The organism is Micromonospora sp. NPDC005220 (assembly GCF_040607895.1).
Taxonomy (GTDB): domain Bacteria; phylum Actinomycetota; class Actinomycetes; order Mycobacteriales; family Micromonosporaceae; genus Micromonospora.
The window spans coordinates 1-42,133 of the sequence record NZ_JBEXHP010000051.1 but is presented as its reverse complement, the minus strand read 5'-3'; the positions used below and the strand labels follow the sequence as shown (position 1 = coordinate 42,133).

At 70.8% G+C, this 42,133-nt stretch carries 38 protein-coding genes; 11 read left to right on the top strand and 27 right to left on the bottom strand.

From position 1 onward, the window contains the following. Window positions 1-105: 105 nt before the first annotated feature. From ABZU52_RS19630 to ABZU52_RS19595, 8 genes are all read right to left on the bottom strand, one after another. Window positions 106-594: a metal-sulfur cluster assembly factor gene (locus ABZU52_RS19630; RefSeq protein ID WP_354972432.1), complete on the bottom strand. Its 489-nt coding sequence runs from the start codon at window positions 592-594 to the stop codon at window positions 106-108. Window positions 595-670: 76 nt separating this feature from the next. Then, window positions 671-1,144, bottom strand: coding sequence for a Fe-S cluster assembly sulfur transfer protein SufU (gene sufU / locus ABZU52_RS19625; RefSeq protein ID WP_354972431.1), 474 nt, complete (start codon window positions 1,142-1,144; stop codon window positions 671-673). Next, window positions 1,144-2,478, bottom strand: a complete 1,335-nt coding sequence (locus ABZU52_RS19620; protein WP_354972430.1) for a cysteine desulfurase — start codon at window positions 2,476-2,478, stop codon at window positions 1,144-1,146. The genes sufU and ABZU52_RS19620 overlap by 1 nt, the downstream gene beginning before the upstream one ends. Window positions 2,479-2,498: 20 nt before the next feature. Further along, a complete protein-coding gene (gene sufC / locus ABZU52_RS19615; protein ID WP_354972429.1) occupies window positions 2,499-3,272 on the bottom strand; it encodes a Fe-S cluster assembly ATPase SufC in 774 nt (257 codons plus the stop codon). Continuing rightward, the gene (locus ABZU52_RS19610; protein ID WP_354972428.1) at window positions 3,272-3,598 is read right to left on the bottom strand and encodes a non-heme iron oxygenase ferredoxin subunit; all 327 of its coding nucleotides are present in this window, start codon (window positions 3,596-3,598) and stop codon (window positions 3,272-3,274) included. The genes sufC and ABZU52_RS19610 overlap by 1 nt, the downstream gene beginning before the upstream one ends. Further along, window positions 3,598-4,797, bottom strand: a complete 1,200-nt coding sequence (gene sufD, locus ABZU52_RS19605) for a Fe-S cluster assembly protein SufD (protein WP_354972427.1) — start codon at window positions 4,795-4,797, stop codon at window positions 3,598-3,600. The genes ABZU52_RS19610 and sufD overlap by 1 nt, the downstream gene beginning before the upstream one ends. Before the next feature lie 57 nt (window positions 4,798-4,854). Further along, window positions 4,855-6,285 carry a Fe-S cluster assembly protein SufB gene (gene sufB / locus ABZU52_RS19600; protein ID WP_091403689.1) on the bottom strand — a complete coding sequence of 477 codons (1,431 nt, stop codon included), beginning with the start codon at window positions 6,283-6,285 and terminating at the stop codon, window positions 4,855-4,857. Further along, on the bottom strand, window positions 6,282-7,025 hold the full coding sequence (locus ABZU52_RS19595; RefSeq protein ID WP_354972435.1) for an ArsR family transcriptional regulator: 744 nt from the start codon (window positions 7,023-7,025) through the stop codon (window positions 6,282-6,284). Before ABZU52_RS19595 ends, sufB begins: the two co-directional genes overlap by 4 nt. Window positions 7,026-7,179: 154 nt before the next feature. On the opposite strand from ABZU52_RS19595, the gene ABZU52_RS19590 reads away from it, so the two are divergent. Then, complete coding sequence (locus ABZU52_RS19590; protein ID WP_354972426.1) at window positions 7,180-8,145, top strand: COX15/CtaA family protein; 966 nt, start codon at window positions 7,180-7,182, stop codon at window positions 8,143-8,145. A gap of 1,093 nt (window positions 8,146-9,238) precedes the next feature. On the opposite strand, the gene ABZU52_RS19585 is transcribed toward ABZU52_RS19590, so the two are convergent. From ABZU52_RS19585 to ABZU52_RS19570, 4 genes are all read right to left on the bottom strand, one after another. Further along, a complete protein-coding gene (locus ABZU52_RS19585) occupies window positions 9,239-10,159 on the bottom strand; it encodes a hypothetical protein (RefSeq protein WP_354972425.1) in 921 nt (306 codons plus the stop codon). Window positions 10,160-10,173: 14 nt separating this feature from the next. Further along, window positions 10,174-10,509, bottom strand: coding sequence for a hypothetical protein (locus tag ABZU52_RS19580; RefSeq protein WP_030491570.1), 336 nt, complete (start codon window positions 10,507-10,509; stop codon window positions 10,174-10,176). A gap of 242 nt (window positions 10,510-10,751) precedes the next feature. After that, window positions 10,752-10,889 carry a hypothetical protein gene (locus tag ABZU52_RS19575; RefSeq protein WP_354972424.1) on the bottom strand — a complete coding sequence of 46 codons (138 nt, stop codon included), beginning with the start codon at window positions 10,887-10,889 and terminating at the stop codon, window positions 10,752-10,754. Window positions 10,890-10,934: 45 nt separating this feature from the next. After that, a complete protein-coding gene (locus ABZU52_RS19570; protein WP_354972423.1) occupies window positions 10,935-11,888 on the bottom strand; it encodes a heme o synthase in 954 nt (317 codons plus the stop codon). Window positions 11,889-12,154: 266 nt separating this feature from the next. Between ABZU52_RS19570 and tkt the strand changes: the two genes are divergently transcribed. From tkt to pgl, 6 genes are all read left to right on the top strand, one after another. Then, a complete protein-coding gene (gene tkt, locus ABZU52_RS19565) occupies window positions 12,155-14,293 on the top strand; it encodes a transketolase (protein ID WP_354972422.1) in 2,139 nt (712 codons plus the stop codon). Between the two features lie 15 nt (window positions 14,294-14,308). After that, window positions 14,309-15,484, top strand: coding sequence for a transaldolase (gene tal / locus ABZU52_RS19560; protein WP_354972421.1), 1,176 nt, complete (start codon window positions 14,309-14,311; stop codon window positions 15,482-15,484). Window positions 15,485-15,560: 76 nt separating this feature from the next. Continuing rightward, on the top strand, window positions 15,561-17,210 hold the full coding sequence (locus tag ABZU52_RS19555) for a glucose-6-phosphate isomerase (RefSeq protein WP_354972420.1): 1,650 nt from the start codon (window positions 15,561-15,563) through the stop codon (window positions 17,208-17,210). Window positions 17,211-17,233: 23 nt separating this feature from the next. Beyond that, a complete protein-coding gene (gene zwf, locus ABZU52_RS19550) occupies window positions 17,234-18,748 on the top strand; it encodes a glucose-6-phosphate dehydrogenase (protein ID WP_354972434.1) in 1,515 nt (504 codons plus the stop codon). Then, on the top strand, window positions 18,745-19,761 hold the full coding sequence (locus ABZU52_RS19545) for a glucose-6-phosphate dehydrogenase assembly protein OpcA (RefSeq protein ID WP_354972419.1): 1,017 nt from the start codon (window positions 18,745-18,747) through the stop codon (window positions 19,759-19,761). Before zwf ends, ABZU52_RS19545 begins: the two co-directional genes overlap by 4 nt. A gap of 144 nt (window positions 19,762-19,905) precedes the next feature. Next, window positions 19,906-20,676, top strand: coding sequence for a 6-phosphogluconolactonase (pgl, locus tag ABZU52_RS19540; RefSeq protein ID WP_354972418.1), 771 nt, complete (start codon window positions 19,906-19,908; stop codon window positions 20,674-20,676). Between the two features lie 11 nt (window positions 20,677-20,687). On the opposite strand, the gene ABZU52_RS19535 is transcribed toward pgl, so the two are convergent. The 10 genes from ABZU52_RS19535 to ABZU52_RS19490 all read right to left on the bottom strand — a co-directional run bounded on the left by ABZU52_RS19535 (window position 20,688) and on the right by ABZU52_RS19490 (window position 29,273). Beyond that, window positions 20,688-21,029: an RNA polymerase-binding protein RbpA gene (locus tag ABZU52_RS19535; RefSeq protein WP_354972417.1), complete on the bottom strand. Its 342-nt coding sequence runs from the start codon at window positions 21,027-21,029 to the stop codon at window positions 20,688-20,690. 140 nt (window positions 21,030-21,169) lie between these two features. Next, window positions 21,170-21,430, bottom strand: coding sequence for a preprotein translocase subunit SecG (secG, locus tag ABZU52_RS19530; protein WP_238661170.1), 261 nt, complete (start codon window positions 21,428-21,430; stop codon window positions 21,170-21,172). 96 nt (window positions 21,431-21,526) lie between these two features. Continuing rightward, a complete protein-coding gene (gene tpiA / locus ABZU52_RS19525) occupies window positions 21,527-22,318 on the bottom strand; it encodes a triose-phosphate isomerase (protein WP_354972416.1) in 792 nt (263 codons plus the stop codon). Continuing rightward, window positions 22,319-23,518, bottom strand: a complete 1,200-nt coding sequence (locus tag ABZU52_RS19520) for a phosphoglycerate kinase (protein ID WP_354972415.1) — start codon at window positions 23,516-23,518, stop codon at window positions 22,319-22,321. Beyond that, window positions 23,515-24,519: a type I glyceraldehyde-3-phosphate dehydrogenase gene (gene gap / locus ABZU52_RS19515; RefSeq protein ID WP_354972414.1), complete on the bottom strand. Its 1,005-nt coding sequence runs from the start codon at window positions 24,517-24,519 to the stop codon at window positions 23,515-23,517. Before gap ends, ABZU52_RS19520 begins: the two co-directional genes overlap by 4 nt. Before the next feature lie 267 nt (window positions 24,520-24,786). Then, window positions 24,787-25,767 (bottom strand): DNA-binding protein WhiA, encoded by a 981-nt coding sequence (gene whiA, locus ABZU52_RS19510; RefSeq protein ID WP_030337350.1) that lies wholly within the window; start codon window positions 25,765-25,767, stop codon window positions 24,787-24,789. A gap of 54 nt (window positions 25,768-25,821) precedes the next feature. After that, window positions 25,822-26,931, bottom strand: a complete 1,110-nt coding sequence (locus tag ABZU52_RS19505) for a 2-phospho-L-lactate transferase CofD family protein (RefSeq protein ID WP_354972413.1) — start codon at window positions 26,929-26,931, stop codon at window positions 25,822-25,824. Then, on the bottom strand, window positions 26,928-27,830 hold the full coding sequence (rapZ, locus tag ABZU52_RS19500) for an RNase adapter RapZ (protein ID WP_354972433.1): 903 nt from the start codon (window positions 27,828-27,830) through the stop codon (window positions 26,928-26,930). Before rapZ ends, ABZU52_RS19505 begins: the two co-directional genes overlap by 4 nt. A gap of 360 nt (window positions 27,831-28,190) precedes the next feature. Further along, entirely contained in the window at window positions 28,191-28,394 is a 204-nt protein-coding gene (locus tag ABZU52_RS19495) for a DUF397 domain-containing protein (RefSeq protein WP_354972412.1), read from the bottom strand. A 24-nt stretch (window positions 28,395-28,418) separates the two neighbouring features. Continuing rightward, complete coding sequence (locus tag ABZU52_RS19490) at window positions 28,419-29,273, bottom strand: helix-turn-helix transcriptional regulator (protein ID WP_354972411.1); 855 nt, start codon at window positions 29,271-29,273, stop codon at window positions 28,419-28,421. 148 nt (window positions 29,274-29,421) lie between these two features. Between ABZU52_RS19490 and ABZU52_RS19485 the strand changes: the two genes are divergently transcribed. Then, the gene (locus ABZU52_RS19485; RefSeq protein ID WP_354972410.1) at window positions 29,422-29,910 is read left to right on the top strand and encodes a hypothetical protein; all 489 of its coding nucleotides are present in this window, start codon (window positions 29,422-29,424) and stop codon (window positions 29,908-29,910) included. A gap of 73 nt (window positions 29,911-29,983) precedes the next feature. Beyond that, a complete protein-coding gene (recQ, locus tag ABZU52_RS19480) occupies window positions 29,984-31,828 on the top strand; it encodes a DNA helicase RecQ (RefSeq protein ID WP_354972409.1) in 1,845 nt (614 codons plus the stop codon). Window positions 31,829-31,896: 68 nt separating this feature from the next. On the opposite strand, the gene ABZU52_RS19475 is transcribed toward recQ, so the two are convergent. The 5 genes from ABZU52_RS19475 to rsgA form a co-directional block, all read right to left on the bottom strand. Beyond that, entirely contained in the window at window positions 31,897-32,559 is a 663-nt protein-coding gene (locus ABZU52_RS19475) for a C39 family peptidase (protein WP_354972408.1), read from the bottom strand. A 767-nt stretch (window positions 32,560-33,326) separates the two neighbouring features. Beyond that, on the bottom strand, window positions 33,327-35,315 hold the full coding sequence (gene uvrC / locus ABZU52_RS19470) for an excinuclease ABC subunit UvrC (RefSeq protein WP_354972407.1): 1,989 nt from the start codon (window positions 35,313-35,315) through the stop codon (window positions 33,327-33,329). Between the two features lie 197 nt (window positions 35,316-35,512). After that, complete coding sequence (locus tag ABZU52_RS19465; RefSeq protein WP_354972406.1) at window positions 35,513-36,007, bottom strand: Rieske (2Fe-2S) protein; 495 nt, start codon at window positions 36,005-36,007, stop codon at window positions 35,513-35,515. A gap of 154 nt (window positions 36,008-36,161) precedes the next feature. Next, the gene (gene uvrA / locus ABZU52_RS19460; protein ID WP_354972405.1) at window positions 36,162-39,107 is read right to left on the bottom strand and encodes an excinuclease ABC subunit UvrA; all 2,946 of its coding nucleotides are present in this window, start codon (window positions 39,105-39,107) and stop codon (window positions 36,162-36,164) included. 228 nt (window positions 39,108-39,335) lie between these two features. Beyond that, window positions 39,336-40,406, bottom strand: a complete 1,071-nt coding sequence (gene rsgA / locus ABZU52_RS19455) for a ribosome small subunit-dependent GTPase A (protein WP_354972404.1) — start codon at window positions 40,404-40,406, stop codon at window positions 39,336-39,338. A 178-nt stretch (window positions 40,407-40,584) separates the two neighbouring features. Between rsgA and ABZU52_RS19450 the strand changes: the two genes are divergently transcribed. Both ABZU52_RS19450 and ABZU52_RS19445 read left to right on the top strand, forming a co-directional pair. Next, the gene (locus ABZU52_RS19450) at window positions 40,585-41,301 is read left to right on the top strand and encodes a maleylpyruvate isomerase family mycothiol-dependent enzyme (RefSeq protein WP_354972403.1); all 717 of its coding nucleotides are present in this window, start codon (window positions 40,585-40,587) and stop codon (window positions 41,299-41,301) included. Window positions 41,302-41,308: 7 nt separating this feature from the next. After that, complete coding sequence (locus tag ABZU52_RS19445) at window positions 41,309-41,962, top strand: MBL fold metallo-hydrolase (protein ID WP_354972402.1); 654 nt, start codon at window positions 41,309-41,311, stop codon at window positions 41,960-41,962. The last annotated feature ends 171 nt before the right edge of the window (window positions 41,963-42,133 follow it).

The following is a 42,133-nucleotide window of genomic DNA, read 5'->3' as shown; positions in this document are numbered from 1 at the left end:
ACAATCACTCCCGCTACCTTTGGGTTCAAGTTTTGATACACGTGGTGTTAAACGGGATGGAGGGCGGAACGTGCCGGGGTGCCGCGCTCGATGACGTGGTTCGGGTCAGACGTTGAAGCCGAGGGAGCGGAGCTGGTCCCGACCCTCGTCAGTGATCTTGTCTGGGCCCCACGGCGGGAGCCACACCCAGTTGATCCGGATGTCGTTGACCAGGCCGCCGCCGGGGCCGGTGGTCAGCGCCTGCCGGGTCTGGTCCTCGATGACGTCGGTCAGCGGGCAGGCCGCCGAGGTGAGCGTCATGTCCAGGGTGGCGACGTTCTCGTCGTCGACGTGTACGCCGTACACGAGGCCCAGGTCGACCACGTTGATGCCGAGCTCCGGGTCGACGACGTCCTTCATCGCCTCCTCGATGTCGGCGATCATGGCCTTGCTGACGCCGACGCCGTCCGCCGGGGCGGTAGCATCGCCGACAGCCGGGGCGGCAGCATCGCCGACAGCCGGGGCGGCAGCATCGCTGGTCACCGCATCGGTCTGCGCCACGACTGCGTCGCCGGCCTCCGGCGTCGCCGCAGTAGCCGTATTCTCGCTGCTCATGCCGTCTCTCCGTTTCGCTCCGTGACGCCATGAGACATCATCGCGCCGCACCACTGACTCGCTCGCTGACGCTCGCTCATGCCTTCACCTCCGGGCTCACACCCACACCGGCGCGTGCCGCGGCGTCCTTGAACGCCATCCACGGCAGCAGCGCGCACTTGACCCGGGCGGGGTAACGGGCCACACCCGCGAAAGCAACCCCGTCACCGAGCACGTCCTCGTCCGGCGTGACCTGGCCACGTCCGGACATCAACTCCACGAACGCCTCGTGCACCTCGAATGCTTCCCCAGCGCCCCGCCCGCGCAGCAACTCGTGCAGCACGCTCGCCGAGGCCTGGCTGATCGAGCAGCCCATCCCGTCGTACGAGATGTCGTGCAGCACCGTGCCGTCGGTGGCCACCCGGACGGTGACCTCGTCACCGCAGGTGGGGTTGACGTGGTGCGCCTCCGCGACCCGGTCGGCCGGGTCGTCGGCGTCGCGCAGGCCACGCCCGTGCGGGTGCTTGTAGTGGTCCAGGATGATCTCCTGGTAGAGCTGGTCGAGCTGCATCAGTCGAACACCTTCCGCACCTGCTCCAGACCGGCCACCAGAGCGTCGATCTCTTCGGTGGTGGTGTAGAGGTAGAACGAGGCCCGGGTCATGGCCGGGACGCCGAACCGGCTGCACACCGGCTTGGCACAGTGGTGGCCGACCCGCACCTGCACGCCGAGCGAGTCGAGCACCTGACCCACGTCGTGCGGGTGCACGTCACCCAGCGCGAACGAGATGGTGCCGCCCCGACCCACCGGCACGGTCGGGCCGAAGATCCGCAGGTCGGGCACCGAGCCGAGAGCGTCCAGCGCGTACGCCGTCAGCTCCTTCTCGTGCCACTGGATGGCCGCCATGCCGACGCCGGTGAGGTAGTCGACCGCCGCACCGAGCGCGACCGCCTCGGCGATCGGCGGGGTGCCCGCCTCGAAGCGGGCCGGCGGCGCGGCGAACGTCGAGCGGGCCATGGTGACCGTCTCGATCATCGAGCCGCCGCCCATCACCGGCGGCATCGCCGCCAGCAGCTCACCCCGGCCCCAGAGCACTCCGATGCCGGTCGGGCCGCACATCTTGTGGCCGGTGAAGACGATGTAGTCGGCGTCCAGGTCGACCACGTCGATGGGCAGGTGCGGCACGGACTGCGAGCAGTCCAGCAGCAGCAGCGCGCCCACCTCACGGACCCGCGCAGTGATCCGGGAGGTCGCGTTGACAGTGCCGAGGATGTTGGACGTGTGCACCAGCGAGACGATCTTCGTCCGTTCGGTGACCAGGTCCTCCAGGCCCGACTCGTCCAGCCGACCCTGGTCGGTGACCGGGAACCAGCGCAGGGTCGCGCCGGTCCGCTCGCAGAGCAGCTGCCACGGGACGATGTTCGAGTGGTGCTCCATCTCGGAGATCACCACCTCGTCGCCCGGACCGAGCCGGAACCGGTCGTCCGTCTCGCGGGACGGAGCAGCCAGCGGAGAGGCGTCCGGGCGCAGCGAGGCGTTCGAGAAGGCGTACGCCACGATGTTGATCGCCTCGGTGGAGTTCTTGGTGAACACCACCTCGTCGACACTCGGCGCGTGAATGAACGCGGCGACCTTCGCACGCGCCCCCTCGTACGCCTCGGTGGCCTCGGTGCCCAGGGTGTGCACCGAGCGCGACACGTTGGCGTTGTGCCGCGCGTAGTGCTCGTCGAGCACGTCGAGCACCTGCCGGGGTTTGTGCGAGGTGTTGGCGCTGTCGAGGTAGACCAGCGGGTGGCCGTTGATCTCCCGATCGAGGATCGGGAAGTCGGCGCGTACCCGGGCCACGTCGAAACGCGGCACGTCGTCGTACTGCGGCATCCCCGAAGGGATCGCGATGCTGGTCATCTCGGCGGCGCCTCTCCCGCTCAGGCCTTGGCCGTGCCGGCCCCGGCGGCGTACCGCTCGTAGCCCTCGGCCTCAAGCTTGTCGGCCAGCTCCGGGCCGCCCTGCTCGACGATCCGGCCGGCCACGAAGACGTGCACGAAGTCCGGCTTGATGTAGCGCAGGATCCGGGTGTAGTGGGTGATCAGCAGCACGCCGGTGTCGCCGGTGTCGCGGACCCGGTTGACGCCCTCGCTGACCACGCGCAGCGCGTCCACGTCGAGGCCGGAGTCGGTCTCGTCGAGGATCGCGATCTTCGGCTTGAGCAGCTCCAGCTGGACGATCTCGTGCCGCTTCTTCTCACCACCGGAGAAGCCCTCGTTGACGTTGCGCTGGGCGAACGCCGGGTCCATCTGGAGGCGCTCCATCGCGCCGCGCAGCTCGCCGCCCCAGGTGCGCAGCTTCGGCGCCTCGCCGTCGATGGCGGTCTTGGCGGTACGCAGGAAGTTCGCCACCGAGACGCCGGGCACCTCGACCGGGTACTGCATGGCCAGGAAGAGGCCGGCGCGGGCGCGCTCGTCGACCGTCATGGCCAGCACGTCCTGACCGTCGAGGGTCACCGTGCCGCCGGTGATCTCGTACTTGGGGTGACCGGCGATCGAGTACGCCAGGGTGGACTTGCCGGAACCGTTCGGGCCCATGATCGCGTGGGTACTTCCCGAATTAACCGTCAGGTCTACCCCATACAGGATCGGCTTGAGCTCACCCTCGGGCAGCTTGACCGACACCTTCAGGTCGCGGATCTCCAGGGTGCTCATTATCGGGTCACTCCATTACTCGGCGTCAGACTGAGGTAGATGTCGCCGTCGCGGACTTCGACGGGGTAGACGGGGACGGGTTCGGTGGCGGGCAGCCCGGTCGGCTCACCGGTGCGCAGGTCGAAGCGCGAGCCGTGCAGCCAACACTCGAGGGTGCAGCCGTCGACCTCACCCTCGGAGAGCGCGACCGAGGCGTGCGAGCACTCGTCGTACGCGGCGTAGAACTGCCCGTCCTCGCCGTGCACCAGGGCGACCGGGGTGCCGTCGACGTCCGCGCTGATCGCGGTGCCCTTCGGCACGTCCTCGGTCGAGCAGATGCGGATCATCAGGCGCCCGCCTTGGCCAGCCGGGCCTCGATCGCGTCACCGAGGCTCTCGCGCAGCGACTCCACCGGGATCTTGTTGATCAGCTCGGCGAAGAAGCCGCGGACCACCAGACGGCGGGCCTCGCCCTCCGGGATGCCCCGGGCCATCAGGTAGAACAGCTGCTCGTCGTCGAAGCGGCCGGTTGCGCTGGCGTGGCCGGCGCCGGCGATCTCGCCGGTCTCGATCTCCAGATTGGGTACGGAGTCCGCCCGTGCGCCATCGGTGAGCAGCAGGTTCCGGTTGATCTCGTACGTGTCGGTGCCGGTCGCCTCGGCCCGGATGAGCACGTCGCCCACCCAGACGGTGTGCGCGCTCTCGCCCTGCAGGGCGCCCCGGTAGCCGACGTAGCTGCGGCAGTCCGGAACGCTGTGGTCGACCAGCTGCCGGTGCTCCAGGTGCTGGCCGGAGTCGGCGAAGTAGACGCCGTACAGTTCGGCCTCGCCGCCCCGCCCGGTGTACTCCACGCTGGTGAACTGCCGGACCAGGTCGCCACCCAGGGACACCTGGATGTGGATGACCTTGGCGTCCCGGCCCAGCTTGATCTTCAGGTGCTGGGCCTGGACCGCGTCGTCGGCCCAGTCGGCGACCGTGACCAGCGTCAGCTTCGCGCCGTCGGCCACGGCGACCTCGACGTTGTCGGCCAGGGTGGCCGAGCCGACGTGCTCCAGCACCACCGTCGCCTCGGCGAACCGGCCCACCTCGATGAAGGTGTGACCGAACACCGGCTGCTCGACACCCTCGCCGACCACCCGCAGCCGGACCGCCTCGCCGAGCACCACGTCGGACGCGACCCGCAGCAGCAGGGCGTCGGCGGCGGCACCGTAGGCCAGCGCGCTGACCCGGTCGACCGGAGTCAACACGCTGCCGATCCGCTCGTCGTCCCGGCCGACCCGGGTGATGGCGACGCCCTCGGGCAGGTCACCGTACTCGTGGCGGAGCACGCCAATCGCGGCCGGCGCCTCGTCCGACGACTCCAGCTCGGCGCGGCTGGCGCCGCGCGGCGACCTGGAGCCGTCGCTGGTCAGGCCGCGGAGGCGCTTGAGCGGGGTGAAACGCCACTCCTCCTCCAGGCCGGTGAGGGCCGGGAAGTCGGCGACGTCGTACGAGCGCAGCGCCTGCGACTTGGTGCTGGGCGGCGGCGCGGAAGCCTGGGTAGTCATTTCTTCCTTGGTCTGTTCAACGACGACGGTGTCAGGTGCTCGGTAAGGCGGGCGGCATCAGCCGACCGCGCCCTCCATCTGAAGCTCGATCAGACGGTTGAGCTCCAGGGCGTACTCCATCGGGAGTTCCTTGGCGATCGGCTCGATGAAGCCGCGCACGATCATGGCCATCGCCTCGTCCTCGCTCAGGCCCCGGCTCATCAGGTAGAAGAGCTGGTCGTCGCTGATCTTGGAGACGGTCGCCTCGTGCCCCATCGACACGTCGTCCTCGCGGATGTCGACGTACGGGTAGGTGTCCGAGCGGGAGATGGTGTCGACCAGCAGCGCGTCGCACTTGACCGTGCTGCGGCTGTGGTGCGAACCCTCCAGCACCTGAACCAGGCCGCGGTACGAGGTGCGGCCGCCGCCACGGGCGATCGACTTCGACACGATGGTGCTGCTCGTGTGGGGGGCGGCGTGCACCATCTTGGCGCCGGCGTCCTGGTGCTGACCCTCGCCGGCCATCGCCACCGAGAGCACCTCGCCCTTGGCGTGCTCGCCGGTCATGTAGACCGCCGGGTACTTCATGGTCACCTTGGAGCCGATGTTGCCGTCGACCCACTCCATGGTCGCGCCCTCGTGGCAGACGGCGCGCTTGGTGACCAGGTTGTAGACGTTGTTCGACCAGTTCTGGATGGTCGTGTACCGGCAGCGCGCGTTCTTCTTGACGATGATCTCCACGACCGCGCTGTGCAGCGAGTCGGAGGAGTAGAGCGGCGCGGTGCAGCCCTCGACGTAGTGCACGTACGCACCCTCGTCGACGATGATCAGCGTCCGCTCGAACTGGCCCATGTTCTCCGTGTTGATCCGGAAGTAGGCCTGCAGCGGGATCTCGACCTGCACGCCCTTCGGCACGTAGATGAACGAACCACCGGACCACACGGAGGTGTTCAGGGCCGCGAACTTGTTGTCGCCGACCGGGATCACCGTGCCGAAGTACTCCTTGAAGACGTCCTCGTGCTCGCGCAGCGCCGTGTCGGTGTCCAGGAAGAGGACGCCCTGCTCCTCAAGGTCCTCACGGATCTTGTGGTAGACGACCTCCGACTCGTACTGCGCCGCGACACCGGCGACCAGCCGCTGCTTCTCCGCCTCCGGGATGCCCAGCCGGTCGTAGGTGTTCTTGATGTCCTCGGGCAGGTCCTCCCAGCTGGTGGCCTGCTTCTCGGTCGACCGCACGAAGTACTTGATGTTGTCGAAGTCGATCCCGGTGAGGTCCGCGCCCCAGGCCGGCATCGGCTTGCGGCCGAACAGCCGCAGACCCTTCAGCCGCAGGTCGAGCATCCACGCCGGTTCGTTCTTCTTGGCCGAGATGTCCCGCACCACCGCCTCGTTGATGCCGCGCTGGGCGACCGCCCCGGCGGCGTCCGGGTCGGACCAGCCGTACTCGTACCGGCCCAGGGCGGCGAGCTGCTCTTCCTGGGTCAGGGGCTGGACGATCTGCTCGGTCATCTATCTGTCCTCACAGTGGTTACGGGATTACCGGATTGAGCGCGGCCCGGCTGGGTCGGGATGTGCGTGGTGCACACCCCGTCGCCGTGCGCGATGGTGGCCAGACGCTGCACGTGAGTGCCGACCAGACGGGAGATAACCGCGGTCTCGGCCTCGCACAGCTGGGGAAACTCGGCGGCCACGTGCGCCACCGGGCAGTGGTGCTGACAGAGCTGGCCGCCGGAGGCGATCGTGGTCGCATTGGCAGCGTAACCCTCGGCGGTGAGCGCGGCGGCGAGTGCCTCGGCTCGGGCCAGAGGGTCCTCGCCGGCGTCCTCCATGGCCGTCCGACAACGGGACTCGAGGGCGGACACCTGCTCGGTGGCGAACGCCTCGACCGCGCCCGAGCCACCGCTGCGGGCGATCCACCGCAGCGCGGCGGTGGCCATGTTGTCGTAGTGGTGTGTGCCACAACGGACCCGGGCGGCCTCGGTCAACAGGAACACCTTGGCCGGGCGACCCCGACCTCGACTGCCCTGCACGGTCTGCTCGCGGGCGTACACGTCACCGTCCGCGAGCATTGCGTCCAGGTGCCGGCGGATCGCCGCCGGGCTGAGCCCGAGCGCCGCGCCGAGCTGCGCGGCGGTGGTGGCACCCTGCTCCAGCAGCAACTGGGTGACCCGATCCCGGGTGGAGATCTCGGCCGCCGCCGGCCCGGCCAGGCCGGCCGACGTGGTCACGGCGGACGCGGAGGCAGACACACCGAGGGCCGGTACGGCCGTCGGTTGGTGCCCGGAGAGCGCCGCCGCGTTTTTCACAACGCCAACGTTACGTAATTACCCGGAGGGTCGCAAACCCGGGCCCGGTGATCCGAACCACCGAGCCCACGGAGTCGGACGAACCTCGATCACTACGGTGCGTAGGATTTGCGCCGTGAACCGAATCGTCCGTCCGGTCTCCGGCATCCTGCTGCGCCGCCTCGCGCTCGCCTCGATCATCGCGAACGTGGGCATCGTCGTCACCGGCGGGGCCGTCCGGTTGACCGCCTCGGGCCTCGGCTGCCCCACCTGGCCCCGGTGCACCGACGCGTCGTACGTCACCACGTCCGAGATGGGCATGCACGGGGTGATCGAGTTCGGCAACCGGATGCTGACCTTCGCCGTGGGCCTCATCGCGCTGGCCACCGTGCTGGCCGTACTGGCCCACCGGCCGCGCCGACCCGGGCTCCTCGCGCTGGCCGTCGCCGTGTTCCTGGGCATCCCCGCCCAAGCGGTGGTCGGCGGCATCACCGTGCTCACCAACCTCAACCCCTGGGTGGTCGGGCTGCACTTCCTCGCCTCGATGGCGGTGATCGCCGCCGCGTACGCCCTCTGGCGGCGAATCGGCGACCTCGACGGCCCGGCCGTGGCCGTGGTGCCCGCGCCGCTGCGCACGCTGGCTCGGATCACCACCGGCGTCAGCGTCGCGGTGCTGGTCATCGGCACCTGGGTCACCGGCAGCGGCCCGCACGCCGGTGACCACGGCGCCGCCCGCAACGGTCTGGACCCGGAGTCGATCTCCCAGGTGCACGCCGACGCGGTCTTCCTACTGATCGGTCTCTCGGTGGCGCTGATCTTCGCGTTCCGCGCCGTCGGTGCGCAGCGGGCCACCCGCGCCGCGATCATCCTGCTCGCCGTCGAGTTGAGTCAGGGCCTGATCGGCTTCGTGCAGTACTTCACCCACGTGCCGGCACTCCTGGTCGGCGCACACATGCTCGGCTCCTGCCTGGTGCTGCTGGCCACCCTCTCGGTGCAGTGGTCCACCCGGGAACGCCGCCCGGTCGCACCGGCCCCCCAGGCCGCCCCGACCGACGCCGCCACCCCCGTACCAGTCACCGCCTGACCGCCCGACCGCCCGGCCGCCTGGTCCGGGCCGCCCGGCCGCCTGACCGCCCAGCCGCCTGCCCGCTTGATCCGGTCCGCCGGCCGCCTGACCGCCCAGCCGCCCGACCGCCCAGCCGCCTGACCGCCCGGCCGCCTGACCGCTTGATCCGGTCCGCCGGCCGCCTGACCGTCCGACCGCCGGGCCGCCCGACCGCCCAGCCGCCTGACCGCCCGGCCGCCTGACCGCTTGGTCCGGGCCGCTGGCCGCCCGCGCGCCCCGCGCCCCGCGCCCCGCGCCCCGCGTCAAGATCTCCGCAACTTCCCGGATGTTGCTGCCTCCGACACGGCGGGAGACAGCAACATCCCCGATGCTGCGCGGATCTTGACGGCGGAAACCGCGCTGAGAGATTGGGAGCGGGGTTTGGGGCATTCAGCGCCGCCAAGATCGTGCTCGAACCAGGATGTAGTGGCCTCACCGAGGCCCCGACACCACTACAACCAGGACAGCACCGTCGCGTTAGCGCTGTGGCCGGCGGGTCAACCCGTGCTCGCGAAGGGGCTCCTGGTCGACCGTAGGTGGAGCGAGAAGATCGCGCCGATCGTGCGGTTTCGGTTGTCGACATGGGGTGGAATGCGGCTTGTGTCGGGACAGAGGTTGCAAGGTCGCGGAACAGGGGCAGCGCGGGCGCGGCGATCATGCAGTTGTGGTGCCAGGATTGGCGGTTTACGGGCGTTTTGTTGCCCACCACAACTGCATGATCGGCGAGGTGGCGCCGGTTGACGAACAGCCGTTCCGCCTAACGCAATGGCGTTGACAACCAGGATGTTGCGCGATCTTGCCGGCGCGGACGTTCCTCGAAGTCCCAAGATCCGCGCAACATCGGGGAAAGTGCTGGGTGCTGGCGTGTTGAGGCAGCAACTTCCCCGAAGTTGCTCGGATCTTGGCGCTGGCGCCCGGTTGCGCCGCAGGGCCGCAGGGCCGCAGGGCCGCAGGGCCGCAGGGCCGCAGCCGCAGCGCCAGCGCGGTCACGCCGCGGTGGCGCTGCGGCGGCGACGGCACGCGCAGCTGAGGGGGACGGCTGTTGGTGCGTGGGGCTTGTGGTGGGAGGGGGTCAGGGGATGCGGGTCAGGTGGGTGGTGATCGCGGTGGCGAGGCGGTCGGGGGCTCCGTCCGCGTACCCGATGAAGAGCGACGGCTCGGTGAGCTCCAGTTCGACCAGGACCGGCTCGCCGTCCGGGCCGGAAATCAGGTCGACCCGGGCGTAGAGCAGTTGTCGGGTGCCGCCGGGTACCGCCGCGAGGGTCCGCTCGGCCACCGCCAGCTGTTCGGGTCGGGCGGCGCGGGCGGTGATCTCTTCGGCCTTGCAGAGCCCGTCCGGGCCGAGGTCCGGCCCGGTCAGCATCGGACCCTTGCGGATCGCGTGGCTGAACGTGAGCCCGTCCGGGCCGGCCAGGAAGAGCAGTGCTGTCTCGCCCTCGGTGTCGACGGCACGCAGGTACGGCTGGACCATGGTCACCCGCCCGGCCGTGGAGAGCCGGTGAACGTGCGCGGTGGCCAGGTCCCGGTGCTGCGGGTCGGCCAGGTCGTACCGGCCGGTGTCCTGGCTGCCGGCGCTGACGGCGGGCTTGAGCACGTACTCGCCGGTGTCGGCGGGCAGCTGCCAGCTCTCCCCCGGCTCGATCCACGTTGTCGGTACGGTCGGCACCCCGGCGGCGCTCAGCTCGGCGAGGTAGCGCTTGTCGGTGTTCCAGCGGACCACGTCGGCTGGGTTGACCAGCGCCGGAACGGTGGCTGCCCAGGACACGAACTCGTCGCGGCGGAGCGCGTAGTCCCAGGGTGAGCGGAGCACGACCAGGTCGTAGGAGGACCAGTCGACGTCTGGGTCGTCCCAGACGACGGTCTGGACGGCGACGCCACGGGCCGCGAGCGGGGCGAGGACCAGCCGGTCGTCCGGGTCGAGGTCGGCCAGGTCGGTGCAGGTGACGAGAGCGACCCGGGGTTCCCCCCGGGTCGACTGGTGATGGGTGGTCAATTCAGCTCTCTATCTCAACGGGCCATCGTGCGCCGGGCCATCGACCGCCAGAGGTCGTTGCTCGGACGCATCTGGTCCATCAGTTCACGCTCCCAAGCGTTCTCGACGGTGACTCCCGCCTTGGCGCACGCCTCCCGGGCGGTGACGGTGTCGTCGGCGAACTGGTCGCCCCACTCACCGTCGGAACCCACCAGGACGATCCGTGCGCCACGCTTGCCGACGTACTCGATGACCGCCTTCGCGCCGCCGTGTCCGGCTGCGAACGCCTTGAGGCCCGCGACCAGGCCGTGGGGCGCCTGCTCGCCGGCGGTCTGCTCGGCCGTCAGCGTCGTATCGGAACCATCTGCCATGACGCGAAGCCTAAGCAGAGTTGCACTCCGTCGGTCGAGAACCATGAACCTTTTGTGATGCCAATTACCTACAGGTTTAAGGATGAGCACAGGTTTGCTGTCCGGTTATTTACCGACTTTTGCGCTCAAAGCACGTCGGCAAATCGCCCGTCAACCACCCCGGGTTGAGCCGATCGGACTCATGCTGAAAGTTACTCTGATGTGACGTTAAACCGAGACAACTCATCCACGTCCATGATTAGTCAGTAGATCATCGGCACCGCCGAGCACAGCCCGGTGCCGAGGCGCGCGAGCAGCGCAGAAACCGCCAGACCGAGCCGCAGCATGAAGGCCGACGACGCAACGGCCGACACCGACGGCAACAGGACGGGCAGCGGCACTGGGTCAGACCCGACGGGCACGGCCGAAGCGACCGGCGGTACGGCTCAGATCAGCGCGTCGAGCGCGACGGCCACGAAGACGATCGTCAGGTATGTGGTGGACCAGTGGAACAGTCGCATCGGCTTGACCGCCTCGCCGCGCGTCGCACGCCGGCACAGCCGGTGTGCCTCGACCACGAAGATGGCACCCACCACCAGGGTCGGCACCCCGTAGATCGCGCTGAGCCCCAGCGGCCAGACGGCCAGGGAGGTGAGCACGGTGAGCCACGCGAAGATCAGGATCTCGGCGTTCACCCGGCGGATCGAGGCCACTACCGGCAGCATCGGGATGCCGGCCCGGGCGTAGTCGTCCTTGTACTTCATGGCGAGCGGGTAGAAGTGCGGCATCTGCCAGAAGAAGACCACCGCGAAGAGCCCCCAGGCGGCCGGCGCCAGTGAGCCGGTCACCGCCGCCCACCCGATCAGCACCGGCGCCGCCCCGCAGGCGCCGCCCCAGAAGGTGTTCGTCGGGGTGGAGCGCTTGAGCCACAGGGTGTAGATGACGTCGTAGTAGATGATCGCGGCGAGGGTGAGCGCGGCGGCCAGCAGGTTGGTGAACGCCGCCATCAGGGCGACCGACACCGCCGCCAGCACCAGACCGAAGATCAGCGCGCTGCGCGGCGACACGGTGTGCGCCGGCAGCGGCCGACGCTTGGTACGCCGCATCAGCTGGTCGATGTCACGGTCGATGTAGCAGTTGAGCACGCTGGCCGCGCCGGCGGCGAGCGAGCCGCCGATCAGCACGACGGCCATCAGCCACAGCGACGGCAGCCCGCCCTCGGCGAGCATCATCGCCGGGATGGTGGTGACCAGCAGCAACTCGACGATCCGCGGCTTGGTGAGGGCCACGTACGCGGAGAGGACCGCGCGTACGTCCCGCCGGGCCACCGGGCCCTCGGCCGCCCGCGCCGGGTGTTGCCCGGCCGGGTTGCTCGCGGGGCGCTCGGTGATCATGCTCACGGATTGCCACCTTCCGGCATCAGGCGGGGGGAGATCGGATCGGCCGGGACCGCATCGGTCCACATACCGCCCCACACACTACGCGTCGTCGTTTTAGCTGCCCGGCCGACCCGACAACGGTGCGGGCCGTCACACCACCGGGTTGAACCGAGCATCCGGATGGTCACGTACCGCACACCATGCACAGATCCGTGGGCGCACGTTTAGGGACGCTCGATAAGGTCATCGGTGAGGGTTCCGCCCATCTGCCGAGGAGCACAACCATCGTGGCTGTTAAACGACCCGAGCACTCCGCACTGAACTGGTCCGACCTCGATCGCCGGGCCGTAGATACGGTCCGCGTGCTGGCCATGGACGCCGTAGAGAAATCCGGCAACGGCCACCCGGGCACCGCGATGAGCCTCGCGCCCGCGGCGTACCTCCTCTTCAACCGCGTCATGCGGCACAACCCGGCCGACCCGAACTGGCCCGGCCGCGACCGGTTCGTCCTCTCCGCCGGGCACTCCAGCCTGACGCTCTACATCCAGCTGTTCCTCTCCGGCTATCCGCTGAGCCTGGACGACCTGAAGTCGTTGCGGCAGTGGGGCTCGCAGACGCCGGGGCACCCCGAGCACGGGCACACGCCGGGCGTGGAGACCACCACCGGCCCGCTCGGACAGGGTCTGGGCAACGCGGTCGGCATGGCCATGGCGGCCCGCCGCGAGCGCGGCCTGTTCGACCCCGAGGCCGAGCCCGGCGCGTCCGTCTTCGACCACGACATCTGGTGCATCGTCTCCGACGGCGACATCGAGGAGGGCATCAGCCACGAGGCCAGCGCCCTCGCCGGGCACCAGCAGCTGGGCAACCTCACGGTGATCTACGACGACAACGAGATCTCCATCGAGGACGACACCCGGATCGCGAAGAGCGAGGACGTGGCCGCCCGCTACGAGGCGTACGGCTGGCACGTGCAGACCGTCGACTGGCGCAGCGGCGACGCCGACCAGGGCGACTACCACGAGGACGCCGAGGCGCTGTACGCGGCGCTGGTGGCCGCCCGCGCGGAGACCGCCCGCCCCTCCTTCATCGCGTTGCGCACCATCATCGGCTGGCCCGCCCCCAACAAGCAGAACACCGGCAAGATCCACGGTTCGGCGCTCGGCGCCGACGAGGTGAAGGCCACCAAGCGGATCCTCGGCTTCGACCCGGAGCAGACCTTCCAGGTCGACGAGGAGGTGCTCGGCCACGCCCGCACGGTGATGGGCCGCGGCGACAAGGCCGAGCAAGAGTGGACGACCGCGTTCGACGCCTGGAAGAAGGCCAACCCGGAGCGCGCCGCGCTCTACGAGCGGCTGGCTGGCCGCGTACTCCCCGACGGCTGGACCGACGCGTTGCCGGTGTTCCCCGCGGACGCCAAGGGGGTGGCCACCCGGGCCGCGTCCGGCAAGGTGCTGGAGGCGCTCGCGCCGGTGCTCCCGGAGCTGTGGGGCGGCTCGGCCGACCTGGCCGAGAGCAACAACACCACCATGAAGGGCGAGCCGTCGTTCATCCCGGCCGCGCACGCCACCAAGGACTTCCCCGGTCACGAGTACGGCCGCACGCTGCACTTCGGCATCCGTGAGCACGCCATGGGCGCGATCCTCAACGGCATCGCCCTGCACGGCGGCACCCGCCCGTACGGCGGCACGTTCCTGGTGTTCAGCGACTACATGCGCCCGTCGGTACGGCTGGCCGCGCTGATGAAGCTGCCGGTGACGTACGTCTGGACGCACGACTCGATCGGCCTGGGCGAGGACGGCCCGACCCACCAGCCGGTGGAGCACCTGACCGCGCTGCGGGCCATCCCGGGCCTGGACGTGGTCCGTCCGGCGGACGCCAACGAGACGGTGTGGGCCTGGCGGCAGGCGCTGGAGCACACCGACCGGCCGACCGCGCTGGCGCTGAGCCGCCAGCCGCTGCCGACCCTGGACCGGGAGGTCCTGGGTGACGTGGCCGGCGTGGCCAAGGGCGGCTACGTGCTGGCCGAGGCGTCCAACGGCAAGCCCCAGGTGATCATCATCGGCACCGGCTCCGAGGTGCAGCTCGCCCTGACCGCCCGGGAGCGGCTGGAGGCCGACGGCACGCCGACCCGGGTCGTCTCGATGCCCTGCCAGGAGTGGTTCTACGAGCAGGATGAGGCGTACCGGGAGTCGGTGCTCCCGCGCGGGGTAAAGGCACGGGTGAGCGTGGAGGCGGGCATCGCGATGTCCTGGCGCGGCGTCGTCGGTGACCTGGGCGAGAGCGTCAGCATCGAGCACTACGGCGCGAGCGCCCCGCACACCGTGCTCTTCGAGCAGTTCGGGTTCACCCCCGACCGGATCGTGGCGGCGGCACACGCCTCGCTGGCCCGGGTGGGCGACATCACCGGTTTCACGACCGGCAACTGAGGGAGCGTGGACGGCATGACCGACAAGCTGAATGAGCTCACCGCCGCGGGTGTGGCGGTCTGGCTCGACGATCTTTCCCGGGTGCGGTTGAGCTCGGGCGGGCTGGACCAGCTGCGCCGCGAGAAGCACGTGGCCGGTGTCACCACCAACCCGACGATCTTCGCGAAGGCGCTGAGCGACGCCGACGAGTACAACTGGCAGCTGCGCGACCTCGCCATCCGTGGGGTGGACGTGGAAGAGGCCGTGCGGATGCTCACCACGTACGACGTACGGTGGGCCTGCGACGTGATGCGCCCGTCGTACGACGGCAGCGACGGTGTCGACGGCCGCGTCTCGATCGAGGTGGACCCGCGCAGCGCGCACGACGCGGACAAGACCGTCGCCGAGGCCAAGGCCCTGTGGTGGCTTGTCGACCGACCCAACCTCTACATCAAGATCCCGGCCACCGAGGAGGGCCTGTCGGCCATCACCGACACCCTCGCCGAGGGGATCAGCGTCAACGTGACGCTGATCTTCGGTCTGGACCGCTACTCGGCGGTCATGGAGGCGTTCCTGGCCGGTCTGGAGCAGGCCAAGGCCAACGGCCACGACCTGTCGAAGATCGGCTCCGTCGCGTCGTTCTTCGTCTCCCGGGTCGACAGCGAGGTCGACAAGCGGCTGGAGAAGATCGGCTCGGACCAGGCCAAGGCCCTGAAGGGCAAGGCCGCCGTCGCGAACGCCCAGCTGGCGTACGAGCGCTACACCGAGGTGTTCTCCTCGGACCGCTGGAAGGCGCTCGCCGTCGCCGGCGCGCACCCGCAGCGGCCGCTGTGGGCGTCCACATCGACGAAGAACCCGGACTACCGGGACGTCATCTACGTCGAGGAGCTGATCGCCCCCGGCACGGTCAACACCATGCCGGAGTCGGTCATCCACGCGTACGCCGATCACGGTGAGACGCGCGCCGACACCATCACCGGCGCCTACGACGCGGCCCGGAAGGTCTTCGCCGACCTGGAGGCGGTCGGGGTGGACATGGCCGACGTGATCGCCACCCTGGAGCGCGAGGGCGTGGAGAAGTTCGAGGCCAGCTGGCAGGAGCTGCTCGACGGGGTCCGCAAGTCCCTGGAGGCCGCCGCGAAGGGCACTGGTGCTCCGAACAAGGCCGCCAAGGGCAACGCCAACGCCGCCGAGAAGGCCGGTGGCGCATGAGTGAGCGCAGCGAGCGAATCAGCAGGCTCAGTGCCACGGTGCCTCATGACGGCACGCAGCGAAGCGGAGTGACGGCATGAGTGACCTTCTTGCTGGGCCGGTGGAGGCAGCCGCCGGGCTCTCCGTGTACGGGGCGGACGCGGTCGACAAGTCCGCGCCCGCGTCGACCCGGGACGCGCTGGTCAGGGCCGGCGTCCCGGGCAGACTGGCGGGCAAGGACGCGAGCCTGTGGGGTCCGGACGCCGAGGCCGAGGCGAAGGTCCGGCTGGGCTGGGTGGACACCCACCGGCGCAGCCGCGAGCTGCTCGTGCAGTTGGCCGAGTTGACCGCGGAGCTGGCCGACCTGGATCACGTGGTGCTCGCCGGCATGGGCGGCTCGTCGCTCGCGCCCGAGGTGATCACCCGGACGCTGGGACGCCCGCTGACCGTGCTGGACACCACCGACCCGGGCCAGGTCCGGGCGGCGCTCGGTGACCGGCTGGAGCGCACCGTCGTGGTGGTCGCCAGCAAGTCCGGGTCGACGGTGGAGACCGACAGCCACCGGCGCGCGTACTGGCAGGCGTTCCTGGACGCCGGGATGACCGAGGCGGAGGCCGGCCGGCACTTCGTCATCGTCACCGACCCGGGTTCGCCGCTGGAGGCCACCGCGGCCGAGATGGGCGCGTTCACCGTGCTCGCCGACCCGAACGTCGGCGGCCGGTACTCGGCGCTGACCGCGTTCGGTCTGGTGCCGTCGGCGCTGGCCGGGGTCGAGGTCGCGGAGCTGCTCGACCAGGCGGACGCGCTGTCCACGTCGCTCGGCGCGGACCAGAACAACCCGGCGTTGGCGCTGGGCGCCGCGCTGGGCGCCGCGGCCACGCTGGCCCGGGACAAGGTCGCCCTGGTCTCGGACGGCACCGGCATCGACGGGCTCGGTGACTGGGCCGAGCAGCTGATCGCCGAGTCGACCGGCAAGGCCGGCGTGGGCATTCTGCCGGTGGTGGTGGAGTCCCCGCAGAGCCCCGGTGCCACCGGCACGGACGTGCTGACCGTCAGCTACGGCGGCGCGCTGGCCCCCGGTGACGTGCCGGGCGGCGGCACCGCGCCGGACGTGGCCGTCAACGGCCCGCTGGGCGCGCAGTTCCTGGCCTGGGAGTACGCCACCGCGGTGGCCGGCGTGGTGCTCGGGATCGACCCGTTCAACCAGCCGAACGTCACCGAGTCCAAGGAGAACACCAACAAGATCCTGGCCTCGGGTCTGCCGGCGGAGACGCCGTCGTTCACCGAGGGCGCGATCGAGGTGTACGCCCCGCAGGGCGCACCCGGGGACCTGGCCGGTGTGCTGCGCTGGCTGCTCGACGGGCTGGGCGACGACGGTTACCTCGCGGTGATGGCGTACCTCGACCGGTTCGCCGACGCCGACGCGGCCCGGCTGCGGCCGCTGCTGGCCGAGGCGAGTGGCCGGCCGGTCACCTTCGGCTGGGGTCCCCGGTTCCTGCACTCGACCGGCCAGTACCACAAGGGTGGTCCGCAGGTGGGTAGCTTCCTCCAGGTGACCGGCGCGGTCACCGAGGACCTGGCGGTGCCGGGCAAGCCGTACACCTTCGGTGAGCTGCAGGCGGCGCAGGCCGCCGGGGACCGGCAGGCCCTCGCCGGTCGGAAGCGGCCCTTGCTGCGGTTGCACCTGACCGACCGGGCCGTCGGGGTCGCCCAACTGCTCGACGCGGCCGGCCAGCTGCGCACGTGAGGACGGACGACGTGACCCAAGGCGTGAACCCGCTGCGCGACCCGCAGGACCGCCGGTTGCCCCGGATCCCCGAGCCCTGCGCTCTGGTGATCTTCGGGGTGACCGGCGACCTGGCCCGCAAGAAGCTGCTCCCTGCGGTCTACGACCTGGCCAACCGCGGGCTGTTGCCGCCCGGCTTCGTGGTGCTCGGTTTCGCGCGCCGCGACTGGGGTGACGGCGACTTCGAGACGTTGGCCTGCGAGGCTGCCCGCAAGCACGCTCGTACCCCGTGGCGGGACGAGGTGTGGGCGCGGCTGGCCGGCAACATCAAGTTCGTCGGCGGGTCGTTCGACGACGACGCCGCCTTCGACCAGCTCGCGGCGACGCTGGACGATCTGCGCCAGACGCACGGCATCGCCGGCAACGCGGCGTTCTACTTCTCCATCCCGCCGGCCGCGTTCCCGGTGGTGCTCAAGCAGCTGGCCCGCACCGGGATGGCCGACAACGACAAGTCCGGCGGTTGGCGTCGGGTCGTGGTGGAGAAGCCGTTCGGCAACGACCTGCCCTCGGCAAAGGCGCTCAACGACCTCGTCGACGACGTGTTCACCCGGGAGGACGTCTTCCGGATCGACCACTACCTGGGTAAGGAAACGGTTCAGAACATCCTCGCCCTGCGGTTCGCCAACAACCTGTTCGAGCCGCTGTGGAACTCCAAGTACGTCGACTCGGTGCAGATCACCATGGCCGAGGATGTCGGCATCGGCAGCCGCGCCGGCTTCTACGACACGGTCGGCACCGCCCGCGACGTCCTGCAGAACCACCTCCTCCAGCTCCTCGCCCTGGTCGCGATGGAGGAGCCGACCAGCTTCGACGCCGACGAGATCCGGGCCGAGAAGCTGAAGGTGCTCAAGGCCATCACCCTGCCCAAGGACGTCGCCCGGGACACCGTCCGCGGCCAGTACCTGCCCGGCTGGGTGGGCGGCGAGCGCGCGGTCGGCTACCGGGAGGAGCAGGACGTACCCCCCGACTCCAAGACGGAGACGTACGTGGCGGTGCGCCTCGGCATCCAGAACCGCCGCTGGGCGGAGGTGCCGTTCTACATCCGGGCCGGCAAGCGACTCCCCCGGCGGGTCACCGAGGTCGCCATCATCTTCAAGAAGGCGCCGCACCTGCCGTTCAACGACGCCGACATGGAGTCGTTGGGCAACAACCAGCTGGTCATCCGGGTGCAGCCGGACGAGGGCGTGGTGCTCAAGTTCGGCTCGAAGGTGCCGGGCACGACCATGGAGGTCCGCGACATCGCGATGGACTTCCAGTACGGCGAGGCGTTCACCGAGTCCAGTCCCGAGGCGTACGAGCGGCTGGTCCTGGACGTGCTGATCGGCGACCGGACCCTGTTCCCGGACGCGGCCGAGGTCGAGCAGAGCTGGCAGGCGATCGACCCGCTGGAGCACGCCTGGGCGGGCACCGAGCCGGAGCCGTACCGGGCCGGCGAGTGGGGCCCACGGGCCGCCGACGAGATGCTGGCCCGCGAGGGCCGCGCCTGGAGACGAGCATGATCGGGCTGTGGGACACCACCGGCAACGAGGTGGTCAAGGCGCTCGCCGCTGAGCGGCGCAGCGCCGGCGGGGTGGCCAGCGGCATGGCTCTCACCCTCATCGTGGTGGTGGACGAGAAGCGGGTCCGGGAGGCGGAGGCCGCGGCGACGATCGCCGCCGCCGCGCACCCGTGCCGGCTCCTGGTGGTGGTGCGCTCGGAGATCGAGCGGGACCGCAACCGACTGGACGCGGAGATCGTGGTGGGTGGCCGGCTCGGCCCGTGCGAGGCGGTGGTCACCCGGATGTACGGCCGGCTGGCCCTGCACGCCGAGTCGGTCGTCATGCCGCTGCTCGTTCCGGACGTACCGGTGGTCACCTGGTGGCACGGCGAGCCGCCGGCGGAGATCGCCACCGACTTCCTCGGGGTGGTGGCCGACCGGAGGATCACCGACTCCGCGCAGGCCGCCGACCCGGTGGAGGCGCTGCGGCAGCGTGCCCGGGACTACGCCCCGGGCGACACCGACCTGGCATGGACCCGGATCACCCCGTGGCGCACCCTGGTCGCCGGGGCGTTCGACACCACAAGCGCCCAGGTCACCGAGGCGACCATCGTCGCGCCACCCACCGACCCGACGGCGGCGCTGATGGCCGGTTGGCTGTCCAGCCGGCTCGGTATCAACCCCCGCCGGGTGGACAGCAACGAGTTCCCTCGGATGCGGGAGGTGCAGCTCAGCTGCGCCAACGGCGACCAGCTGACGCTGACCCGCGAGGACAGCATGGCGGTGTTCCGGCGGACCGGCCAGGACGACCGGGCCCTGCCGCTGGTGCGCCGCCCGCTCGGCGACGAGCTGGCCGAGGAGCTGCGCCGGCTGGACGCCGACCAGGTGTACGCGGAGGCGCTGGGCGCGACGGTCGGGCTACGCGGCCTGGAGCAGCGCCCCGCGCAGCGGGTGCACGTCTGGAAGGATCCGGCCACCGCGCAGCGCGCCGAGGCCGGGGTCACCGCGCATACCGGCACGAGCGGCGAGGGCTGAGCCCAGCCGGGGCACGACGTCAGGCAGGGCCGGTACGCACCGGCCCTGCCCCGCAATCTCCGGGGTTTCCGCCCCACCACCTCGGGCACACCGCCCCGGGGCACGACAGCGACCGCACCGCGGTCGGGAAACGAAGGCGCAACCATGAGTGAGGCGAGTGTCGCCGTCCACGCCGACGCCGACCTGCTGGCGCAGGCCGTGGCGGCCCGGTTGCTGGTGAAGCTGCTCGACGCCCAGGCCGACCGGGGGGAAGCCTCGGTGGTGCTCACCGGCGGGCGGGTCGCCGCGGCCGTGTACCTGGCGGTGGCGAACCTGCCGGCCCGCGACGCGGTGGACTGGTCCCGGGTCGACGTGTGGTGGGGCGACGAACGGTTCCTGCCCGCCGGTGATCCGGACCGCAACGAGACCCAGGCCCGCGCCGCCCTGCTGGACGTGGTGCCGCTGGACCCGGCCCGGGTGCACCCGATGCCGGCCTCGGACGGCCCGGCCGGCAACGACCCCGAGGCGGCGGCTGCCACGTACGCGGAGGAGTTGGCCCGCGCCGCCCGTCCCGGGCACGCCACTCTGCCGCACTTCGACGTGCTGATGCTGGGCGTCGGCGAGGACGGCCACGTGGCCTCGGTCTTCCCCGAGCACCCGGTCGGCTACGAGACCCGGCCGGTCAGCGCGGTGCGGGGCAGCCCCAAGCCGCCGCCGACGCGGACCACGCTCACCCTGCCGGCGATCAACACGGCCGAGGAGGTCTGGTTGGTGGCCGCCGGGGCCGACAAGGCTCGCGCGGTGGGCATGGCGTTGGCCGGCGCCGGGCCGGTGCAGTTGCCGGCGGCCGGCGTGCACGGCGTGCACCGCACCCGCTGGCTGCTGGACCGGGCGGCGGCAGCTGACGTACCGGCGAAGCTGCGCAGCCTGCGCTGAGCGCGGCTCCGCTACTCGCCGCGCCGGCGACGCAGAGCGGCGAGCGCCTCGTTCAGCAGGGCCTCGCCCTCCTCGGCGGTGCGCCGCTCCTTCACGTACGCCAGATGGCTCTTGTACGGTTCGGCGCGGACCCGGCCCGGCGGGTTCTGGGCGTCCCGGCCGGCGGGCAGGCCGCAGCGGGGGCAGTCCCACAGGGGTGGCGGCTCGACGTCCGCGGCGATCCGGATGTCGACCCGGTGGTCGTTACGGCACCAGTAGGTGACGTCCTGTCGGGGGGCGGGTTGGTGCCGCTCGTCCGGGCGCATGGGTGCGGACCCGACCCGGGCTCCCCGGATAACGTTGCCACTCGGCACGGCTGCTCGCTCCTGTCGTCGGAGGGGACCCGCCGTCTTCGGGGGTTGAGCGGCGGGCGACGCGGTGCAGCGGAGAAAAGCCTGCGCGCGGCCCGTCGGGTGACGAACCGCGCGCAGATTGTACGACTTACTGAGCCTGCTCAGGCGCCGCTGTTCATCTGGAGGCGCAGCCAGAGCCCGAGCCCGATGATCGCGGCAAACCAGACGACGCTCACCAGAACGGTGTAGCGGTCCAGGTTCTTCTCCGCGACCGAGGAGCCGGCGAGGCTGGAGCTGACGCCACCGCCGAACATGCTCGACAGACCGCCGCCCTTGCCGCGGTGCAGCAGGATCAGCATGGTGAGCAGAATGCTCGTGATGACCAGCAACACGATCAACGTGTATGCGAACCAGATCGGCATGGCTTGGGTCAGTTCCTCTCGTAGCGATCCTCGCCCGGTCTGATCGGGCACGGCGGCACCGACCGGCGGACGGGCGGTGTCCAGGATACCGAGCGATCAGCGGGCGAGGTGCTCCGGGAACCGGCAGATCTGAGCGAATTCCTCCGCGTCCAGGCTGGCGCCCCCCACCAGGCCCCCGTCCACGTCCGGTTGGGCCATGATCGAGGCGACGTTGGACGCCTTGACCGAGCCGCCGTAGAGGACCCGAACCTGGTCGGCGGTCTCCTGGCCGAAGCGCTCCGCCAGCCGCTGCCGCACCGCCCCACAGACCTCCTGGGCGTCGTCCGGGGTCGCGGTCTTGCCCGTGCCGATCGCCCAGACCGGCTCGTACGCGATCACGACCTGCCGCACCTGCTCGGGGGTGAGCCCGGCGAGGCCCCCGTCGAGCTGGTCGGAGCAGTGCGCCACGTGGGTGCCCTGCTCGCGCACGTCGAGCCCCTCCCCCACGCACAGGATCGGGGTCAGGCCGTGCGTGAGCGCCGCCTTCACCTTCGCGTTGACCAGCGCGTCGTCCTCGTGGTGGTAGGCCCGCCGCTCGGAGTGCCCGACCACCACGTAGGTGCAGCCGAGCTTGGCCAGCATCGGCCCGGAGATGTCCCCGGTGTACGCGCCCGCCGTGTGCGGGGAGAGGTCCTGCCCGCCGTAGCCGATCAGCAGCTTGTCGCCGTCCACCGCGGTCTGCACGGTCCGCAGGGCGGTGAAGGGCGGCAGCACGACCGTCTCGACCTCGGTGAGCTGCTTCTCGGTGAGGCTGGCCGCCAGCTTCTGCACCAGCAGGTTGGCCTCAAGGTGGTTGAGGTTCATCTTCCAGTTGCCGGCCATCAACGGCCGGCGGGTGGTGCTCGACATTCAGTTCTCCAGGGCCGCGATGCCGGGGAGGGTCTTGCCCTCGAGGTATTCCAGGGAGGCGCCACCACCGGTGGAGATGTGCCCGAACGACGACTCGTCCAGCCCCAGGGCACGGACCGCCGCTGCGCTGTCACCGCCGCCGACGACGCTGAACGCGTCGGCCTTGGTGATCGCCTCGGCGACCCCCCGGGTGCCCGCCGCGAAGGCCGGCATCTCGAACACGCCCATCGGGCCGTTCCAGAAGATCGTCTTCGCCTGGGACAGCGCGGCGGCGAAGCCGGCAACCGTCTCCGGGCCGATGTCCAGACCCAGCCGGTGACTCGGAATGCCGTCGACCCGGACCGTGTCATGCGCCGCGTCCGGGGCGAACGCGTCCGCGACCACCACGTCGACCGGGAGCATGATCTTGCCGCCGGACCGCTCCAGCAGGTTGCGGCAGGTCTCGACCATGTCCTTCTCCAGCAACGAGGTGCCCACCTCCAGGCCCTGGGCCTTGAGGAAGGTGAAGCACATCCCGCCACCGATGAGCAGCCGGTCGACAGTGGGCAGCAGAGCCTCGATCACGGCGAGCTTGTCGGACACCTTCGACCCACCGAGCACCACCACGTACGGGCGCTCCGGGTCACCGGTGAGCTTGGAGAGGACCTCGACCTCACGCAGCACCAGCCGGCCCGCGACGTGCGGCAACCGGGCCGGCACGTCGAAGACGCTGGCGTGCTTGCGGTGCACGGCACCGAACGCGTCGTCCACGTACGCGTCGCCGAACGACGCGAGCTGGTCGGCGAAGGCACCCCGCTCGGCGTCGTCCTTGCTGGTCTCACCGGCGTTGAAACGCAGGTTCTCCAGCAGGGCGACCTGGCCGTCGGCCAGGTCCGCGACGGTGGAGCGGGCGGAGTCACCGACGGTGTCGGTGGCGAAGTGCACCGGCGCGCCGAGCAGCTCACCGAGCCGCCCGGCGACCGGGCCCAGGCTGAACTGCGGGTCCGGAGCGCCCTTCGGGCGGCCCAGGTGCGAACAGACGACCACCTTCGCGCCGGCCTCGACCAGCGCGCCGAGGGTCGGCAGCACCGCGCGGATGCGCCCATCGTCAGTGATCGCGCCGGTCTGCTTGTCGAGCGGGACGTTCAGGTCGGCGCGCACCAGCACGCGCCGACCCGACACCCCCTCGGCGAGCAGGTCGTCGAGGGTCCGGATGCTCACAGCGACGAACCGACCAGCTTGACGAGGTCAACGAGCCGGTTGGAGTAGCCCCACTCGTTGTCGTACCAGCCGACGACCTTGACCTGGTTGCCGACGACCTTGGTCAGCGGCGCGTCGAAGATGCACGACGCCGGGTCGGTCACGATGTCGGTGGAGACGATCGGGTCCTCGTTGTAGACCAGGATGCCCTTGAGCGGGCCGTCCGCGGCGGCCTTCAGCGCGGCGTTGACCTCGTCCACGGTGGTCTCACGACCCACGTTGACGGTGAGGTCGGTGACCGAACCGGTCGGGATCGGCACCCGCAGTGCGTACCCGTCGAGCTTGCCCTTGAGGTCCGGCAGGACCAGGCCGATCGCCTTGGCGGCGCCGGTCGAGGTCGGCACGATGTTCAGCGCGGCGGCGCGGGCCCGACGCAGGTCCGAGTGCGGCGCGTCCTGGAGGTTCTGGTCCTGGGTGTACGCGTGGATCGTCGTCATCAGACCGTGCTGGATGCCGAACGTGTCGTGCAGGACCTTCGCCATCGGGGCGAGGCAGTTGGTGGTGCACGAGGCGTTGGAGATGATGGTGTGCTTCGCCGGGTCGTAGGTGTCGTGGTTGACACCCATGACGACGGTGACGTCCTCGTTCTTCGCCGGAGCGGAGATGATGACCTTCTTGGCCCCGCCGTCGATGTGCGCCCTCGCCTTGGTGCCATCGGTGAAGAAGCCGGTCGACTCGATGACGACGTCGGCGCCGACCTCGCCCCACGGCAGCTTCGACGGGTCCTTCTCGGCGTACGCCTTGATGGTCTTGCCACCGACAGTGATCTCGTCGGCGGTGGCCTTGACCTCGTACGGCAGGCGACCGAGGATGCTGTCGTACTTGATCAGGTGGGCGAGCGTGCCGTTGTCGGTCAGGTCGTTCACCGCCACGACCTCGACGTCGGCGTCAGACGCCAGCACTGCCCGGAAGAAGTTACGGCCGATTCGGCCGAAGCCGTTGATGCCAACCCGGATGGTCACAGGTCCCATCTCCTCGCGTTCTGGTCCGCCGGCTTCAGACAACGGGCCGGCGGGAATGGTGTGCGCCGACCGTTGGAGCCGGCCGTCGACGGTTCATCTCGGCCACCCCGCCGCGCGGTCTGAGGACCTGACCGCCCGAGGCGGTGGGCACGACGAGAGGTGCCGGGTGTCGGCCCCCTTGCCGTACTCAGCGACCTTATCCGAGCGCGCGAGACCACGCTGCGCCGGGTCGCGCTCCCGGGCGCACCGTGCGGCCCCACCGTCCTATCAGACCACGAGCATGTCGGGCGTGACGGCCGCTTCGGTATCCGGGATGCCAAGGTCGCGGGCCCGCTTGTCGGCCAGCGCCAGGAGCCGGCGGATCCGCCCCGCGATGGCGTCCTTGGTCAGCGGGGGGTCGGCCAGCGCGCCCAACTCCTCCAGCGACGCCTGCCGGTGCTCCAGGCGCAACCGCCCGGCGTCGGTCAGGTGGTTGGGCGCCTCGTCGGCGAGGATCTCCAGCGCGCGGGTGACCCGGGCGGCGGCGGCCACCGCAGCCCGCGCCGAACGGCGCAGGTTGGCGTCGTCGAAGTTGGCGAGCCGGTTGGCGGTGGCCCGCACCTCGCGGCGTACCCGGCGCTCCTCCCAGGCCAGCACGCTGGAGTGCGCGCCGATCCGGGTGAGCAGCGCGGCGATCGCGTCCCCGTCCTTGACGACCACCCGGTCCACCCCGCGTACCTCGCGGTTCTTCGCGGTGATGCCGATCCGGCGGGCCGCGCCGACCAGCGCCAACGCCGACTCCGGCCCCGGGCAGGTGATCTCCAGCGCGCTGGACCGGCCGGGCTCGGTGAGCGAGCCGTGCGCCATGAACGCGCCCCGCCACGCGGAGACCGCGCAGCAGACGTTCGCCGCCACCACGTGCGGGGGCAGCCCGCGCACCGGGCGGCCCCGCACGTCGAGCAGACCGGTCTGCCGCGCCAGGGCCTCGCCGTCCTTGACCACCCGCACGATGAAGTGGCTGCCCTTGCGCAGCCCACCGGAGGCCAGCACGTGGATCTCACTGGGGTAGCCGTAAACCTCGGCGATCTCCCGGCGCAGCCGCCGGGCAACCGCCCCGGTGTCCAGTTCAGCCTCCACCACCACACGGCCGGAGACGATGTGCAGCCCGCCGGCGAAGCGCAGCAGCGCGGCCATCTCCGCCCGCCGGCAGCAGGGCTTGGGCACGTCGACCCGACTCAGCTCGTCCTTGACCGCGGCCGTCATCGCCATTGTGCGTCCCCTCACGGACCTGTTCCGGCGTGTCGCCGGAGATTACGTACGTGTCTAACGATCGGCGCCCAGGACAGGCACCAGCGCGGCGCCCAGGGCAGCCGGATCATGGCGGGGAGTCCCGTCGACAATGGCGACGGGGGCGAGGACCAGGCGGGCACCCAGCGATTCTGCCGCACGTTCGACCGGTTCGGGGTCACCCACCGCCTTGGCATCGGCGAGCACGAGATCCACCTTCAGCTCGGGCAGGTACCAGTGCAGCGCCGCGAGATGGTCGGCGACGGAGAGCCCGAGGGTCTCCTTCTCCGCGGCCAGGTTCAGCGTGACCAGCCGCCGGGCCGAGCTGGACACGATCGCGTCGGCCAACTGCGGTACCAGCAGGTGCGGAAGCACACTCGTGTACCAGCTGCCCGGCCCGAAGATCAACCAGTCGGCTGCCCGGATCGCCTCGATGGCCTCGGCGCAGGCCGGTGGGGCGCTCGGGGTGAGGCGCAGCGACTCGACCCGCCCGGTGGTCACGGCCACCTGGTGCTGGCCACTCACCGTGCGCACCTCGTCGGGGGCGGCCGGGTCAACGCCGCGTACCCGCGCCTCGATCCCGACCGGTTGGCGCGACATCGGCAACACCCGGCCCACCGCGCCGAGCATCGCGCCGGCGTGCTCCAGCGCGGCAACCGGGTCGCCGAGCAGCTCCATCAGGCCGCAGAGCACCAGGTTGCCCACCGCGTGCCCGGTCAGACCGTCGGTCCCGGCCGCCGCCCGGTCGGTGCCGGCCCGTACTCCGTCGGTCTCAGCTGCCGCCCCGTCGGTGCCGCGCGGGGCCGCGCCGTGCCGGTCCGGGTCGTCGCCCGCCGCCGGGCCCGGGTCGGTCGCCCCGGATCGGGGTACGCCCACCGGTACGGCGGCGAAGCGGTGCTGAAACAGCCCGGCGCTGCGCCGGGTGGCCGGGTGATCCCCGGCCAACGCCACCAGCGCCTGGCGCAGATCTCCCGGTGGCAGGCCACCCCGCTCGGCCCGCAGCCGACCACTGGAGCCGCCGTCGTCACCCACCGTCACCACCGCGGTGATGTCGAGGTCGAGTTCCGGGGCGCAGTGGCGCAGCGCCCGCAACGAGGCGGACAGCCCGTGCCCGCCGCCGAACGCCACCACCCGCCGGGCCGTCATTCCCGCCCCAGGTCGCGGTGCTGGGCGTTCGCCGCCAGCCCGGAGTGACGCAGTCGGCTGGCCAACTCCTCGGCGATGGCCACGCTGCGGTGCTTCCCACCGGTGCAGCCCACAGCGACCGTGAGGTACCGCTTGCCCTCCCGCTCGAAGCCGGTCGTGGTGGCGTTGACCAGGTCGGCGTACGCGGCCACGAAGGCGTCCGCACCCTCCTGACCCAGCACGTACGCGCTGACCGCCTCCTCCCGCCCGGTGTGCTCCCGCAGCTCCGGCACCCAGTACGGATTGGGCAGGAAGCGGGCGTCCAACACGAAATCGGCGTCCGGCGGCAGGCCGTACTTGAAGCCGAACGACAGCACGGTGAGCCGCAGCCGGCGGGCGTCCTCGCCGCCGAACAGCTCCTCGATACGCCGCCGAAGCTGGTTGACGTTCAGGTGGCTGGTGTCGATGATCACGTCGGCCTGGTCGCGGGCCTCCTCCAGCAGGCCGCGCTCCACGGCGATGCCGTCGGCCAGCCGCCCGTCACCCTGCAACGGGTGCGAACGCCGAACGCTCTCGAACCGCCGGATCAGCACCTCGTCGTCGGCGTCGACGAAGACCACCTGGGGCGAGAACCCGCGCTCCTTGAGCTCCCGGATCGCCCCGGCCAGGTCGGTGGAGAAGGCCCGCGACCGCACGTCCAGCACCATCGCGGTACGCCGAGCCGCGCCACCCGCCTTGAACGCCAGCTCGGCCATGTCCAACATCAGGGCCTGCGGCAGGTTGTCCACGACGTAGTAGCCGACGTTCTCCAACGCCCGGGCGACAGTGCTGCGGCCACCCCCGGAGAGGCCGGTGACCACCACGAGGGTGGTCTCCGACTCGGCCGCCACCTGCTCGTCATCGGCATCCGGGCCGTCGATCCGGTCACCGGCTGTGCGCGCCTCGCTCACCCGTACCCCCAAGCCGTGGCGCCGCGGCCGCCCTCGGCCGCGATTGGTCAATCAGCGACTCTATCCCGCCGCCCGGGACAGGTCGGGTACCCGGGCCGGTCGGAGGCCGGCGGGGCGGCCGCCGGTCGCCCTCCCGAGCTGACCGCGCGCTCGGCCGGCGTACCCGCCCCCGGGCACGCCCGTCGAGAAAGGCACCCGTGGATTCCGTGCAGCGGAATTGGGCGCGACAACCCCCAGACAAGAGATCTTGGAATCAATCGGCCCCTGCGCGGGCGGATTCCTTCCAAGATCTCTCGTGTGGGTGTTGCCGGGGACCTCGCGGTTGCGGGGTCAGGCGCGCGGGTCGCGCCGCAGGGCCGTCACGAACGACGACCAAGCGGCCCGGCCGAAGACGAGCGTCGCCCCGCCCGGGTCCGTGGAGTCGCGGACCGCCAGCCCGTCCGAGAGTACGGCCACCTCGACGCAGTTCGAATCGTTCGCGCCGCTACGGCTGCTCTTGTGCCAGGAAACCCGTGCAAGCTCCGCATGGGTCATCGGCAGCGCTCCAAGGTCTCGGATTCAGTCCGGAACCTCGGCAGCGATCCGCGCAAGAAGGTCCGCAGACCGGTCAGGGTCGAGTGCTTTGGCCCGGAGGTGGTCGAACATGAGTCTATATCGGGCGACCTGCCGATCCTCCTCCAGCAACAGGGTGCTGGAGTCGTTGCTGAGGTACACCACGGCCGGGTCAAGCACCGGGTCGGCGTAGTCCAGCAGGGTGAAGGCTCCGGCCATCGCGGCGTGCGCCCCGGCGGAGAACGGCAGGACCTGGATCTCGACCGAGGGCATGGCGCACGCTTCGATCAGGCGGGTGAGCTGCGCGTGCATGACCTTCGGTCCGCCGACCACCCGTCGGACCGCCGCCTCATCCAACACTGCCCACAACGATGGCGGCAGGTCACGGGACAGCAGGGCCTTGCGGGCGAGCCTCGCCGCCACAACTCGGTCGGTCTCGTCCTGATCGGCGGTGCTGCGGCCCGCTCTGACGATCGCGCGGACGTACTCCTCCGTCTGCAACAGGCCGGGAACGTACAGACACTCGAACGCGCTGATCGAACTCGCCTCCGCCTCGAAGCCGACGAAGTCGTCCGGCAGCACGTCGCCGTACGCGCTCCACCACCCCTTCTGGCGCGACTGCCGGAGTAACGCGGTCAGCGACTCTCGCTCGTCCCCTGATGCGTCGTAGAGGTCGAGCAACGGAGGCAGGTCCTTGGGCATCACCCGCGAGTGCCCGAGTTCGAAGCGGATGACCTTGGTGCGGTGCCAGCCGAGGATCTTGGCTACCTCCTCGGCGGTGTGCCCGGTGCGGTCCCGCAGCCGGCGCAACTCGCGCCGCAGCCGGCGGGCCCTGATCGTCGGACTGGGCACCTGCGCCATCGCCACATCCATCTCCACTCTGAGTGATTGATTCTTGCCTAGGAGCGAGCACGGATCAAGCATCTGTTCCCGAAAAATAGCGACGTTGCATTTTTTGCGCGCCTGGTCCAGGCTTTGGTGAGCATCCGCTACGGAGAGGCAGGGAATCGTGACGGAAAAGCGATCGTCTCGTTGGGAGCGGGAGCCACGGCGACCCCGTGACGTCCAGGACGACCTGACCGCTCTGCTCGACCGGGCCGACGTGTCCGAGCGGGTCCGGGCCGCCATCGCGTTCGCGTTGGCGAAGCCGGAGGCTCTGTCGTCGTACCTCATCTCTCTGGATCCGGCGGAGCGCGAGCGGCCGGCGGGCCGGCGCTGGACGCTGCACCTGTCCTACCTGGCGACCGACCTGATGGAGGCCCGCGACCAGGCCGTCGTCTACACGGAGGGGTTGACGACCCTGCGTCCCGAGGTGGCCGCCGAGGCCGCGCTGCTGTCCCGGGCCGACACCTGGCACCACGTCGAGCCGGTCTTCTGCGGCCGGAGCGGCCCCGACAACGAAGTCTGCATGGACGTCAACGGACACCCCGGCTTCCACAGCGCGGCCGGAATCGGCGGGCTCTGCTGGGGCGACGGAGACGGCGCGACGGGGCAGTAACGGTCGCGGTGGGGTGGACGCGCCGGGGCGGCGTGGGGACGATGCTGTCGGCGTCGGCTCGTAGACTCCCCGGATGGCTTCTCCCACCGACCTGCGTACCGCCTCCGGCGCCCTGGACGTGCTGGGCCGGGTCTTCGGCTACAACGCGTTCCGTGGCTTCCAGCAGGACGTGATCGACCACGTGGTCGCCGGCGGCGACGCGCTGGTGTTGATGCCCACCGGTGGCGGCAAGTCCCTGTGCTACCAGATCCCCGCCCTGGTCCGCGACGGGGTCGCTGTCGTCGTGTCGCCGCTGATCGCGCTCATGCAGGACCAGGTGGACGCCCTCACCGCGGTCGGCGTACGCGCCGGTTTCCTCAACTCGACCCAGACCCTGGACGCCCGGCGGCGGGTGGAGGCCGCCTTCGTCGCCGGCGAGCTGGACCTGCTCTACCTGGCCCCGGAGGCGCTCGGCGTCCGGTCCACCCTCGCCCTGCTGGACCGGGGGCGCATCTCCCTGTTCGCGATCGACGAGGCGCACTGCGTGTCCCAGTGGGGGCACGACTTCCGCCCCGACTATCTCGCGCTGTCGATGCTGCACGAACGCTGGCCGCAGGTGCCCCGCATCGCCCTGACCGCCACCGCGACCAGCGCCACCCGCACCGAGATCGCGACCCGGCTCAAGCTCGACGACGCCCGGCACTTCGTGGCCAGCTTCGACCGGCCCAACATCCAGTACCGGATCGTGCCCAAGCGGGAGCCCCGCAAGCAGTTGCTGACCCTGCTGCGCGACGAGCACCCCGGCGACGCCGGCATCGTCTACTGCCTGTCCCGGGCCTCGGTCGACAAGACGGCGGAGTTCCTCACCGCCAACGGGGTCGCCGCGCTGCCGTACCACGCCGGCCTGGACGCCGGCACCCGCGCCGCCAACCAGCAGCGCTTCCTGCGCGAGGACGGCCTGGTCATGGTGGCCACCATCGCCTTCGGCATGGGCATCGACAAGCCCGACGTACGCTTCGTCGCCCACCTCGACCTGCCCAAATCCGTCGAGGGCTACTACCAGGAAACCGGCCGCGCCGGCCGTGACGGCCTGCCGTCCACCGCCTGGCTGGCGTACGGGCTCCAGGACGTCGTCCAGCAGCGCAAGATGATCGAAACGTCCGACGGAGACCTCGCCCACCGCCGCAACCTGGCCGCGCACCTGGACGCGATGCTCGCCCTCTGCGAGACGGTGCGCTGCCGTCGGGTCCAACTGCTCGAATACTTCGGCGAGACGACGACGGCCGCCTGCGGCAACTGCGACACCTGCCTCACCCCACCGGAGTCCTGGGACGGCACCGTCGCCGCCCAGAAGCTGCTCTCCACCGTCTTCCGCCTCGACCGCGAACGCAACCAGCGCTTCGGCGCCGGGCACTGCATCGACATCCTGCTCGGCAAGCAGACCGACAAGATCAGCCAGTACGGTCACGACTCGCTGACCGTCTTCGGCATCGGCGCCGAGCTCAGTGAGGCCGAGTGGCGGGGCGTGGTCCGGCAACTGCTCGCCGAAGGGCTGCTCGCCGTGGAGGGCGACTACGGCACGCTGGCGCTGACCGAGGCCAGCGCCGACGTCCTCGGCCGCCGCCGTACGGTCACCATGCGCCGCGAGCCGGAGAAGCCGGCGTCGAGCCGCTCATCGAAGCCGCGCGGCGCATCCACCGTCGTGGCCGAGCTGACCCCGGCCGCCGCGTCGCTGTTCGAGCGGCTACGCGGCTGGCGGGCGACCACCGCCAAGGAGCAGGGCGTCCCGGCGTACGTGATCTTCCACGACGCCACGCTGCGACAGATCGCCAGCGACGCGCCCAGCACACTGGCCGACCTGTCCCGGGTCAGCGGGGTCGGCGAGAACAAACTCGCCAAGTACGGCGAGCAGATCCTGGCCGTCCTCGCCACCGACTGACGGCACGCCGAAGGGCCGGGCCCCGTGGTGGGGTCCGGCCCTGTCGGTTCGTGCTGTGCGGGTGGTGCTCAGCTGGTGGCGTAGCCGCGGGTGGCGATCCAGTCGGCGAGGTGCTCGACGGTGACCTCGTAGGAGGCGGTGTTCGGGTCGGCGGAGTCGGCGATCTTCACCACGTTCCCGCCGTCGCGGTAACCGACGACGCTGATGTAGTGCCCGCCCTCGAAGGAGTGGATACCACCGTCGGTGTCCGTGGTGGTGCCGGCGATGTTCGCGACCACGGCCCGGCCGTCGTCGACCGTCTTCACCACGTCGGCGCGCAGCTTGTCGGTCTGGGTGCCGTCAGCGTTCGGGCTGGAGATTTCGACGGAGTGGTAGGCGTCGGCCTTACCGGTCTCCTTGTTCAGCACCGGGGTGATGTCGTTGATCGAGTTGGTGCCGGCCTCGGTGGTGCCCATCTCCTTGGCCATGGCGTCGACGCTGATGTCCTTGCCCTGCACGGACAGGGCGTTACGGGCGGCGGCGGGGCCGCAGTAGTAGAAGTTCGGCTGCGCCTCGTAGCGCACACCCAACTGACGCTCACCGTGGTCCTTGCGGTCGGTCTGCGCCTGCGACGCCGGCTTGCTGGTGTTCGGGGCGGCGAAGGCGGTGGTGACGGGGCCGGCGATGGCGCCGCCGGTGAAGGCGAGACCAGCAGCGGTCAGGGCGGTCTTACGGATCAGATCGGTACGCATGATGGCGTGCTCCTCTGCCTGTCGGGGGTGCCGCACATCAGACCCGGGGGTGGGTGGTGGTGCGGGGAAGTTCGTGCGGTGGTGGTGCCCGGCGACCCGCTGAGAGGGTCGGCGTCGGGACGGGGTGTAACGGTTCGCGGCGGCGGATCATTCCGCCAGCCCAGGGGGCGGCTGGTTCCGAAAGCCCCGGGGGGCGGCTGGTTCCGCCTGCCTGCGGGTCGGCCGGTGGTGGTGCTCGGCCGTGCGGGGGATGTAACCGGGGTGGCCCGTCGGGTGTTCCCGGCGAGGCCCGCGCCCCACGACCTGGACAGTCGCGGTGGCGTGCCAGGTATAACGACCCCGCCCGGCCCACGATTCCGCCCCCGGGGTGGCCCCGACCACCCGACACCCCCGGCCAAACCCGACAATCCGCTCGCCCCGCCGACCTGACGACCGGACACCACGGCCAACACGGCGTGATCGACTCGGGTTCCTGGAAGTCGCGGTGTCCGGGTGCCGGGGATACCCCGACTTCATGAAAACCGAGTCGATCAAGACCTTTGTCCGGTTGACGCCGCCTTGCGCAGATCTCGACCAACCTCCACCGGCCAACGAAGCACCACGCCCGCCCAAGATCGTGCTCGATCCAGGAAAGAGGCCCCTCCCCACGCGGAGGAGGCCACTACAACAAGGATCGAGCACGATCATGCGGGCGGTAACCGCCCAGCGTCAGACAAAACGACCGCAGTCAGCGTGAACAGGCGAGCCGGGCCGAGCGAGGACAGCGCTCAGGCGTTGGGCTTCGCCTCCGCGCCGTCGGCGGCCTTGGAGTCCTTGTCGAGGGCGGCCAGGATCGCCTCGGCGGTGCGCCGGCCCACCCCCGGCACCTCGGTGATCTCTTCGACCGTTGCGGCCGAAAGTCGCTTGAGCGAGCCGAAGTGCCGCAGCAGCGCCTTGCGCCGCACCTCACCCAGGCCGGGGACGTGGTCCAGCGCCGACTCGGTCATCCGCTTGGAGCGGCGCTGCCGATGGAAGGTGATAGCGAACCGGTGGGCCTCGTCGCGCACCCGTTGCAGCAGGTAGAGCCCCTCCGAGGTGCGCGGCAGGATGACCGGGAACTCGTCGTCCGGGAGCCACACCTCCTCCAGCCGCTTGGCCAGCCCGCACAGGGCCACGTCGTCGATGCCCAGGTCGGCGAGTGCCTGCGCGGCGGCCGCTACCTGTGGGGCGCCGCCGTCGACGACCACCAACTGTGGCGGGTACGCGAATTTTCGTGGTCGGCCGGTGGTCGGGTCGATCAGGATGCCGATCTGTGGATCCGTGGCGCCTCCGGGCGCGGCCGGGTCGTCGGCGGACTCCACGCCCACCTCGCCCGTCTCGGCCCTGGCGTCCAAGTAGCGGGCGAAGCGACGGCGGAGCACCTCGGACATCGCGGAGAGGTCGTCGGTCGCGCCCCGGACGATGAACCGCCGGTATTCGCTCTTGCGGGGCAGCCCGTCCTCGAAGACCACCATGCTGGCGACCACGTCGGTGCCCTGGATCTGGGAGATGTCGAAACATTCGATGCGCAGCGGTGAGGTGCTCATGCCCAGCGCTTCGCTGATCTCGTCCAGGGCCTTGCCCCGGGTGGTCAGGTCACCGGAACGCTTGAGCTTGTGCCGGGCCAGCGCGTCCTTGGCGTTGCGCTCCACCGTCTCCATCAGTGAGCGCTTGTCGCCACGCTGCGGCACCCGCAGCGACACCCGACTGCCCCGGTGGTTGGAGAGCCATGCGGCGAGGGCGTCGGCGTCCGCGGGCAGTTCGGGGACCAGCAGTTCGCGAGGGACGTCGGCCTCACCGTGCTCGCCGCCGTACACCTGGGTGCAGAAGTGGTGTACCAGGTCGCCGGTGGTCAGGTCCTCGGTCTTCTCCACCACCCAGCCGCGCTGGCCGCGGACCCGGCCGTCGCGGACGTGAAAGACCTGGACGGCCGCCTCGAGCGGGTCGTCGGCGAACGCGACGACGTCCGCGTCGGTGCCGTCACCGAGCACCACGGTCTGCTTCTCCATGGCCCGGCGCAGCGCGGCCACATCGTCGCGCAGCCGGGCGGCCCGTTCGAACTCCAGTTGTTCGCTCGCCTCGGTCATCTCGCGCTCGATCTTGCGGACCATGGTGTCGGTGCGCCCGGCCATGAAGTCGCAGAACCCGTCGACGATGGCCCGGTGTTCGTCGGCGGAGACGGTGCCGACGCACGGCGCCGAGCACTTGCCGATGTAGCCCAGCAGGCAGGGGCGGCCGACCTGGCCGGCCCGCTTGAACACGCCGGCGGAGCAGGTCCGCGCGGGGAACACCCGCAGCAGCAGGTCGAGGGTCTCCCGGATGGCCCAGGCATGCGAGTAGGGACCGAAGTACCGCACGCCCTTGCGCTTGGCGCCGCGCATCACCTGCAGCCGTGGGTACTCCTCGTCGAGGGTGACGGCGAGATAGGGGTACGACTTGTCGTCGCGGTAGCGGACGTTGAACCGCGGATCGTACTGCTTGATCCAGGTGAACTCCTGCTGGAGCGCCTCGACCTCGGTGCCGACGGTGATCCAGTCCACCGACTCGGCGGTGGTGACCATCTGCCGGGTGCGCTCGTGCAGGTTCCACACGTCGCCGAAGTAGGAGTTGAGCCGGCTGCGCAGGTTTCGCGCCTTGCCGACGTAGATCACCCGGCCGGTGCCGTCGCGAAAGCGGTAGACCCCCGGTAGCTCCGGGATGGTGCCGGGTGCGGGACGGTAGGTCGAGGGGTCAGCCACACCAGCAAGCCTAGTCCGCAGCACCGACAGCCCACCGCAGTCGCGTGATCAACTCGGCGTCCCGAAAGTCGGGGTGTCAGCGAGCCGACGACACCCGACTTCCGGAACGCGAGTCGATCTTGCAGCGCGCGGCCCGAGCCTGCCAACGCAAGACGCGCGGCGGTCGGCCAGCGCACGGCGGGCGGGCCCGGGTGGGGTCAGGCCAGCGAGATCTGGTCGCCGGTGACCTTGATGTCCTTCGGCGGCAGCGGCTTGGTGGCCGGGCCGGCCTTCACCGAGCCGTCCTCGATCGAGAACTTGCTGTTGTGGCAGGTGCAGTTGATGGTGCCGCCGTCGACGTTCGTGACGGGGCAGTTCTGGTGCGTACAGATCGGGCTGAAGCCCTTGAACTGGCCGGCCACGGGCTGGGTGATGACCACGCCCTCGGCGGCGAGGACCTTGCCGCCGCCGACCGGGATGTCGGCGGTGGTGGCCAGCGACTGGGCATTCTTCCGGTCGCCGCCGCCGGCATCACCGGTGCTGGGAACGGCGGGGCCACCGCTGGTGGGCGAGCCGCTGCCGCTGCCGCCGCCGCTGCCGTCGTCGCTTCCGCAGGCAGCCAGAACGACGGCCGCGCCGACCGCCCCGACGCCGGTGAGCAGGGTACGACGGGTCTGCGTACCCGGTCCGGTCAGCGCCTGATCGTCGCTCATGCCTCGCCTCTCTCTCGCCCAGTGCGCCGGTCCAAAGCCGGCCACACTTCTCTCCACGGGCAACTGTGCCGGATAGTTCACCCGGCACCTGTTCGACACGGCGAAAGGGGCGGGGCGGATCGCCGTCCGACCCGCCCCGCGCAGAACGCAGAGGTCAGCGCGCGCCGGCCGGCACCTTGCGGGTCGTCCGCGCCTTGGTAGCGCCGTTGGCCTTGGCGGCCCGGGTGGTGGCAGCCGCCGCGCCCTTGGCCTCGCCGTCGAGCTTGAGCACCCCGCGCAGGAACTGGCCGGTGTGGCTCTCCGCCACCTCGGCGACCTCCTCCGGGGTGCCGGTGGCGAGCACCATGCCGCCCCGGTGGCCACCCTCCGGACCCATGTCGATCAGCCAGTCGGCGGTCTTGATCACGTCGAGGTTGTGCTCGATGGTGATCACCGTGTTGCCCTTGTCGACCAGGCCCTCGAGGACCATCAGCAGCTTGCGGATGTCCTCGAAGTGCAGACCGGTGGTCGGCTCGTCGAGCACGTAGACCGTGCGCCCGGTGGAGCGCTTCTGCAGCTCGGAGGCCAGCTTGACCCGCTGCGCCTCGCCGCCGGAGAGGGTCGGCGCGGGCTGGCCGAGGCGGACGTACCCCAGGCCGACGTCGACGAGCGTCTTGAGGTGCCGGTGGATGGCCGGGATGGCGGAGAAGAACTCGGCGGCCTCCTCGATCGGCATCTCCAACACGTCCGAGACGGTCTTGCCCTTGTAGTGCACCTCCAGGGTCTCCCGGTTGTACCGGGCGCCCTTGCAGACCTCGCAGGGGACGTACACGTCGGGCAGGAAGTTCATCTCGATCTTGATGGTGCCGTCGCCCGAGCACGCCTCGCAGCGGCCACCCTTGACGTTGAACGAGAACCGCCCCGGGCCGTATCCGCGGACCTTGGCCTCGGTGGTCTCGGCGAAGAGCTTGCGGACGTGGTCCCAGACACCGGTGTAGGTGGCCGGGTTGGAGCGCGGCGTCCGGCCGATCGGCGACTGGTCCACGCCGACGACCTTGTCCACGTGCTCCAGACCGGAGACCCGGGTGTGCCGGCCGGGCACCAGCCGGGCGCCGTTGATCTGGTTGGCCAGCACCGCGTACAGGATGTCGTTGACCAGCGTCGACTTGCCCGAGCCGCTGACCCCGGTGACCGCGATCAGCTGCCCCAGCGGGAACGAGACGGTCAGGTTGCGCAGGTTGTGCTCCCGCGCCCCGTGCACCACCAGCTCGCGGTCCGGATCCTGGGCGCGGCGGCCGGTCGGCGTCGGGATCGACCGTCGGCCGGACAGGTACGCCCCGGTGATCGACTCCTTGTTCTTCAACAGCGCCGGCACCGAACCGCTGTGCACGATCTTGCCGCCGTGCTCGCCCGCGCCGGGCCCGATGTCGACGATCCAGTCGGCGACCCGGATGGTGTCCTCGTCGTGCTCCACCACGATCAGCGTGTTGCCCAGCCCGCGCAACCGGATCAGGGTCTCGATCAGCCGGTGGTTGTCGCGCTGGTGCAGCCCGATCGACGGCTCGTCGAGCACGTAGAGCACGCCCACCAGGCCGGAGCCGATCTGGGTGGCCAGTCGGATGCGCTGCGCCTCGCCGCCGGAGAGCGTGCCGGCCGGGCGGTCCAGGGAGAGGTAGTCCAGGCCGACGTCGAGCAGGAACCGCAACCGGGCGTTGATCTCCTTGAGGACCCGCTCGGCGATCATCTTCTGCCGGTCGGTCAACTCGATGCCGGCGAGCAGGTCGGCGCACTCCCCCACGGAGAGGTTGCAGACCTCGGCGATGCTCTTGCCGGCCAGCGTGACAGCGAGCACCTCGGGCTTGAGCCGGGCGCCCCCGCACGCCGCGCACGGCACGTCGCGCATGTAGCCCTCGTACTTGTCGCGGGACGACTCCGACTCGGTGTCGGAGTGCCGGCGCTCGATCCACTGCACCACGCCCTCGAAGCCGGTGTAGTAGGAGCGCTCCCGGCCGTACTTGTTGCGGTAGCGCACGTGCACCTGGTCGTCGGAGCCGTGCAGGATCGTCTTCTGCGCCCGTGCCGGCAACGCCCGCCACGGGGTGTCGATGTCGAAGTGCTGGGCCTCGCCGAGCGCCTCCAGCAGGCGCAGGAAGTATTCCAGGTTGTGCCCGGTGGACCAGGGCTGGATCGCGCCCTCGCGCAGGCTGCGCTCCGGGTCGGGGACCAGCAGCTCCGGGTCGACCTCCTTCTTGGTGCCCAGGCCGGTGCACTCGGGGCAGGCGCCGTAGGGCGCGTTGAAGGAGAAGACCCGCGGCTCGAGATCCTCGATGGCGAGCGGGTGGTCGTTGGGGCAGGCCAGGTGCTCGGAGTAGCGGCGCTCGCGGTCCGGGTCGTCCTCGGGAAGGTCGACGAAGTCGAGCAGGACCAGGCCACTGGACAGGCCCAGGGCGGCCTCCACCGAGTCGGTGAGGCGCTGCTTGGCGCTCGGCTTGACGGTGAGCCGGTCGATCACCACCTCGATGGTGTGCTTCTCCTGCTTCTTGAGCTTGGGGGGCTCAGTCAGCGGGTACACCACGCCGTCGACGCGGGCCCGGGCGTAGCCCTTGGCCTGCAGCTCGGCGAAGAGGTCGACATATTCGCCCTTGCGGCCGCGGATCACCGGGGCGAGCACCATGAACTTGGTGCCCTCGGCCATGGCGAGGACCCGGTCGACGATCTGCTGCGGGCTCTGCTTGGAGATGCGCTCGCCACAGACCGGGCAGTGCGGCTCACCGATGCGGGCGTAGAGCAGACGAAGGTAGTCGTAGACCTCGGTGATGGTGCCGACGGTCGAGCGCGGGTTACGCGAGGTGGATTTCTGGTCGATCGAGACGGCCGGGCTCAGGCCCTCGATGAAGTCGACGTCTGGCTTGTCCATCTGGCCGAGGAACTGCCGGGCGTACGACGAGAGCGACTCGACGTAGCGGCGCTGCCCCTCGGCGAAGATCGTGTCGAAGGCCAGGCTCGACTTGCCCGACCCGGACAGCCCGGTGAACACGATGAGTGCGTCCCGGGGCAGGTCGAGACTGACGTCACGCAGGTTGTGCTCGCGCGCGCCACGGATGATCAGTCGGTCGGCCACGGTGCGTGTACTCCCGGGAGAAGACGAAGCGAAGGATCTGTCCCGCTCTGGGTGAATTCGAGCGGTCGTGCGGGCGCGGAAAACACGCCTCGGCAACTCTAGCCCCGAGGTGTGACAGTTTTCCGCGCCCGCACATTCCCCCAGCTCAGCCCGGTCGGCCGCCCCGCCGGTAAGCCCCGCGCACCCCACCACCCGTAAGCCCCGCACGGGCCGCCGGCCGACGCCCGCTCAGTAGCCGCCGGGCGCCGGCGGACGCGTGGCCCGCCGTCGGGCCGAACGCCACCCGCCGCGCCGCTCCGCCGCAACCCGGGTCTCCCGCCGGCGGCTCTCGTGGGCCACCTCACCCTGCAACCGCCGCCAACTCTCCCACCGACGGGTGGACAGCTCGCCGGTGTGCAGCGCCTCCCGGACCGCGCAGGCGGGCTCGCCGTCGTGGCCGCAGTCGGCGTACCGGCAGCCCTCGGCCAGCCCGGCGATGTCGGCGAACGCCCGGTCCAGCCCGGCCGCGCCGTCCAGCAGGCCGACCGCCCGCACCCCGGGGGTGTCGATCACCGCCCCGCCACCGGGGATGGGTACCAGGGCCCGCCAGGTGGTGGTGTGCCGACCCTTGCCGTCCACCCGCCGGATCGCCTGGGTGGGCATCATCACCGCCCCGACCAGGGCGTTGACCAGGCTCGACTTGCCGGCACCGGACGGGCCGAGCAGGCCGAGAGTGCGGCCGGGCGTCACCTCGGCGCGCAGCGGGTCCAGCCCGAGGCCGAGTTCGGCGCTGACCGGCAGCACCGGCACGCCGGAAGCGACCGCGGCCAGCTGGCGGGCCAGCGCGGTCGGGTTGGCCGCGAGGTCGGCCTTGGTCAGGACGACCAGGGGCCGGGCGCCGGACTCGTGGGCCAGGGAGAGCAGCCGCTCGATCCGGCCCACGTCCGGCTCGGGGTGCACCGGCTCCACCACGGCGGCGGCGTCGAGGTTGGCGGCCAGCACCTGGCCGCTGGCGTCCTTGCCGGCGGTACGTCGGATCAGCGCGCCGCGCCGTGGCAGCACCGCCTGCACGGTGATCCGGCGGTCCGGCCAGTAGGTGAGCAGCACCCAGTCCCCGGCGCAGGGCAGCGCGGACGGGTCCCGGGCGGCGACGGTCAGCACCGCCCCGCCCAGACTGGCCCGGACCGGGCCGAGTGCGGTCAGCACCGTGCAGACCCCCCGGTCCACCCGGGCCACCCGACCCGGCTGGTGCTCGCCGCGGCGCGCGGCGTACGCCGTCCGCTCGGCGTCCCAGCCGAGGGCGGTCAGATCGATCGTCATGGCATCCTCATCGGTGTCGAAGCTGGTGATGGCGGAACACGCGTGCCACGTCCGGCATGATCACCACCTCCGTCCGATGTCCCGGTGCCGCGTCTGCCGCTGACGGTAGGTCGCGCGCCGACGCGCCGAAAGCGATTTCCCCGGCGACGGCGCGACGGCGGACCGCTAGGGTCGACGGGTGACCACGGATCCGCTGCTGCTGATGGGCGAGGTGGACGCGGCCACCAGCCGACTACTCCGTACCGCCGCTTCTTTCGACGCCGCGGACCTGGCCGCCGCGTCGCTGCTGCCGGGCTGGACGCGCGGCCACGTGCTGGCGCATCTGGCGCGCAACGCCGACGGCTTCGTCAACCTGCTCACCGCGGCCCGCACCGGGGAGGCGCTGCCGATGTACGCCTCACTGGAGGCCCGCACGGCGGACATCGAAGCCGGTGCGGGCCGGCCACCGGCCGAGCACCTGGACGACCTGCGGCGCACCGCCGACCTGTTCGCCGAGGCGGTAGCGGCGATGCCGGCCGAGGCCTGGGCAACGACGGTGCAGACGCGGAAGGGTCCGTGGCCGGCGGCGCTGCTGGTCTGGGGCCGGTTGCGGGAGATCGAGGTGCACCACCTCGACCTGGCCGCCGACTACCGGGCCGCGGACTGGTCGGACACGTTCGCCCACCGACTGCTGCGCGAGGCGGCCAGCCATCACGCCATGGGGCCGACACCGCCGTCGATGGTGCTCCGCCTCGACGGCAGCGAGCACGAGGTGGTGATCGGGGAGCGCGGCGGCGCCCCGATCGTCGCCGGCCCCGCCCCCGACCTCGCCGCCTGGCTGATCGGCCGCGCCGACGGCGCCCCACTCTCCGTCATCCCTGACGGTCCCCTGCCTACTCCACCGGAATGGATTTAGAAACGTCATGACATACAGCGGAGACGTCACGCACGGCGGCGCACCGGCGGTTCGGGAGCTGGACGGGCTGACCATCAGCAAGCTGTCGGTGGGCCCGATGGACAACAACGCCTACCTGCTGCGCTGCACGGGCACCGGCGATCAGGTGCTGATCGACGCCGCCAACGAGGCACCCCGGCTGCTCGAACTGATCGGTGACGGTGGGCTCACCGCCGTGGTGACGACCCACCAGCACATGGATCACTGGGTGGCGCTGGAGGAGGTCGTCGCCAAGACCGGCGCCCGGGCGCTGGTGCACGCCGACGACGCGGAGGGCCTGCCGATCGAGGCGGAGCGGCTGGCCGACGGCGACACCGTGCCGGTCGGCGACTGCGCACTGGAGGTCATCCACATCAGGGGGCACACCCCGGGTTCGATCGCGCTGCTCTACCGCGACCCGGCCGGCACCCCGCACCTCTTCACCGGCGACAGTCTATTCCCCGGTGGTGTGGGTAACACCGACAAGGACCCGGAGCGCTTCGCGGCGCTGATCGGCGACGTCGAGCAGAAGCTGTTCGACCAGCTACCGGACGACACCTGGTTCTACCCGGGCCACGGCAAGGACAGCACCCTGGGCGCCGAACGCCCCGCCCTCCCCCAGTGGAAAGCCAGAGGCTGGTAACCCACCCACCCCAGACCGAAGACCCAACGTCACCCCAGACAGAAGACCCAACGTCGACCGAGAACCCCCAAGATCAATAACCACCGACGGCGGCGGCGCCCTCGCACGACCCGGAACCACGACGGGGGCGGGGGCCCGCCGCGCCCGGCGCAGGGATCAAGCCTGACCGCC

Excerpts from the sequence above, each read along its gene's own strand:
- sufB (WP_091403689.1), bottom strand. The coding sequence starts at position 6,285 with ATGACCGAGCAGATCGTCCAGCCCCTGACCCAGGAAGAGCAGCTCGCC.
- ABZU52_RS19620 (WP_354972430.1), bottom strand. The coding sequence starts at position 2,478 with ATGACCAGCATCGCGATCCCTTCGGGGATGCCGCAGTACGACGACGTG.
- sufD (WP_354972427.1), bottom strand. The coding sequence starts at position 4,797 with ATGACTACCCAGGCTTCCGCGCCGCCGCCCAGCACCAAGTCGCAGGCG.
- sufU (WP_354972431.1), bottom strand. The coding sequence starts at position 1,144 with ATGCAGCTCGACCAGCTCTACCAGGAGATCATCCTGGACCACTACAAG.
- whiA (WP_030337350.1), bottom strand. The coding sequence starts at position 25,767 with ATGGCGATGACGGCCGCGGTCAAGGACGAGCTGAGTCGGGTCGACGTG.
- tal (WP_354972421.1), top strand. The coding sequence starts at position 14,309 with ATGACCGACAAGCTGAATGAGCTCACCGCCGCGGGTGTGGCGGTCTGG.
- recQ (WP_354972409.1), top strand. The coding sequence starts at position 29,984 with ATGGCTTCTCCCACCGACCTGCGTACCGCCTCCGGCGCCCTGGACGTG.
- tpiA (WP_354972416.1), bottom strand. The coding sequence starts at position 22,318 with ATGTCGAGCACCACCCGCCGGCCGTTGATGGCCGGCAACTGGAAGATG.
- ABZU52_RS19630 (WP_354972432.1), bottom strand. The coding sequence starts at position 594 with ATGAGCAGCGAGAATACGGCTACTGCGGCGACGCCGGAGGCCGGCGAC.
- ABZU52_RS19545 (WP_354972419.1), top strand. The coding sequence starts at position 18,745 with ATGATCGGGCTGTGGGACACCACCGGCAACGAGGTGGTCAAGGCGCTC.
- ABZU52_RS19490 (WP_354972411.1), bottom strand. The coding sequence starts at position 29,273 with ATGGCGCAGGTGCCCAGTCCGACGATCAGGGCCCGCCGGCTGCGGCGC.
- ABZU52_RS19610 (WP_354972428.1), bottom strand. The coding sequence starts at position 3,598 with ATGATCCGCATCTGCTCGACCGAGGACGTGCCGAAGGGCACCGCGATC.
- ABZU52_RS19475 (WP_354972408.1), bottom strand. The coding sequence starts at position 32,559 with ATGCGTACCGATCTGATCCGTAAGACCGCCCTGACCGCTGCTGGTCTC.
- ABZU52_RS19505 (WP_354972413.1), bottom strand. The coding sequence starts at position 26,931 with ATGACGGCCCGGCGGGTGGTGGCGTTCGGCGGCGGGCACGGGCTGTCC.
- ABZU52_RS19495 (WP_354972412.1), bottom strand. The coding sequence starts at position 28,394 with ATGACCCATGCGGAGCTTGCACGGGTTTCCTGGCACAAGAGCAGCCGT.
- ABZU52_RS19555 (WP_354972420.1), top strand. The coding sequence starts at position 15,561 with ATGAGTGACCTTCTTGCTGGGCCGGTGGAGGCAGCCGCCGGGCTCTCC.
- rsgA (WP_354972404.1), bottom strand. The coding sequence starts at position 40,406 with ATGACGATCGATCTGACCGCCCTCGGCTGGGACGCCGAGCGGACGGCG.
- sufC (WP_354972429.1), bottom strand. The coding sequence starts at position 3,272 with ATGAGCACCCTGGAGATCCGCGACCTGAAGGTGTCGGTCAAGCTGCCC.
- ABZU52_RS19465 (WP_354972406.1), bottom strand. The coding sequence starts at position 36,007 with ATGAGCGACGATCAGGCGCTGACCGGACCGGGTACGCAGACCCGTCGT.
- pgl (WP_354972418.1), top strand. The coding sequence starts at position 19,906 with ATGAGTGAGGCGAGTGTCGCCGTCCACGCCGACGCCGACCTGCTGGCG.
- ABZU52_RS19445 (WP_354972402.1), top strand. The coding sequence starts at position 41,309 with ATGACATACAGCGGAGACGTCACGCACGGCGGCGCACCGGCGGTTCGG.
- secG (WP_238661170.1), bottom strand. The coding sequence starts at position 21,430 with ATGCCGATCTGGTTCGCATACACGTTGATCGTGTTGCTGGTCATCACG.
- ABZU52_RS19580 (WP_030491570.1), bottom strand. The coding sequence starts at position 10,509 with ATGGCAGATGGTTCCGATACGACGCTGACGGCCGAGCAGACCGCCGGC.